57 protein-coding genes and 2 pseudogenes (1 of these 59 running past the window's edge) are annotated in these 57,671 nt (G+C 44.4%); 12 read left to right on the forward strand and 47 right to left on the reverse strand.

The genetic code is table 11. The annotated features are described in order from the left end of the window. The 16 genes and pseudogenes from WKT10_RS07360 to WKT10_RS07435 all read right to left on the reverse strand — a co-directional run. Positions 1-838, reverse strand: an 838-nt coding sequence (locus WKT10_RS07360; protein ID WP_340276428.1) for a recombinase family protein, incomplete at its 3' end; no start/stop codon positions are given. Between the two features lie 111 nt (positions 839-949). After that, positions 950-1,159, reverse strand: coding sequence for a hypothetical protein (locus WKT10_RS07365; RefSeq protein WP_002303258.1), 210 nt, complete (start codon positions 1,157-1,159; stop codon positions 950-952). Positions 1,160-2,147: 988 nt separating this feature from the next. After that, positions 2,148-3,362, reverse strand: a complete 1,215-nt coding sequence (locus tag WKT10_RS07370; protein ID WP_002303260.1) for an XRE family transcriptional regulator — start codon at positions 3,360-3,362, stop codon at positions 2,148-2,150. 127 nt (positions 3,363-3,489) lie between these two features. Beyond that, the gene (locus WKT10_RS07375; protein ID WP_002303261.1) at positions 3,490-3,960 is read right to left on the reverse strand and encodes a GyrI-like domain-containing protein; all 471 of its coding nucleotides are present in this window, start codon (positions 3,958-3,960) and stop codon (positions 3,490-3,492) included. Then, a complete protein-coding gene (locus tag WKT10_RS07380) occupies positions 3,957-4,199 on the reverse strand; it encodes a DUF3781 domain-containing protein (protein ID WP_002303262.1) in 243 nt (80 codons plus the stop codon). The genes WKT10_RS07375 and WKT10_RS07380 overlap by 4 nt, the downstream gene beginning before the upstream one ends. Before the next feature lie 545 nt (positions 4,200-4,744). Further along, the gene (locus tag WKT10_RS07385; protein ID WP_002303421.1) at positions 4,745-5,275 is read right to left on the reverse strand and encodes a dihydrofolate reductase family protein; all 531 of its coding nucleotides are present in this window, start codon (positions 5,273-5,275) and stop codon (positions 4,745-4,747) included. A 181-nt stretch (positions 5,276-5,456) separates the two neighbouring features. Then, complete coding sequence (locus WKT10_RS07390) at positions 5,457-6,113, reverse strand: hypothetical protein (RefSeq protein WP_002303420.1); 657 nt, start codon at positions 6,111-6,113, stop codon at positions 5,457-5,459. A 104-nt stretch (positions 6,114-6,217) separates the two neighbouring features. After that, positions 6,218-6,713: pseudogene (gene dfrF / locus WKT10_RS07395) on the reverse strand (trimethoprim-resistant dihydrofolate reductase DfrF). 418 nt (positions 6,714-7,131) lie between these two features. Then, positions 7,132-7,245, reverse strand: a pseudogene (locus WKT10_RS07400) (helix-turn-helix domain-containing protein); the annotation flags it as partial. A gap of 23 nt (positions 7,246-7,268) precedes the next feature. Then, positions 7,269-7,928 (reverse strand): phosphatase PAP2 family protein, encoded by a 660-nt coding sequence (locus WKT10_RS07405; protein WP_340276432.1) that lies wholly within the window; start codon positions 7,926-7,928, stop codon positions 7,269-7,271. A gap of 439 nt (positions 7,929-8,367) precedes the next feature. Beyond that, positions 8,368-9,612, reverse strand: a complete 1,245-nt coding sequence (locus WKT10_RS07410) for a plasmid recombination protein (protein WP_340276434.1) — start codon at positions 9,610-9,612, stop codon at positions 8,368-8,370. 258 nt (positions 9,613-9,870) lie between these two features. After that, positions 9,871-10,104, reverse strand: coding sequence for a hypothetical protein (locus WKT10_RS07415; RefSeq protein ID WP_003019356.1), 234 nt, complete (start codon positions 10,102-10,104; stop codon positions 9,871-9,873). A 72-nt stretch (positions 10,105-10,176) separates the two neighbouring features. Further along, positions 10,177-11,187, reverse strand: coding sequence for an AAA family ATPase (locus tag WKT10_RS07420; protein ID WP_016439644.1), 1,011 nt, complete (start codon positions 11,185-11,187; stop codon positions 10,177-10,179). Positions 11,188-11,320: 133 nt separating this feature from the next. After that, a complete protein-coding gene (locus WKT10_RS07425) occupies positions 11,321-11,683 on the reverse strand; it encodes a plasmid mobilization protein (RefSeq protein ID WP_116441492.1) in 363 nt (120 codons plus the stop codon). Beyond that, positions 11,676-12,761 (reverse strand): site-specific integrase, encoded by a 1,086-nt coding sequence (locus WKT10_RS07430; RefSeq protein ID WP_116441493.1) that lies wholly within the window; start codon positions 12,759-12,761, stop codon positions 11,676-11,678. Before WKT10_RS07430 ends, WKT10_RS07425 begins: the two co-directional genes overlap by 8 nt. 14 nt (positions 12,762-12,775) lie before the next feature. After that, positions 12,776-12,964, reverse strand: coding sequence for a hypothetical protein (locus tag WKT10_RS07435; RefSeq protein WP_003019365.1), 189 nt, complete (start codon positions 12,962-12,964; stop codon positions 12,776-12,778). Between the two features lie 175 nt (positions 12,965-13,139). Between WKT10_RS07435 and WKT10_RS07440 the strand changes: the two genes are divergently transcribed. Then, a complete protein-coding gene (locus WKT10_RS07440; RefSeq protein ID WP_340276439.1) occupies positions 13,140-13,571 on the forward strand; it encodes a helix-turn-helix domain-containing protein in 432 nt (143 codons plus the stop codon). A gap of 338 nt (positions 13,572-13,909) precedes the next feature. Here the strand turns inward: WKT10_RS07440 and WKT10_RS07445 are convergent, their stop codons facing one another. The 8 genes from WKT10_RS07445 to WKT10_RS07480 all read right to left on the reverse strand — a co-directional run bounded on the left by WKT10_RS07445 (position 13,910) and on the right by WKT10_RS07480 (position 21,138). Next, entirely contained in the window at positions 13,910-14,407 is a 498-nt protein-coding gene (locus WKT10_RS07445) for a nucleotidyltransferase domain-containing protein (protein WP_009247521.1), read from the reverse strand. Positions 14,408-14,491: 84 nt separating this feature from the next. Then, positions 14,492-16,036, reverse strand: coding sequence for an ATP-binding cassette domain-containing protein (locus tag WKT10_RS07450; RefSeq protein ID WP_009247522.1), 1,545 nt, complete (start codon positions 16,034-16,036; stop codon positions 14,492-14,494). Between the two features lie 453 nt (positions 16,037-16,489). Then, positions 16,490-16,867 (reverse strand): TnpV protein, encoded by a 378-nt coding sequence (locus WKT10_RS07455; RefSeq protein WP_009247523.1) that lies wholly within the window; start codon positions 16,865-16,867, stop codon positions 16,490-16,492. A gap of 26 nt (positions 16,868-16,893) precedes the next feature. Next, positions 16,894-18,033 (reverse strand): plasmid recombination protein, encoded by a 1,140-nt coding sequence (locus WKT10_RS07460; RefSeq protein ID WP_019190307.1) that lies wholly within the window; start codon positions 18,031-18,033, stop codon positions 16,894-16,896. Between the two features lie 355 nt (positions 18,034-18,388). After that, positions 18,389-19,543 (reverse strand): AAA family ATPase, encoded by a 1,155-nt coding sequence (locus tag WKT10_RS07465; protein WP_009247525.1) that lies wholly within the window; start codon positions 19,541-19,543, stop codon positions 18,389-18,391. Beyond that, complete coding sequence (locus WKT10_RS07470) at positions 19,533-19,868, reverse strand: plasmid mobilization protein (RefSeq protein ID WP_009247526.1); 336 nt, start codon at positions 19,866-19,868, stop codon at positions 19,533-19,535. The genes WKT10_RS07465 and WKT10_RS07470 overlap by 11 nt, the downstream gene beginning before the upstream one ends. Next, positions 19,858-20,949: a site-specific integrase gene (locus tag WKT10_RS07475; protein ID WP_009247527.1), complete on the reverse strand. Its 1,092-nt coding sequence runs from the start codon at positions 20,947-20,949 to the stop codon at positions 19,858-19,860. Before WKT10_RS07475 ends, WKT10_RS07470 begins: the two co-directional genes overlap by 11 nt. Next, complete coding sequence (locus tag WKT10_RS07480; protein ID WP_340276451.1) at positions 20,950-21,138, reverse strand: LysR family transcriptional regulator; 189 nt, start codon at positions 21,136-21,138, stop codon at positions 20,950-20,952. Positions 21,139-21,586: 448 nt separating this feature from the next. On the opposite strand from WKT10_RS07480, the gene WKT10_RS07485 reads away from it, so the two are divergent. Beyond that, a complete protein-coding gene (locus tag WKT10_RS07485) occupies positions 21,587-22,117 on the forward strand; it encodes a helix-turn-helix domain-containing protein (RefSeq protein WP_009247529.1) in 531 nt (176 codons plus the stop codon). Between the two features lie 292 nt (positions 22,118-22,409). Here the strand turns inward: WKT10_RS07485 and guaA are convergent, their stop codons facing one another. Further along, the gene (gene guaA / locus WKT10_RS07490) at positions 22,410-23,951 is read right to left on the reverse strand and encodes a glutamine-hydrolyzing GMP synthase (RefSeq protein WP_066546037.1); all 1,542 of its coding nucleotides are present in this window, start codon (positions 23,949-23,951) and stop codon (positions 22,410-22,412) included. A gap of 208 nt (positions 23,952-24,159) precedes the next feature. Between guaA and WKT10_RS07495 the strand changes: the two genes are divergently transcribed. Further along, positions 24,160-25,125, forward strand: a complete 966-nt coding sequence (locus WKT10_RS07495) for a CFI-box-CTERM domain-containing protein (protein ID WP_340276455.1) — start codon at positions 24,160-24,162, stop codon at positions 25,123-25,125. 24 nt (positions 25,126-25,149) lie between these two features. Here the strand turns inward: WKT10_RS07495 and WKT10_RS07500 are convergent, their stop codons facing one another. The 3 genes from WKT10_RS07500 to WKT10_RS07510 form a co-directional block, all read right to left on the reverse strand. Beyond that, on the reverse strand, positions 25,150-26,001 hold the full coding sequence (locus tag WKT10_RS07500; protein WP_066546026.1) for a GTP pyrophosphokinase: 852 nt from the start codon (positions 25,999-26,001) through the stop codon (positions 25,150-25,152). Positions 26,002-26,127: 126 nt separating this feature from the next. Next, a complete protein-coding gene (gloA2, locus tag WKT10_RS07505; RefSeq protein ID WP_066546023.1) occupies positions 26,128-26,511 on the reverse strand; it encodes an SMU1112c/YaeR family gloxylase I-like metalloprotein in 384 nt (127 codons plus the stop codon). Positions 26,512-26,539: 28 nt separating this feature from the next. After that, complete coding sequence (locus WKT10_RS07510; protein WP_337932313.1) at positions 26,540-27,262, reverse strand: helix-turn-helix domain-containing protein; 723 nt, start codon at positions 27,260-27,262, stop codon at positions 26,540-26,542. Positions 27,263-27,543: 281 nt separating this feature from the next. Between WKT10_RS07510 and WKT10_RS07515 the strand changes: the two genes are divergently transcribed. Beyond that, positions 27,544-28,959 carry a sodium-dependent transporter gene (locus WKT10_RS07515; protein WP_340276459.1) on the forward strand — a complete coding sequence of 472 codons (1,416 nt, stop codon included), beginning with the start codon at positions 27,544-27,546 and terminating at the stop codon, positions 28,957-28,959. Positions 28,960-29,045: 86 nt separating this feature from the next. Here the strand turns inward: WKT10_RS07515 and WKT10_RS07520 are convergent, their stop codons facing one another. Next, positions 29,046-30,209, reverse strand: coding sequence for an ABC transporter substrate-binding protein (locus tag WKT10_RS07520; RefSeq protein WP_340276461.1), 1,164 nt, complete (start codon positions 30,207-30,209; stop codon positions 29,046-29,048). Between the two features lie 140 nt (positions 30,210-30,349). Between WKT10_RS07520 and WKT10_RS07525 the strand changes: the two genes are divergently transcribed. From WKT10_RS07525 to WKT10_RS07540, 4 genes are read left to right on the forward strand one after another with little or no spacing between them, the layout of a single operon-like run. Continuing rightward, on the forward strand, positions 30,350-31,387 hold the full coding sequence (locus WKT10_RS07525) for a FecCD family ABC transporter permease (protein WP_337932308.1): 1,038 nt from the start codon (positions 30,350-30,352) through the stop codon (positions 31,385-31,387). Positions 31,388-31,393: 6 nt separating this feature from the next. Continuing rightward, entirely contained in the window at positions 31,394-32,206 is an 813-nt protein-coding gene (locus WKT10_RS07530; RefSeq protein ID WP_337932306.1) for an ABC transporter ATP-binding protein, read from the forward strand. Next, a complete protein-coding gene (locus tag WKT10_RS07535; RefSeq protein ID WP_242962967.1) occupies positions 32,199-33,038 on the forward strand; it encodes a class I SAM-dependent methyltransferase in 840 nt (279 codons plus the stop codon). The genes WKT10_RS07530 and WKT10_RS07535 overlap by 8 nt, the downstream gene beginning before the upstream one ends. Further along, positions 33,035-33,601 carry a nucleoside-triphosphatase gene (locus tag WKT10_RS07540; RefSeq protein ID WP_337433559.1) on the forward strand — a complete coding sequence of 189 codons (567 nt, stop codon included), beginning with the start codon at positions 33,035-33,037 and terminating at the stop codon, positions 33,599-33,601. The genes WKT10_RS07535 and WKT10_RS07540 overlap by 4 nt, the downstream gene beginning before the upstream one ends. On the opposite strand, the gene WKT10_RS07545 is transcribed toward WKT10_RS07540, so the two are convergent. Next, complete coding sequence (locus WKT10_RS07545) at positions 33,555-34,142, reverse strand: biotin transporter BioY (RefSeq protein WP_337932301.1); 588 nt, start codon at positions 34,140-34,142, stop codon at positions 33,555-33,557. The two genes, WKT10_RS07540 and WKT10_RS07545, sit on opposite strands and share 47 nt — an antisense overlap. A 136-nt stretch (positions 34,143-34,278) precedes the next feature. Continuing rightward, on the reverse strand, positions 34,279-35,259 hold the full coding sequence (locus WKT10_RS07550) for a zinc dependent phospholipase C family protein (RefSeq protein WP_066546002.1): 981 nt from the start codon (positions 35,257-35,259) through the stop codon (positions 34,279-34,281). A gap of 197 nt (positions 35,260-35,456) precedes the next feature. Here WKT10_RS07550 and WKT10_RS07555 point away from each other — a divergent pair, with 197 nt between their 5' ends. Then, positions 35,457-36,944, forward strand: a complete 1,488-nt coding sequence (locus tag WKT10_RS07555; protein ID WP_340276469.1) for an alanine/glycine:cation symporter family protein — start codon at positions 35,457-35,459, stop codon at positions 36,942-36,944. Between the two features lie 175 nt (positions 36,945-37,119). Here the strand turns inward: WKT10_RS07555 and WKT10_RS07560 are convergent, their stop codons facing one another. Both WKT10_RS07560 and WKT10_RS07565 read right to left on the reverse strand, forming a co-directional pair. Further along, a complete protein-coding gene (locus WKT10_RS07560) occupies positions 37,120-38,178 on the reverse strand; it encodes a ComEC/Rec2 family competence protein (protein WP_340276471.1) in 1,059 nt (352 codons plus the stop codon). Positions 38,179-38,191: 13 nt separating this feature from the next. Further along, positions 38,192-38,743 carry a hypothetical protein gene (locus WKT10_RS07565; protein WP_340276473.1) on the reverse strand — a complete coding sequence of 184 codons (552 nt, stop codon included), beginning with the start codon at positions 38,741-38,743 and terminating at the stop codon, positions 38,192-38,194. 241 nt (positions 38,744-38,984) lie between these two features. Between WKT10_RS07565 and WKT10_RS07570 the strand changes: the two genes are divergently transcribed. Then, on the forward strand, positions 38,985-40,496 hold the full coding sequence (locus tag WKT10_RS07570) for a BCCT family transporter (RefSeq protein WP_242962966.1): 1,512 nt from the start codon (positions 38,985-38,987) through the stop codon (positions 40,494-40,496). 150 nt (positions 40,497-40,646) lie between these two features. Here the strand turns inward: WKT10_RS07570 and WKT10_RS07575 are convergent, their stop codons facing one another. The 4 genes from WKT10_RS07575 to WKT10_RS07590 all read right to left on the reverse strand — a co-directional run bounded on the left by WKT10_RS07575 (position 40,647) and on the right by WKT10_RS07590 (position 44,320). Further along, on the reverse strand, positions 40,647-40,886 hold the full coding sequence (locus WKT10_RS07575) for an HPr family phosphocarrier protein (RefSeq protein ID WP_242962965.1): 240 nt from the start codon (positions 40,884-40,886) through the stop codon (positions 40,647-40,649). 295 nt (positions 40,887-41,181) lie between these two features. Continuing rightward, complete coding sequence (locus WKT10_RS07580; protein WP_066545991.1) at positions 41,182-42,402, reverse strand: TolC family protein; 1,221 nt, start codon at positions 42,400-42,402, stop codon at positions 41,182-41,184. 24 nt (positions 42,403-42,426) lie between these two features. Further along, complete coding sequence (locus tag WKT10_RS07585) at positions 42,427-43,647, reverse strand: TolC family protein (protein WP_340276476.1); 1,221 nt, start codon at positions 43,645-43,647, stop codon at positions 42,427-42,429. Positions 43,648-43,687: 40 nt separating this feature from the next. After that, positions 43,688-44,320, reverse strand: a complete 633-nt coding sequence (locus WKT10_RS07590; protein WP_066545985.1) for a TetR/AcrR family transcriptional regulator — start codon at positions 44,318-44,320, stop codon at positions 43,688-43,690. Positions 44,321-44,604: 284 nt separating this feature from the next. Between WKT10_RS07590 and WKT10_RS07595 the strand changes: the two genes are divergently transcribed. Together WKT10_RS07595 and WKT10_RS07600 are read left to right on the forward strand one after the other, a co-directional pair. Next, positions 44,605-44,811: a helix-turn-helix transcriptional regulator gene (locus WKT10_RS07595; protein WP_317438860.1), complete on the forward strand. Its 207-nt coding sequence runs from the start codon at positions 44,605-44,607 to the stop codon at positions 44,809-44,811. Beyond that, positions 44,808-45,296, forward strand: a complete 489-nt coding sequence (locus tag WKT10_RS07600) for a hypothetical protein (protein ID WP_337433552.1) — start codon at positions 44,808-44,810, stop codon at positions 45,294-45,296. Before WKT10_RS07595 ends, WKT10_RS07600 begins: the two co-directional genes overlap by 4 nt. 86 nt (positions 45,297-45,382) lie before the next feature. Here the strand turns inward: WKT10_RS07600 and WKT10_RS07605 are convergent, their stop codons facing one another. The 10 genes from WKT10_RS07605 to WKT10_RS07650 all read right to left on the reverse strand — a co-directional run. Further along, complete coding sequence (locus WKT10_RS07605) at positions 45,383-46,339, reverse strand: glycosyltransferase family 2 protein (protein WP_337433551.1); 957 nt, start codon at positions 46,337-46,339, stop codon at positions 45,383-45,385. Between the two features lie 23 nt (positions 46,340-46,362). After that, a complete protein-coding gene (locus WKT10_RS07610) occupies positions 46,363-47,205 on the reverse strand; it encodes a LicD family protein (protein WP_340276479.1) in 843 nt (280 codons plus the stop codon). A 23-nt stretch (positions 47,206-47,228) separates the two neighbouring features. After that, complete coding sequence (rfbH, locus tag WKT10_RS07615) at positions 47,229-48,578, reverse strand: lipopolysaccharide biosynthesis protein RfbH (protein ID WP_179297097.1); 1,350 nt, start codon at positions 48,576-48,578, stop codon at positions 47,229-47,231. An 83-nt stretch (positions 48,579-48,661) separates the two neighbouring features. Continuing rightward, on the reverse strand, positions 48,662-49,723 hold the full coding sequence (gene rfbG, locus WKT10_RS07620; protein ID WP_340276481.1) for a CDP-glucose 4,6-dehydratase: 1,062 nt from the start codon (positions 49,721-49,723) through the stop codon (positions 48,662-48,664). Next, entirely contained in the window at positions 49,720-50,517 is a 798-nt protein-coding gene (gene rfbF / locus WKT10_RS07625) for a glucose-1-phosphate cytidylyltransferase (RefSeq protein ID WP_066545966.1), read from the reverse strand. The genes rfbG and rfbF overlap by 4 nt, the downstream gene beginning before the upstream one ends. Positions 50,518-50,530: 13 nt before the next feature. Next, a complete protein-coding gene (locus WKT10_RS07630; RefSeq protein WP_340276485.1) occupies positions 50,531-52,003 on the reverse strand; it encodes a hypothetical protein in 1,473 nt (490 codons plus the stop codon). Between the two features lie 37 nt (positions 52,004-52,040). Next, on the reverse strand, positions 52,041-53,903 hold the full coding sequence (locus WKT10_RS07635) for a hypothetical protein (RefSeq protein ID WP_340276486.1): 1,863 nt from the start codon (positions 53,901-53,903) through the stop codon (positions 52,041-52,043). 39 nt (positions 53,904-53,942) lie between these two features. After that, positions 53,943-56,324, reverse strand: coding sequence for a hypothetical protein (locus tag WKT10_RS07640; protein ID WP_340276488.1), 2,382 nt, complete (start codon positions 56,322-56,324; stop codon positions 53,943-53,945). A 15-nt stretch (positions 56,325-56,339) separates the two neighbouring features. Continuing rightward, complete coding sequence (locus WKT10_RS07645; protein ID WP_066545958.1) at positions 56,340-57,125, reverse strand: glycosyltransferase family 2 protein; 786 nt, start codon at positions 57,123-57,125, stop codon at positions 56,340-56,342. After that, a protein-coding gene (locus WKT10_RS07650) for a D-sedoheptulose-7-phosphate isomerase (protein ID WP_337433545.1) crosses the window boundary here: on the reverse strand, positions 57,115-57,671 show its 3' portion. The gene runs 94 nt beyond the window's last position; 557 of the gene's 651 nt are visible here — the last part of the coding sequence; its start codon lies off the right edge, out of view; the stop codon is at positions 57,115-57,117. Before WKT10_RS07650 ends, WKT10_RS07645 begins: the two co-directional genes overlap by 11 nt.

Here is a 57,671-nt window from a genome sequence, read left to right on the forward strand (position 1 = left end):
CACTTTCGGGCTTACGCACTTTCTTTTTGCTCTTGAACGATACCGTAGACTGCATATTGTGAACACTGTTTCCGATATAAACCTCACTTTTCAATATCGCCTTGACATGAGCAATCGTCCACTCATAACGCTTACTTTCGGGTTTTCCCTCAAAGATATGTGCAAAAGTACCGTATCTTGTAAAATTTAGCCATGACGCTGTCGGAACTTTTTCTGCTCTTAACTGCTTTGTGATTTTTGCACTTCCGTAACCTTGATAGGCTAGGGAAAAGATTTTTTCAATAATCCATTTTGTTTCATCATCAACCAACAGTTTTCCTTTGATGTCAGGGTGTTTCTTATATCCTAACGGAGCATAAGCACCGTAATGAGCCCCCTCCGCAAACTTTGTCTTAAATGCTGATTTGACTTTACGGCTTGTATCTCTTGCCACCCATTCATTGATGATGTTCTTAAATGGTGCAATCTCACTTTCGCCTTTTTCGCTGTCTACACCGTCATCAATCGCTATGTAGCGGACATTATGACTAGGGAAATACAATTCTGTATATTGTCCTGTCATAATATAATTTCTGCCAAGACGGGAAAGGTCTTTCGTTACAACACAGTTGATTTTTCCTGCCTCTATATCCTCAATCATTCTTTGAAAACTCGGTCTGTCAAAATTTGTTCCCGACCAGCCGTCATCAATATATTCATCAATGACATTCAAATGATGTTCTTTTGCATATAAACGCAACATACTTCTCTGTGTGGTAATGCTGGAACTTTCGCCCTGTAATTCATCATCTCGGCTTAACCTAAGATAAAGTGCAGTATTGTAAATCTGTTGTTTCATTGTCAGTTATCCTCCTTTATAACTAACCCGTGTTTACAATACCTGCTTGCAAGTAAAGTATAACACGGGTACTTTTTGTCATTCAATCTATTTCTTACAACTGCACCGATTTTATGCGATTGTCTGCTTTGCTTTTTCCAGCATGACATCAGTTAGAAGTTCTTCCATTGTTTTGCCCTTTTCGGAAAAATGCTCTTTTACTACAATCTTTGTCTTTCCTCTGTTGCCAATGCCACACTTGCCATTTTTCTTTTGAATTGTTTTTACAGCATTATCAATAACACATACCCCCTTTCTGTAAAATCTTTCTAAGCAATTCAACGGCTTTTGTCATAGCCCACAGGAGTTCCACCTCTGCATAGTTCTTATGTAGCCGTACCCATTGCGTGCGACGCTCTTAATGCTCAAGCTGTGGCTGTACGGGAGTATCATTATCTGACAGTACAGGTCATGGCGATAAAAGAGGACAAATCTTTTACAAGAACACAAATAGGTTTTCGCTCGCTCTTGCAGGGGAAAGGTCGTGGCGTATTTGTTTCAACGGCTAGCTGTCTGTCAAACGTATTGAATAGCTTTATTCAGTTGTCAAAGAACGATTGAAAGAAAAAAATCGTCTTTCCTATATATCGCGTTGGAAAAGAGGAGAAACGTAACCAAAATCCAAAACTTTTTCCATTATTAGTACAAATGGAACGGTTCATTTTGGCAATCAACGGTTGATTTTCTCCTTTTTCACTACTATCTGTACAGCAAACGTCCATTTGCTAAGTTTAAATGGAAAAATTTTAACTTCTTTTCATGCACCATATAGGGATAGAAAATGTCATTTTGCTAAGTTGATGATGAAAAAAGAATATTTTCCTTTTCACACCCTAACTACCCAAACCATACCGTTACTGCCAACAATAGAATGAAATATTTTCTTTGCACCATATAGGGAACGGAAACCTTAAATTGTTAAGTTGAGAACAAAGTATTTTCATCTTTTCACATCAACACTCAACTGCTAATGCCTGTTTGAATACAAAATGATGATGTTTTTCCTCTTTTCACAGAAGACTGTCCACTAATCACGAATTTCCGTCATTTTTTCAAAACTTTTTTCTTCTTTCACTTCATATAGGGACAGCAAGCCCCGATTTAATGACCTATTTTCAAAAAAAGTTTAGATTTCCTTTTCTCGCACCATATCTGTACGCAAGTAGCCATTTTGTTGCAGATTTAATAAAAAATTTATTTTTCTTCTTTCACTTCACATAGGGAATGAAAACAGCTCTTTGCTGACTAAATCTGAAATTTTTCAATTACATTAAAAAATACCGTCATTCTCTTGTGGAACAGCGGTATCTATACGTTCTTCTATGGTTGATTTCTCTAATTGTAATAAATGTTTATGCTTGTCTTTTAGTTCTGCCTGCTCAATCATATCTTTCAGTATCGTTGTACGATTTTCTCTGTCTAATGCCTGTACCATTTTTATGGTTGGTGCGACTTGTCTTTGTAGCCAATGCAACGCTTTTTGTAAAGTGTAAGGCTCTGGCTTTGTGGTTAAGCGTATCGGCTCTCTGTTTTCCCCTACAAACCATGCCCAATCATCATTTGTTATCCATTGACTTTTTGGCTTGTCGTCCTCTCTGTCAACAAAGCGGACATAATGATTGATGATAGAAAAAGCGGTGCGTTCAGCGTCCCGATAGGTCAGTAAATCTACAACCGCATAATAGGCTCGTTCGTTCTTCATGCGTATTTCAAAACGGTTCTTAATCTCCGTATCTTCAATTTCTGTGCCATTCTTGACATACTGCTCATAATTTTTCTGATAAGCACACATATATAATTCGCTACTTGTTGAACCGAGATATAAGGTTTCTCCTGTATTCTTTGGTAAATCGCTACCGCATTTTTCTGTACCGCTGTAATCTTTCTGCATACGGAAGTAGGACATACATTCGCCAGCCTTGTATTTTTCCTTTAACTTTGGAATATCCAATATTCCTGCTTTATCATTGATAGCCAAATCAAGCCGTTTCATCACACCACCAGCCGTCATACAATCCAGCATGAAGTCATACCATGAGCGTTCCTGTGCCAGCAGATAACATTCCATTTGCCGACAGCCTTTGCCTTTCAGTTCCAATAAAACACCTAAATGCTCCTGCATGGAACACATGATATTGATGTCGCCAAGTACATATTTGCTTTCATATCCGTATTTTCCATAATCTTCATAAAGCATGTAATTAGATTTCAGTTGTAATACATCACGGATAATCGCCAATGCGTCCGTAGTAGGAAAGCGGACACGAAAGTAATCAATCAATAAGAATAGTGGTTCTTGCGGATTGAAACGCTCAATCTGTTTTTCTATGATTTCTCTTAATTCGTCATTCAATGGCTGTTTTCCTTTTTCAATGCGGTTGTAATATTCACGGCTGATACCACAGGCAACAGCAAGCCTTGTTTGTGTTACTCCGTATTCCTCACGCTTTTGTCTTAGTTCTTCAATAAAGTTTTTATCATTCATTCTTCAATTCCTCCAATCAAAAAAGGCAACTACCATAATTGATAATTGCCTGTCATTAAAAATCTGTATAGAAAAAGCAGTCAATCCTAAGACTAACTGCTTTGTGTGTATGGATATAAAATTGCTTCTAATCTTGAATAGGTATCCAAATTTCAATAACTGAATTATCACTATTCCAATGAAAACGATAATCGTATTTTTCAAAGTGTAGGATAATATCTTTTATAGGAATATACGATGTACTAGGAATAATTTCTTCATAAATCTTGCCATAAGTTTCATATATTTTATCCATAGCACCAATATGCTCCACAACCAAATATTTATAAGACGGTATTTCTTTATACAGAAAGCCCTCTGGGGTAATGGTTCTTTGGGGAATAGAACAGAAATAATAAAGTTTTCCATTTCTTCTTTCCATAAAAGCATATTTTACCCAATTTCCTGATTGTGAAAGATACGCTTTTTTCAAACTACTGTTAAACTTTCTCCAAAACTGTGTACTAATCTGAATATTCTTTTTTTGATAATTAGTCAGTTCTACTTCCTGCCCAATAACTGCAAATGCGTTTAATTCCTTTATAGAAAAATTTATCATTTTACCTTGTGAGCAGTGATAACGGTATAACTGTACGCATTTACCGTTATAATACAATTATCAATCGTTATATACCAGTTTTTTCCTTTTCTTGTGATTTCCGCATTAGAAAGGCTAATTTTTTCTTTGCACCATTCAATTACATTTTCTACATTCAAAGATAAGTTCTTTTTAATTCTAATAACGCCAAGTTCAGTTGTGTGAAGTCTTCCTAAGTTTTCCAGTAATTCATTTTCCATATTTTGATACCTCATTTTTCAGCAAATTTATTTGTATGTTTTATACCCCAATTATAACATTCTCATATCAGCACTACAATAAAAATAATTAAGCACCAATAATCTTATTGAACATCTCCAACCGTAAATCTTTCACACCATCAGTGATAAACACTGAGCTGACAGCAATTACGACAACTACCATAATTGCCTGCACTTAAATTTCTGCAAAAGAAAACGACAATCAATTTCTTATTTTTTGAAATCAACTGTCTTTCTCATATTTACTATTCAATTTTCATAGTGATATAGGTACAATTTATATCACTACTGTAAAAATGGGGTTTTGCCTTATAAATACAGCGTTTTCCGCTTGTTAGTGTATAGTGTTTCTTGTTTTTTGTGCCCCCCTTGTTAGATAACGGGGGCTTTGAACGGCTCGCAAGCTCGCCGAACCGCCGAAGCGAACCGCCCCCTTGCAAGCATGGCGGAAAAATCTTAAGGATTTTCCCGCCAACGTGGTCGGATCGCTCCGTCGGTTTAACAGCTTTTCTGTTTCTCTCTAGTTATCTACGCATATAAATCAAATCGGTTATTCCGTTATAAGTCTGTGTTTTACAAAGCCTTAACTTTATTTCCCTGTCTATGTTGCCCAAAAGACGAACCCCATTTCCTAACAGAGTAGGAATAACAGAAATGTAATATTTATCAATCATATTTTTGCTTACCAACTGCTGAACAAGATTTGCTCCGCCACAAATCCAAATATCCTTTCCTGCTTCTTGTTTTAGCCGTTCCAATAATAAAACAGGATTTTCACTTGTAAAATGAATTTGTTGGGAAGAATTGCACTCTTTATGTGTTAATACATAAGTTGTAAATTTATTATATACCCATTCTTGCGGAGAAAGTTCAGTAACAACCTGATGAGAAGTATTCCACCCCATTAAGACAGTATCTATATCTTTGGTAAATTCTGTATAAGTGTCGATGTTTTCATTGTCATTTCCATGACCATTTAGCCAAGCTACTCCACCATTACCGTCCGCAATATATCCGTCAAGGCTCATGGCAATAAATAAAACTACTTTTCTCATTTTTTCTCTTTTATAAATACAAACAGGAATTTATTTCTCTTTTTTACTCATAAGGGAACAACTGATTGCTACAAATAAACCCATTAAAATCCATGGAAATGCTGCTCTTATAAAATCACTAACCATACTTTATTCCTCCTTAAATTCCAATTTCCTTAGTTCTACAAACTGAAATTTTTGCCTATGAATGTATCTTGTTCTTTATACGCAAACAGGCTTCTGTGTGCATAATCCAATGTCTTGAAAACGGCATTTGAATTAGTCCACAAATATCTTTATTACACCAATAATCAATCAGCCAAATTGCTTTTTCATTGTCGTTTACTACATTCAACGATTCTAAGTATCCTTTTCTTTCTTTCGGTATTTTTCTTTTCAATTCATCATAAGATAACCGTTCAAGCATTTTCTCAGTGCTTTCCCATACTTCGAAAATATATAAATATAATTCTTCCAGATTAAGCTGTTTTGAAAAGTCTGCAATCTGCTGTTTCATGAGTTCATTTCCTGTTGTAATGATAGGTGAATTGATACGCTCTTGATAATTGCCTGCAAAAAATACTTGTTCATCTTCATTTATCACTGTATGCACAACTATATCTTCAATGCGGAAAATATGCCAAATAGAATAAGCAATCGTCTTACTATGATAACCATCAGCGTTTATGAAGGGGATTGAGTTAAAATCTTCTCTGCATAATTCTTCTTTGAAAGATACTAAGGTTTGTATTAACTGACTTCGTAAAGTAAGTAAAGTATCAATACCCCTCTTATAAGTATCTTTCTTTTTTATTTGTGCCTGCATTGTTTTATTAAGTTCAGACCATTCCTTATTCATATTCAATCCTCTCTCAAATTCTGATTTTATCGCCCCATACAAACTGGAATTTGTCTTACAACAATTTATATATGCATAAAAAGCAATATATTTATGAAAACACCCTAAATCCAAAATTTACTCAATTCATTTTTTCCTTACATAAAATGTTCTCGTATATTTCACTTCCTCACCAAGTGTTTCCCCTATCAAAACTTCAAAATCATTGATATCAAATTCTGGAAAGAATGTATCTCCATCTTCAATATTTAAATCTACTTCTGTGATATACATTTTATCTACTATTTGCAAAGCTTCCTTAAATAGTCCATATCCACCAGATATGTATACATCTCGTCCTTTAGCCAATAATAATGCATCTTCTAATGATTTAACTGAAACTAAATTATCTCCTTGATACTCTGTTGTGGTGGAAACAACAATATTCATTCTATTAGGCAACGGATGACCGATTTCTTCATAAGACTTTCGCCCCATAATAACCACATTACCCGTTGTTAACTCTCTAAATTGCTTTTGTTCTCCCTTTATTTTCCATGGTATATTACCATTCTTGCCTATAACATTATTCTTTGACCTCGCAACAATCAAACCTATCATCTATTTCATCCTCCATAATATGATGTCGTACCTGTGATTCCATCAAGTGCACCACATCTTAACAAACTCAAAATTATCTCGAACTAACCAGCTCGACAAATTCCTTTTTTGTCTTCATCTGCATTATATCATATTGTTATAAGCATTGCCATTTCTTTTCTGCTTTTGAAAAGTTACTTATCAGCCTATGTTTTGTAAAGGGTGATATTCAGCATTTCTCACGCAACAAGCCCTTGACAAACCATAGACTAATAAGTTTTAAGGTAATCAAGCAGAAATGAAATAGTCTGCTGTTTCACGGCAACAAAAAAGAGATACCAACACACTTATGTAGTATCTCTTAGTCTAGTAGCAATATTCTTTTGTTTGCAAGCAGGTAAACATGGGCTGTTTCTTAATATCTTTTTGTTTGGGAAACACCAGATTCCCATTTTGAAATAGCAGTTCTAGAAACAAATAATGCCTCGGCTAATTCTTCTTGTGTCAAACCTCGGATTTTTCTTAATTCCTGAAGTTTTTCATGAAATTCCAAAATCTGCACCTCCCATTCCAATTCTATTTTTCCTTTATTACCAACATAACTGTCGCTTTATAAATCAAAACCAATCCGGTACTTAGTAGTACACCGCCTACGATATCCGTGAACCAATGCACTCCGGCAATCAATCTCCCAATCACCATGAATCCCGAAAAAGCTAGTGATACAATTGTTATGATTCTTTTCGCCACATCACCAGACAACCTGCGCTGGATTTGTTCAATAAAAACTGGCATCACACTCAATACCAATAATGTAGTTGAAGATGGATAAGATGCCTCCATTCTTCCTTCTATTAAAATTGGTCTGTAATTGATTGGTATAATTTCGAAAATCACATATGCCAAGATCACAACAGCAAAATATACCCCTAAGATCATAATATCTGCATCAACCTTGAAAATACTTCTTCTTTTAATCAACTGAATCAACCCAATACCCGCGAAAACCAAACATACAACGATAGGTACCAGGCCCATCCAATCAGTAATTGTATAAATCACCTTATTCACCCCTATCAAATGGTGAAACCAGCAATTGAATGTTGCAAATCCAATACTGGTTTCATTTTGACCAACAGATTGCACATCCACCATCTGAATCAGCGCTGTCCATAACACAAACATTGCAAGGAATACACTTCCAAGTAATAAACATCTTTTTTCGTTCTTTTTCATCATTTTACATCCTTTCTGATTTGGTTTGTCTTTCTAACACCTTCACCTTATCCAAAAGCATAAAACAATGAAAGAAACGTTCTTTCACATATGTGACACGATTCGTGTCACTCCCTCAAATGCTTATTTTTCAATATATTCTTCTGATTTTCTATCGCTGCAAATTCAAATATGTTGCTTACATTATACTTCATCAAAAAAAGAAATGGAAGTTTTTTGTGCTAGAGTTTCTGCTTACATCTTGTAACGCACATTTCCACAAATTCTATTTTACCTTTCCTTGTATCACATTACTTATAGAGCATTCACCTAATTCTCAAAGGCCTGCCAAAGCTATTTTCTCTCTTCGCCTATATAAATCTATTCTCTCTGATTTACAATTCCAAAAAACAATGTCTAGACTTTGCTTTTTTAGCATAAATTTTATTTCTTCATCCCTTTATCTCCCCTCTCTATCTATACGTCTCTTCTTGATTTTTTGCTTTGCATTTGCCTGTTCCAAATGCTTTGCCACTTCTATCGCTTCCTTGACCTTATTTTCTCCCAAAACAGTTACAACCCGATCCATATCATATGCCACATTCAACAAAGCTACATTCTCTTTCTTTATAACAGATACTTCCTCTCGCAACCGTTCTACACGATTTTCAAGATCCATATTTCGATCGGATAGCTTTCGATTTCTGTCTTTTAACTCCAAATACTTGCTATATAATGACTGTATCATGTTTGCAACTTTTTTCAATAGAGGGAATATCCTCTTTCGATAAGATTTTGCTGACTCTAAAGTTCCAGCTTCTAGCAACCATTCTTCCGGGTAATATCCATACTCACGTGCATGCAAGTCAACAAGTCCAGCTTTTGAATTTAGTGCAGAAAATCGTTTCTCTAAAACTTCTGTCTTTTTAATTACTGCATCTCTCTCTTTTTCTACCTGTTCTTTTTCCTTTTGGATTTCATCCACACATTCACTGATATCATGTAAATCATGCTCCAATAAATTCTTATGTTCCGTTAATTCTTCTACTTCCTGTTCTCGAACCTTTTTCTTGTAATCCAATACAGAAAGATGTGGTTCATGAGTTCCTTTCTGATCCCATTCTATCTCATTTTCTCTCATGACCATGGCTAGTTTTTCCTTTTCCGATTGCACCCATTGATTTAACTCTGTCTCACTTCTCGATCCACCTTTAAATCCTAATGACGATAAGGCTTGTTTTAAAGATACTCTTGTATCAAGTCCTCGCTTACTTCCTGCAACATAGGGAATAAAATCAATATGTAGATGTGGCGTTGCTTCGTCTAAATGCAGATGAGCAGCAAATACTCTCAACGTAGGATTTCGTTCCTGAAATCCTTTCATGTATTCATCTAATATCTTTGCAGCAAGTTGTCCCTCCATCGTTTCTGATCCCATATTGTCTTTATCACCGATCTGAAGGATAACCTCATGAAATAATTTTTCTTGTTTCCCGGAACGTATCTTTTCATAGTAATCATCTATCTTACGATCTTTTCGAGTCTGTTTATCGTTGTAACGTTTCAAGGCTTCGTCAAATAATTCATGATATACGTCTTTGATATCTTCATTACAATATTCAACATTCCAATGGGTTCTGTTCGGATCCGTATTCTTTGCATGAAATTTTCTACTGTTATGGTTCAGGGAGCCTTTCCCTGTCATAAAACTAATCGTCCTCTTCAATAAATCTCCTTTCCTTCATTTTAAAACGCCAGATATGGCGATCATGTTTTGTTACTTTTGTCAAAAGTAACGCAAAAGCACTTTCGACAGCCTAACGTCCATCAAAAGTACCCTTGCGCCCTGCCGGGAGCTTTCAAATCAGCCAGCACTGTATCGGCTACACCCTACAGCAATTCTCCTTGTTTGGTATCATACAGGTGCGTGCCACGCTCCTGTTCTATATTCCCCAAACAAACATCACCACCGATAACTGGCTGACACTCCACGCTTATCTAAATATTCCTGTCGTGCTTTCTCCTGCTCTTCCTCAGAAGGAGCCGTCTTATACTTCGTATAGAGTTCATGTCTGACTAATGCATCCAATTTTTCTTCCAAGCCATTTCGAATATCTTCTTCATACTGATCATCTGAACCCAGATGATAAAAGATCAATTTTCGAAACAGTTCATAATCAATCTGTACTTTTTTCATCACTTCACTCCTTTTTAATCAAGGTGGCAAGATTCCCTATTCTTTAAGATATGGTAATCTTGCCATCTTCCTTTACTCTTCTTGTAACATCCAGAACCATTTATTCCCTATCTTCACAGAATCAATCTGTAATTCCTTCTTCGCATTCCAAAGTGTTTTCTTTTTAATTCCTCGTTCTTCTGCTTCTTCCGCTATTTTTGCCTGTTCCATTGATCCATTTGCTAAGATCTCTTTTAAAAATTCTTTCGCACTTCGGATCTTTTGCCCTCGCCCATCACCAGACAATAAGTCCTCTGCACTGATGTCATATTTTCCAATCCAATGAAATCCTTTTTCTTTGTCTAATCGAAAGGCGATAGCATCTCCTTCCGGAGCAAGAGAACTCTTTACATGACAGATCACTCGGATTTCCGGTTCATCTTTCACTCTTCCAACAATCAACACGCTTCTTGCTGCCGCTTGAAAGTCAATAGAACCCAATCCACGATAGGATGATTTTCCATTACTATTTTTATTCATATGACCGATCAGAATAATGGCACATTGATATTTTTCTGCTAATACAGAGATTCTTTTCATCAATGGGCGAATCTCATTTGCCCTATGCATATCAACACCAGCCCCTAGAAAGCCTTGAATTGGATCTAATACTACAAGTCTTGCTTTCGTCTGTATGATCGCTTCTTCCAGCCTTGCATCTACCATTGTTAATGGCTGATCCTGATCATCAATTACCAAGACTCTGGAACAATCTGCCCCTGCCGCTAACAATCTTGGTTTGATCGTATCGCCCAGTCCATCTTCAGCTGTTTGATAAATCACATTGATTGGCTCTACACCTGTCTCTTCAGATTTTCCTTCGCTTGTCTCACTTAATATTGCTTCTCCTTTTGTTAATTTTGCTATGATCTGCAACACCACAGTAGTCTTCCCCTCTCCAGGATCTCCCTGAATAATGGTGACCTTCCCATATGGTATGAAGGGATAAAAGAGCCATTCGATTTCTTCCACTTCAACCTGATCCATGTGGATCAATTTCAGGCATGGTTCTGCCTTTTTTACTTCTCTATAATTATCTTCCATTTCCACCTCCTGCCCAACCGGGCAAGTCCCTGGCAAACAGAATTTAACAATTGTTGCAACAACAATTTTGTGATATACTCAAGTTGTTAAGGTGATATATCAGTTATTCTGATGATCAGGGAACTTGCTCAGATTATTTCTGGGCTTTTTCTTTTTTCCTTTTTTCATAGTTTCTTTCTTCTGCAAATGCATTTAATATCTCCAACATTGTTCGAATAGGTGTAAACAACTCTTCATCGGCATCCTCTAATGTAGTTAACCTTTTTAGTTCCTCTTCAATCCCTCGAAGCTGTTTTCTAAACTGTACTAACATCAACGGATTTCCTACTGCTGTGACTTTTTGATGTAAAACACTTTCAATGATATATTCTTGTCTCGTCTGGTATCCACAAAGCTTTACTCTTAAATTCAGCTCTTCATTTTCTTCCGGAGACATTCGAAACGCTATGGTTACATTACGCCACCGATTCTTGTTATCCCTATTTTTTTCACTCATCCAGATATTCCTCTCTTTCCTGATTTAGATTTTCCGCCATTTCTGTTTGGATTGTCGGGAATAAATGCGCATATCGATATGTGATTTCCACACTTTCATGCCCTACCCTTTCTCCAATTGCCACCGCAGAATATCCCATATTAATCAACAATGACACGTGAGAATGTCGTAAATCATGGATTCGTATTCTCTTCACTCCTGACAACTTCACACCACGATCCATTTCATGATGAAGATAGCTTTTTGAAATTTGGAATATCCTGTCATTTTCATTTAAACCATACAGCATTCCTATATACGCTTCTAATTCTTCGCTTAAAAATTCCGGCATGGTGATTATGCGATTACTCTTCACAGTCTTAGGATCCGTAATAATATCCTTCCCCTCTAATCTTTGATAAGACTTATTGATCCGGATAGTACAAGCCTGAAAATCGAAATCTGCCGGTGTCAGTGCTAACAACTCTCCCATACGCACTCCACACCAATATAAGATTTCAAATGCATAAAAGGAGATTGGCTTATCCGCCACCGCTTCAATGAACTTCATATACTCTTCTTTTGTCCAGAAAAGCATCTCTTTTGTTCTTTCTTTTCCCATAGATCCTGCCTTACGTGCAGCATTGCTTTTCAAATCATAGAAATTAACTGCATGATTCAAAATTGCACTCAGCTGATTATGGATGGTCTTTAGATAGACCTGTGAATAGCCTTCTCCTTGTTTATTCCGATAGTTCATCATGGTGTTCTGCCATTGCCGAATATCGGAAGGTTTTATTTCCTGCAACTTCTTTTTCGAAAAATATGGGAGAATCTTTTTTTCTACAATATGCTTTTTCGTCAGCCAGGTATTATATTTGATTCTGGATTTGATATCATTCAGATAAAGATCTACAAAATCTTCAAAATACATATCCAGACTCAAATTCTCCTTTAATTTAAACGCTCTTTCCCATTCCTGGGCATCACATTTACGTTTAAATCCCCTTTTCGTCTTCTGCTTTCTTACGCCGGTCCAGTCCTTATAATAGGTTCTTACCTCGTAAGTATTTGACTTTTGGTTTTTGATTACTGTCAAAACATCACCTCCTGCTATTTCATTTCGTTCATACCGTAAACTCGTTCTTCAAAATATTTACGGCTGATTTTTCCTTTGACAACAACGAAACCTTTTTGTTCCAATTCCGCATTTAACTGACGGATCAAACGATACGCATAGGAATCAGATACTTCTAATTCTTTCGCTACTTCTTTTGCTGATATAAATAATTTACTAGCCATCTATATCCCTCCTTTCTTTTTCAGTTCATTATCGAACGGTGTATATGCATCATAACATTTCATTCCCGTACTGTCAATAGAATAATTTCAAAAATGAACGGTTTATTTTTATATTTCATTTTTGAACTGTTTATGCTATACTTTTAAGTAACAATCAGCAAAGGAGTGTTTTCCTATGACAGTAGGTGAGAAAATAAGAAAATTCCGGATCGATCAAGGATATACACAGAAAGAATTGGCAATCATGTCCGGATTGAGCGAATCGGCAATTAGAAATTATGAACTTGGGAATCGTTTTCCATCATCAGAACAATTGGAAAAAATAGCAAACTCATTAAAGATCAGTCCATACGCCATGTCTGATCCAAACTTTGATACTTATGTTAGTGTCATGCACGCATTATTTGCTTTAGAGGATCAATATGGTCTGCACGCCTACCGGGATGAATCCGGCGTACCACAACTCATGTTTAAAGACAAAGGACACGATTCTTTAAATATGCTGGATCATATTGGGGCATGGGCTGATATGTACCAGAAATTCAGAAATGAAGAGATTACAGAAAAAGAATATTTAGACTGGAAGAGCCAATTCCCAACTAAATAAGAAGAAATTATTTACAATAATATTAAAAAAGTATTGTCATTTGATTGTCAACGGACATAGAAAGAGCCAAGAAAGCCCGTAAAATAGGCATTTCTTGGCTCTAATATATTATTCAAACTCTACAAAGACTAACGCTTTTTGTTTAGGAATTATTCTCTGTAATGTTTCTCGTTCTTTTGATTATTTGATATATCCATATTATCCTGCCTATACGAGCTAATGTTATCATTTTGTTATCGGCATTGATAACACCTACTCGATAACTGTGGATAATAACTATATGTAGCATGTCAAATTATAAGCTATTTTGCTTAGAGATTCAACACAAAACTGAAATTTTACTTTTCCTTATATTCATCTGGTATTGCTATTTGAAATGTTTCACACAACAGCATCACATCATGCACATCATTTTTATCGTGTTCATATCCCAAATGAAGCATTACCTGACTCAATGGTTCAATACAAGAAACAGTTATATCTCCAACTTTTCCAATACCGGAAAAAGTTTTTGATGGAAATATATCTCCCTCATAAACAATTCCGTCATCTGTAAATTCAAAACAATGTAAATCAATGATTCTTTGTTTATCATCTTTCCAGACAGTATGACCATCCGTTGTATAATCAGTATTTACTTCCTCAAATCCATGCTGCTTAATCACATAAATATAATCATGATAATGTTTCAGTTCAACAAACAAATCAATATCATTGTGTATTCTTGATTCTCTTTTAAGAAGTGCATCAACACCCCATCCGCCATCTAAATATACTTTAATTTCGTTTTGCAAAGCATATTTTATAATTTCACATGCATCTTCTGTACGTACCATAATCTATCCTCCAAATTCAAATCTTTGTATGCTTTCCAACTCACTAAAAGCCTGAAATTTGTCAGTCTTTCATCCTTTTTGTTATCAATCACCAATTAGCTGTAATCCATTAGGATTTAGCTGATATATTTTATCGCACACCTCTTCAATATACTTTCTATCGTGAGAAATGCTAATGACAGCCCCCGGAAATTCTCGGAGCATTTTTCTTATTACCGGACCGGACAATGGTGAAAAATTTCTTGTCGGTTCATCCAGAATAAGAACATTTGCACCACTTAAGCTCATCCTCAAGAGAAGCACTTTCGCCTTTTGTCCGCCTGATAACTCCCGAATCGGATGCTCCATTTCATCTGGTGTGTATTTAAGTGAACCAAGGTATGTTCTAATTCTTGTACGCTCTTCTTTATCTCCTGTTTTATCAAGGTAATCAACCGGTGTAACATCCAAATCCAGCAGGTCTTCATAAGTTTGAGGCATATATTCTGCTTTAATGTCATTCCGATTTAGGAGTTCTTCCGCTATCTTTTTTAGAAGAGTCGTTTTTCCTGCCCCGTTGGCTCCTATCATACAGATTTTTTCTGAACCTTTTATTTTTAAATGAATTCCTTCTGCTAAAATTCTTTTGCCATCCGGAGTCACAAGCTTTGAAAGTTCATATTCTATGACCGTTTTTCCTGCGGGAATGTGTGAGTTTTCATCCCCTAATTTGACAAAGATTGCTTCTTCCTGTTCCGGCATCTGAGTCATATTTTCATCTTCTTTTTCAAATCTTCGTTCCATTGCCTTAACCGTATGCATTTTGTCCTTTAAGTTTTTGGCAACAGACGGTGCTTGTCTGGTACAACTTCTTAATGCACCTTGTACACTCTGCATAACTCTTTGATATTTTTCATCGCGAATCTTTTTCTCCCTACGGTCACTCAGTGCCCGCTGTTTTTGGATTTCAAATTTATGAAGCCGTTCTTCCACATAGCGTCTATAGGGAAGCTTTGCCACGGTATATCTCGCCTTTGTTTTTCGTATAATCTGCTCGATATGTATCACCATGTTGGCAGTACGCTCTATCAGCGTTTCATCGTGTGAAATAAAAAGCACAATGTGCTTCCAGTCATTTATGATTTTTTCCAGTAATGTAAGCGTCGCAATGTCGATGTCATTGGAAGGTTCGTCCAACAACAGCACAGAAACATCGCGAATGAAAAGCCTCATAAGTTGTGTCTTGACTTTTTCGCCTCCTGAAAGACTACCCATTGTCTGGTTACTGTAGAAAAAATCATTTTTCATTCCAAATTTTCCCGCAATAACAGACAATTCTTTAGGCGTTTTCTCCCAGAATATTTCCTCTTCAGAAAAATATTCGTATATTGTTTTTTCCTTATCTTCATCGAGCATCTCCTGCGGAAGATAACCAAGACGTTCGTGTCCCATTATCCTTTCCCCATCTGCTTCTATATAGTTTTCTACAAGCGACGGATTGTATATCCACTTCATTAATGTCGATTTCCCATTTCCCTCTTCTCCAATAATAACTGCCTTATCTCCATCATTTAGCACAAGGTTGAAATCATTAAGAATTATTCTCAGGTCTTTTTTATGTGTTAAATTTAATTTTTTTATCTGCAACATTAAAGTTTCTCCTTTTCGAAGTCTGAGCCAATTATTATTTTGAACACACAAAAACGAGTCTTTTTTGCATACGCAAAAATAGACTCGCTAAATAGACCCTTATTTCTTTTCCAAAAGGAAAACAAAGGAAATGCCTCTTGCGATAATCCAACTTAAGCGTACACAAAACAAACCTATTCTCTACAGGCTCAATAACTATATGTGTCTTACTTAAATCAAATTATCTATTAATCATTTCCTCACCTTACACAAAATGTGCCTTTCTTTCTTCTAATGGCAATACTATCATACTGTATTTTTTGTGTCAATACATTTCACCTTATGGAAGTGCAAATTAAAATTTTCACTTCCTAATTATACATCCAACCATTACGAAATTCAATCTTTCACAACCTCTTTACAACCACAACCACAGCACTCCAGCAAACGCAGGAGCACCATACCGTAAAACGCTTATGTGTAAATCAACTCCGTTCCTACAACTTCCCTCACACAAGCCTGAATATTATTCATTCTTCCAATCCATTCGTAGGGATTATCTTTCTTTAATTGTTCCGTCACATCTTGTCTGTCGGCATATTCCTTTACCAGTCGAAGAAACATATCCTCTGCTTGCTTATCGACTTCTGCAAGATAACTATGCAGCTTTCCGCTTGTCAGCAGGTTCATATATAACACTTTATAGTGTTCCTTTAAATGCCTTGCATGTCGTTTCCCCCATAAACCAATCGGCTCTATTTCTTCTTCGGCTGGTACTGTGATGTTCGGCAATAAATAATCACCCACCTGTCTATAAGTTCCGCCCATTTCTTCAAAAATTGTCTTTGTCATTTTCCTTTTCCTCCTGTGATTTTTGTCTATCGTGATCGTGTATTATCACGCTTGCGACCTTTAACTGTTCTTGCCTGCTCCAACAAATCATCTATCTGTTTGCGACCAAAAACCTTACGGAGCAGGCTGTAATCTTTATTTTCTGCTTTTAGGATTTTGTTTTCTTCGGTCAATCTTTCATTGACTTTCTCCAAACGCTGATTGGTGCGGTATAACTGTGCATTCGCTGTATTCAGCCTATGATAGTTGTCCCACCCCTCAAAGCAGCGGGCAAGCACCGTTTTGACAAGTTGCTTCAATTTCCTTACAACCGGCTCTGCCATTTTGGTTTTATATGCCTTTGCAGTCATAAATTTCTCTGGTTCTGGCAACTGATATTTCGGTGCAGTATCAAGCTCTATTTCAAGATTTGACAGCTCGTCTTTTGCCTTATCATAGTTCAATACTCGTTCCGACAACACATCAAATTCAATCTGTTTCTGCTCGATTTTCGCACCTAATGCCGCCACTTCTTTTTCTCTTTCCTGCTTTTTATAATCCAAAACAGAAAGATGTTTTTCGTGTGTGCCTAAATGTTCCCACTCAATCCCATAACGTTCCATCACCGCCGCAAGCTGTTCTTTTTCGGACTGTATCCATTGCGACCACTCCGTATCGCCACGACTGCCGCCCTTAAAACCTTGCGTTGCAAGAGCCTGCTTTAGTGACACTCTTGTATCAAGTCCACGCTTGCTGCCTGTGGTAAAAGGTACAAAATCTATGTGCAGATGTGGTGTAGCTTCATCCATATGCAGATGAGCCGAGAACACCCGAAGCTGTGGATTTCGCTCCTGAAAACCCTGATAGTATTCATCTAAAATCTGCTTTGCCAGTTCTCCGTTTTCCGTATCGGCGTTCATATTTCCCTTACCGCCCACCTGTAAAATGATTTCGTGGAACGGTTTTTCCTGCTTGGAACTTCGGATTTTTTCATAATAATCTTTTATCTTTCGGTCTGACCTTATCTGCTTGGCATTGTATCTTTCCAATGCTTCATCAAACAATTCGTGATAAACTGTCTTTATATTTTCATTGCAGTAGTCGATATTGAGATGAGTACGAGTTCCGTCTACATTTTCTGCTCGGAACTTTCGGCTATTGTGATTGACCGAGCCTTTACCGACCATTGCACTTATCGTTCTCTGCATTTTTTCATCTCCCATCTGTAAATTTCAACATTCTCAGGTTTTGTTACTTTTGTCAAAAGTAACGCAAAAGCACTTTTGACGGGTACACCCATCAAAAATGCGACCTGTAAACAGGTTTTGCGTTCTCCGAAGGCTCTCCGAGGGGTGAGCGTGTGCCGGTGGCACACACGCCTGCGAACCGACCGAGCCAGCAGGCGAGACCAAAGAGCCGCCTTTGAAAAGGCACTCTCTGCACACTCCCCTAAACTTTATCCGGTGTCAAAGTGTGACGATGGTGACAATGTTTTTCACAGCGTGCTGCTCTCAAAAACATTGACACCTTTGACACCGTTTGTCACGCCGTCTGCTCGGTTTCTTTCCAAAGTGAAACCTTTCTTCCGTCGTGTGTGCGGCTGTTCTGATAACGGATACCGTAATCACGAAACAGCCTGCTTGCGTTGATACTGAGCCTTAAAGAAAGTACATTCGGCTTTATATCCACCGCAAGCCTTTCGCAAAGTTCCGAAGCAGTTCCTTCCCATCTGTCACTTTCCGAAAAGAGCGTATCCGCTATCTTCTCAAGCAGAGGTTCGGGCGGTTCTTTCCACATCTCCGTTTCCGATTTTGCAAAGTTCCACACCAATCGCTCGCTGTCCCTTACAAGATGGATTTTCATATCCTGCTGGTCTCTGCCAGCAACATCAAGTGTGGCATTGTTGGAAGTACGCTTGTCCTTACTGAGAACAAATGCACCGTCTGCCGCACCCATCAGACCATTCGTGCCTGAAATCATATCGAATATATCTTCCGATTTTTGTTTGCGTGTATGATGAACAATAAGCATTGAAACCTTGTAACTGTCTGCCAACGCTTTCAGCCTTGCCACAACATCATAATCACTTGCGTAGCTGTAATCTGCTCCGCCTGCTTCACGCACACGCTTTAAGGTGTCTATGATAATCAAGCCTGTGTCTGGGTGTTCCCTCATAAACCCTCTTATCTGTTCTTCCAGTCCGCCATTGACCGTTTTACATTCCGTTGCGAAATACAGATTGCCTGTCTCCTTTGCACCGAACATCTGAAACAATCGCTTCTGCAAACGTGGGTAATCATCTTCAAGGGCAAAATAAAGCACCGTTGCCTTACGCACCTTATACTCCCAAAGCGGTGTGCCTGTGCTGATATGATAGGCAAGCTGTGCCATCATAAAGCTCTTTCCCACTTTCGGGGAACCTACGAAAAGGTAAGTTCCCCTTTGGAGCAGACCGTCGATAAGTGGTGTCTGAACCTCAAACACCGTATCATACAGCGTTGTCATTGATACTGTTTTCAGATAGGAAGGGTCTAACTGTCTGAGTATTTCCCTTTGCATTTCTTCAAAAGATTGCTCGTACCCCTTGAAATCCGTATCCTGATTGACTATACTATTGTCAGTACATTTGGAAAGTGACTGTTCCGCATCTGTTGCCGCAGATACATTTGGAATAGTCATTTCTTTTTTATTCTCCATTCGCATCCTCTCCTTTCAAACCGCCGAGAATAATGGAAATCAGTTCTATTACACTCAGCAGTTCATCATCCACACCTTTTCCTGCTTCAATCCTTTTCAGTTCCGCAAGGACTGTGGCAAATTCCGTTTTCAACGCCTTATACACTCTCGGATTGCCCTGTACCACCACATCCTGATTTAAGCAACGGCGGTAACAATACTCCTGTTTTGGCAATCCTGATAGAGCTACAGCTCTGTTAATGAGTTCGTTTTCTTCGGGCGATACTCGAAACCCTACTGTGATATTCCTCCAACGATTTTTGTTATCTCTGTTCTTAGCTGACATTTTCAAAATCTCCTTTCCCTAAATCATCTAATTTTTCTGCCATCTCAATCTGCTTTGACGGAAAGAGGTGTGCGTACTGATAAGTAATATCAATACTTTCGTGACCAACTCGGTCAGCAATCGCCACCGCAGAAAAGCCCATATCAATCAAGAGTGAAATGTGGCTGTGACGGAGATCGTGAATGCGGATACGCTTCACGCCTGCCGCCTTTGCCCCTCTGTCCATCTCGTGATGAAGATAGCTTTTCGTCACCGTAAAGATACGGTCTTTCTTCTTCAATCCGTAAAGCATACCGAGATATTCTTTCATTTCCTCACACAGAAACTTCGGCATTTTAATCGTGCGGTTGCTCTTTTTCGTTTTCGGAGAAGTAATCACATCCTGCCCTTTCAAACGCTGATAGGATTTATTGATTGTGACTGTTTCCTTATCAAAGTTGAAATCTGCCGGAGTCAAAGCTAACAGCTCGCCCTCTCGGATACCGCACCAGTAAAGCATTTCAAACGCATAAAAGGAAACAGGCTTGTCCATCATCTCAAAAGAGAATTTCTTGTATTCTTCCTTTGTCCAGAACAGCATTTCCTTGTGTTCCTCACGTCCCATATTTCCCACCTTTGCCGCAGGATTGGAACGCAGTTCATAGTAGCGGACAGCGTGATTGAAAATGGCGGACAACTGATTGTGCAGCGTTTTCAGATACGTCTGTGAATAAGGCTTTTTCTTCTCATCACGATAGGCAAGCATTTCATTCTGCCAAGTAATAATCTCCTTTGTGGAAATCTCGCTGATTTTCAGTTTCCCGAAATACGGAAGTATCTTTGTGCGTATGATATGCTCTTTGGTAAGCCACGTGTTTTCCTTCAAACGGTTCTTCACATCATTGATATAAAGCTCCGTAAAGGCTTCAAAACTCATATCAAGGTCTGAAGAAGTCTGCAATTTGAACATTCTTTCCCATTCCTGTGCTTCTCGTTTGGTAGCAAAGCCACGCTTGCATTTCTGCTTGCGTTCCCCTTTCCAGTTCACATACCTTGCCATCACATACCAAGTACCGTTATCTTCATTCTTAAATACCGGCATTTACATTTCCCCCTTTCCTGCTCCGTAGAGCCTTTCGTAAAAATACTGGCGATTTACACGCCCTGCAATCGTAATAAAGCCCTTTGCTTTCAATTCCTCATTTAATTGTCTGATGAGTTTATATGCATAAAGTTTTGATACGTTTAGTTCCTGAGCCACATCTTCGGCTCGGATAAATCTGTTTTCCATATCCTTTTTCTTCCTTTCTTAAAATAATTTTTTGCTTGCCGCTTTCTCCGTGTTAAAGTTCCAACAGGCACTCCTGCTTGTCGGCAGGCGCTGTGCTGTCCCAATGCACCGCAGTACATCAGGCGCTCGCTCGTATAGGGGTTCCCGAAAAGTCGGAGACTTTTGGGGAAGAGGAGGAGCAGTGCAGCGAATGAGCTTTTGTGCTTGCACACAAGCGAACGATACGGAACTTGCTCCGACGAGGTCTTGGCGGTTTGGCTTTTCGGACGGTCATTCAGTTGTCGCATTAAGCATATTTGTTTAATTCGTAATTTATTTTACTAAACATATTTGCTATTGTCAAGTGGTTGCAAAGAAAATATTAAACATTTTTGTTTCGGTTTTTCTTGACTTCCACTAAACATTTCTGCTATACTTATTTCACTAAATATAAAAGGAGCGTATCATTATGGCTATCAGCGAAAGAATACATTTTTTCAGACTAATGCGTGGTATGACACAAAAGTATCTCGGTACAGCAATCGGTTTTCCAGAAAAGAGTGCTGATGTGCGTTTGGCACAGTACGAAACTGGTACACGCAAACCGAAAGCAGACCTTACAAATGCATTGGCACAGGTGCTTGATGTTTCTCCACAGGCTCTTGATGTTCCTGACATAGACAGCTATATCGGTCTTATGCACACTCTGTTTACCCTTGAAGATATTTACGGTCTTACTGTCAGTGAAGCAGACGGAGAGGTATGCTTAAAGGTCAACAAGGACAAAGGCAGAGAAGCATATGAACTCCTCAAAATGCTGTATGCTTGGAAAGAACAGGCAGACAAGCTATCTTCCGAAGAAATCAACAGAGAAGAATACGATAACTGGCGTTACCATTATCCAGAGTTCGACACCACACAGCGTTGGGCAAAAGTTCCATCACAGGAATTAAGTGACGCTCTCGTGGAAGCATTCAAAGACCACTTGAAAGATAAATAAGCACCTACAGGACCTGCCACTGGCAGCTCCCTACAGATGCTTTGGCAACGACAAAAAAGCCCTTAACTATGGTTATTAACCACAGCTAAGGGCTTAGTTTATAATATGGAATTTGTTCAGAGCCAAGCTCCGAACTTTAGTCTGCAAGCCACCTGTTAATTGTTCCGTTACCCATAAACCACTGGATAACAAGAATAATGGCACTTGCTATGACTGTTATCAATTTGTTATCAAAAGACTAATCGAAATCGCTGAAACCCGCATAAACACTGGCTTTTTTAAGCAACTCGATTTATTCGAATTCAATCGTCGCCGGCGGCTTCCCCGTACAGTCATACAGCACGCGGTTCACGCCTTTGACCTCATTTACAATCCTGCTGGTGACCTTTGCCAGGACTTCCCAGGGGATCTGTGCGGACTCTGCGGTCATGAAATCGCTTGTGAGCACGGCACGGAGGGCGATGGCGTAGTCATAGGTTCTTTCATCTCCCATGCAGCCAACGGAGCGCATATTGGTAAGGGCGGCGAAGTACTGGCCCAGATTCTTGTCTGCTCCTGCCTTTGCAATCTCCTCACGGTAGATAGCGTCAGCGTCCTGTACGATCCGCACCTTGTCTGCCGTTACCTCTCCGATGATGCGCACGCCCAGACCGGGGCCGGGGAATGGCTGACGGAATACCAGATTTTCAGGAATGCCAAGCTCCAGTCCTGCCTTGCGTACCTCATCCTTAAAGAGCAGTCTTAAGGGCTCTACCAGCTCCTTGAAATCAACGTGCTCCGGAAGGCCGCCTACGTTATGATGGGATTTGATCACTGCGGACTTTCCAAGTCCGGACTCAATCACATCGGGGTAAATGGTTCCCTGAACCAGATAGTCCACTGCTCCGATCTTTTTGGCTTCTTCCTCAAATACGCGGATAAATTCCTCGCCAATGATCTTGCGCTTTGCCTCAGGCTCCTCCACGCCCTTTAATCTCTCGTAAAAACGCTCCTGTGCATTCACGCGGATGAAGTTTAAGTCATAAGGACCTTCGGGACCGAATACCGCTTCTACCTCGTCGCCTTCGTTTTTACGGAGCAGACCGTGGTCTACGAAAACACAGGTCAGCTGCTTTCCAATGGCCTTGGAAAGCATAACAGCCGCAACCGAGGAATCAACGCCGCCGGAAAGAGCGCAGAGTACCTTACCGGAACCGATTTTTTCCCGAAGAGCCTTGATTGTCGTATCTACGAAGGAATCCATTTTCCAGTCGCCGGAGCAGCCGCAGACATTATATACAAAGTTGGAAAGCATCTTTGTGCCTTCTTTCGTGTGAACGACCTCAGGATGGAACTGAACTGCATAGAAATTCTTCTCGGCACACTCCATACCTGCTACCGGACAGGACTCTGTATGAGCAGTGATGCGGAAACCGGCAGGAACCTCAGCAATATATACGCCGTGGCTCATCCAGCAGACGGTTTTGGGAGATACACCGTCAAAAAGCTGAGAGGCTGTATCCACGTCTACTTCTGTATGTCCATATTCGCTTACAACGGCTTTTTTAACAACGCCGTCCAACAGGTAGCTCATCAGCTGAGCGCCATAGCAGATTCCCAGAACCGGAATACCCAGTTCAAAAATCTCCTTAGAGCAGCGGGGTGCTCCATCCTCAAATACCACATCGGGACCGCCGGTAAAAATGATTCCCTTGGGATTCATCTCCCGGATCTGATCCAGACTCATGTTATAGGGATGTACCTCGCAGTAAACATTACATTCACGGACACGGCGGGCAATCAGCTGGTTATACTGGCCGCCAAAGTCTAAAACAATAATCATCTCTCTTGCCATGAGATTATCTCCTCTATCTGTTATTTCCTTATAAATCGAAAGAGATTGTACATTGAAAGTACAATCTCCTTTTATCTTTGGTACACACACATTATAAAGGATGGAGGATTAAATAGCAAGATATTTTCTCAAGTTTTTTCCTCTGATCTGGCAGTTTTTTCCCGACTGTGGTAAAATTTTCTTATAAAATATAAGGAGGGCTGTGCCTATGAAATGTAAAATATGCGGCAGTGAAAGCGGAAGCTATCCCTTATGCAGGACCTGCTATGCCAAACGGGAAGCTGGTGAGATCATAAAATGCGTCAAATGCGGAAGCTGGCACTATGCCGGTTCCCCCTGCCACTGTGAAGAAGGCTTCCAGGCATCCCGGATCTCCTCTGAAGCGGAGCTTCCATTTTTATATGAAGCAAAACCATCTCTTGTGACGAAAACTGAGACGGCATACTTAAACTGTATTAAATCCTTTCTTCCCGATACCTGCCTGATCCAGGCTCAGGCCAATCTGGCCTCATTTATCAGAAGAACGGATGGGGCCAAATATCAGAATGAGCTCTTTCGAAATGTAGATTTCATCATTACAGATCTGTCATACCGCCCTCTTCTTGTAATAGAGATCAATGACCAGACCCACCGGCTGCCTGAGCGGAGGGAACGGGACAAAAAGGTGGCCTGCATCTGTGAGGAAGCCGGAATCCCCTTGATCAACCTGTGGACCTCCTACGGCGTAAATGAAGAGTATATAAAAAAGAAAATCACACAAACCCTTGCTTCTCTTCCCGTTGAGCGTATCCACCACTTTGCCCCTGTACACGAAGAGACTGCACAGCCGGTTTTAGAATCGCCTCTGCCGGGAGCATCTGCTGCTTCATCCAGCCACGCTGCACCAAAGCAGCCTCAGACCTCCGCCAACAAACAGACGCAGCCCGCCTCCCAAAAGGAAGGCTGCTACATCGCAACCTGCGTCTATGGCTCCTATGACTGCCCTCAGGTCCGGCTCCTTCGCCGTTTCAGAGACGAACATATGAAGAAAACTCCTGCCGGACGTATCTTTATACGATTATACTATGCCGTCAGCCCAGTCCTGGTCCGCTGCTTTGGAAAAAATCCTGCCTTTCATGTCTTCTGGAGACACATTCTTGACTCCCTGATCCGCCGGCTGGAATCCGGCAGATAAAACCAAAACAAGACAATCCGGCCCCTATTTTCTCTCACGTTCCTCCTGCTCCGTCCAGATATTTCCGCCGCCTGTAAGAGCCCGTCTCTCCTTCCGGTTCTTCCCCGGCTCTTCCCGGACGCTCTTCATCCGGCGGAAATAGGAGCTCATTTCATCTGCCATTCCGGACAGGCGGTTTAACAGCGTGGAAAAATCCTTTAACATTTCATCATCTTTAAAATAGGGATATACGATATCGTGATCGATCTCACTCCACCCCTCTTCAAACAGGGTTCTTCCCTGGATCTCCACATAGTAGCCCCTGTATTTGATAATATAATGAAGCGACCGGTAAATTCCATCCGATTTAATGTCGATCAGCTCTTCATCGTAAATCCGGGTATCTCCGTTTCTCCGGTAAACCTTTGGCCGTTCGGCAATGTAAAAATGCTCCGGATCCTCGTCAAAATCCCGGATACGATCCTCTACATAGTTCTCAGGATCATTTTCAAACACCGTTGTAATATAATTGTGAAAATAAATCCAGTCCTCCCGGTACAGAAAAAATACGCGGATTCCGATCAGATCGGTAATATACTTGTGATAATTAGTCCGGTCAATATGATCAAATCTCCCCGGGTGCTCGCTGCGCTTGCGGATGATCTTTTCCAGCAGATGGCCCGGGCTTTTCGTGCGGTAACGATAGGAATGGATTCCCGCCCGTTCGATATCATAGAGGTAATCATTTACAAACTCCTTTCCGATTCCCCTTAATTTCCCCTCAATGGACAAATAGTCATCATAAATAGCAGCCAGCTCCTCCCATGGGACATTGGCTGCCTTAAAATCCGCCTCATCAATATTATAAGCTCTTAAAAATGCGTTCCGTTCGAACACGTTTTCACTTCCTTCCAGGCTAAATCAAATTTACGTTTCATTTGAAATGCTCATGCTCTGTACTGCAAAATCCGTTTCTATGATACTGCAAACAAAGCGTATTTTGCAAGGAAAAAATTCACTTCTCTATTCATGCAGCTCCAGAGGAAGCCCATCTGGATCTGCAAAAAAAGTCATTTTCTTTCCTGTAAACGCATCCAGCCGGATCGGTTCCACGGAAATTCCCTTTTCCTTCAGCTCTTTCACATCTTTCTCTATATCCTCCGTATAAAAGGCCAGATGGCGCAGTCCGGCTGCCTCCGGTCTGGTCACTCGTTTGGGAGGATTTGATACTCCAAAAATTTCCAGTTCTGTAGTGTCATTGATCCGAAGATCCAGCTTCCAGTCTCCTCTGTCCGGCCGGTAATTCTCCCGTATCACGGAAAATCCCAGCTTATTTACATAAAAATCTCTTGATTTTTCATAATCGGAAACAATGATCGCAATGTGATGTATGGTTGAAAATTTCATATATCTCCTCTCTCCATATAACAAATTCCTATCCAATATTATCTACCATCAGCATATTCAGTTTCTGCCACTGCTGCAGTTCCCTTCTTGTGATCAAAAGGCGCTTTTTAAACTCCTCTGTGTGCTCCTGAGGATGCAGCGTCACCAGGCATTTAAACGCGCAGGGCATAAGATCTGCACTGGAAATCCCGCACAGAAGGCCGTCCGTTGAATCGCGCAGCTCTAAGGGGTTAAAAATATAAAGCAGATCCTCCTCCAGAGGATTATAGCGGTTTACAAACGAAAAACGGATCAGCATATCACTGTAGATCACCTTTCCGGTGTAATACAGCTTGCTGCTGCGCCCGGAGGGATTGACAGCACGCACCGACAGATCTGCCTCATAACTCCCCGCCTCTTTCGTTTCCCGGATATCGATGATCCCGTCCTTCAGCCGTTTATAACGGCCGTCATAAAAATAGAAATACAGCCGTCTCGCCTGAAAAAACGGGCTGATCCCGCTGTTTGCGGAAGGGAGCCTGTCCCCCTCCTCTTCCTGAACCGGAAGATCCACCAGCTGCCCCGGCTGTACCTCCAGAACTCTGGCAATCTCGGTCAGCGTGACAATATCCAGAGAAACCTCTCCCGTCTCATACTTGCTCACACTGGCCCGGCTCTTATGGATCCTGTCAGCCAGCTGCTGCAGCGTCATCTGTCTGTTTTTTCTGTATCTGCGGATCTGTGCTCCCACGTACAGATTCACCTGCTCCACCCTTTTTTCCTCCCCATCTGTATTTATCCTCCCTTCTCCCGGTAAATAGGGAAATGTTTCATATAAATATACATTTTACGTTTTATCCAACTATATTTCCGCTATTATACCTCTTTTTCCGGTATTTTTCCAGTTATATTCAATTTTTATATTATATTTTCTCATTTAATGAAACTTTTCGGCGGTTGCTTTTTCTCTGCAAACCGATATAATCATACTGTTTGGGTCAAAACAGATTTGGCCCCTTTTACAATCCAACAAGACAACGAGGTATTCAAAACATGGAAGCAAAGAAAAAAAGCAGCTTTACAGGCTCCTTAGGCTTTGTGCTGGCAGCAGCAGGAAGCGCAGTAGGAGTAGGAAATATCTGGCGGTTCCCCTATCTGGCCGCCAAGGACGGAGGCGGACTGTTCCTGATCATCTATCTGGCGCTGGTACTTACCTTCGGCTTTACCCTTCTTGTCACAGATGTAGCCATCGGACGGCGCACCAAGACAAACGCCCTTCACGCCTTTGGGAAAATGCAGAAAAAATGGAGCTTTTTAGGTTATCTTACCTTCTGCGTTCCGGCCATTATCATGACCTATTACTCCGTCATCGGCGGATGGATTTTAAAGTATCTGGCTGTCTATCTTACCGGAGCGGGAAAGGCAGCCGCCCAGGACGGATATTTTACAGACTTTATCACCTCACCCGTATCACCTGTGGTTTTCATGCTGATCTTTTTATGTTTTACCGCACTGGTCGTATACCGCGGGGTAGAAAAGGGCATTGAAAAATTTTCCCGGATCGTCATGCCGGGACTGCTCTTAATGATTATCGGGATCGGCCTTTTTTCCCTCACATTAAGCAGTACCGGAGCAGACGGAACAGAGCGGACCGGCCTTCAGGGACTGACAGTCTACATTATGCCGAATCTTGACGGAGTTACTCCTGCCAGATTTTTGGAAATCCTTCTGGATGCCATGAGCCAGCTGTTCTTTTCCTTAAGTGTTTCTATGGGAATCATGATCACCTACGGCTCCTATGTAAAAAAGGATGTTAACCTAAGCAAATCCTTAAGCCAGATTGAGATTTTCGATACAACGGTTGCATTTCTGGCCGGACTTATGATCATCCCTGCGGTCTATGTATTTTTCGGCACAGAAGGAATGGCCTCCGGTCCCAGCCTGATGTTCGTATCCCTTCCCAAGGTATTTGAAGCCATGGGATCTCTTGGCGGAGTCCTTGGAATGATATTTTTCCTTATGGTTGTGTTTGCGGCTCTTACCTCCTCTGTATCCATTCTGGAAACACTGGTTGCAAACTGTATGGAGATTTTCCACTCCACACGAAAGAAAACCAGCCTTGTGATCGCACTGCTCTCTGCGGCAGCCTCCGTGATCATCTGTATGGGCTATAACGTATTCTACTTTGAAATGAAGCTGCCAAACGGAGCATCCGCCCAGCTTCTGGATCTGATGGACTATATCAGCAACAGCTTTCTCATGCCCTTCATTTCCCTTCTCACCTGCATCTTCGTAGGCTGGATCATCAGGCCGATGTGGATCTGTGAGGAAATGGAAGCCAGCGGACATACCTTTAAGCGCAAAAAAATGTATGCCTTTATGATCCGGTATGTGACTCCGATCATCATGGCTATGCTGTTTTTACAGTCTGCCGGTGTATTTGAAATAATAAAAAACATGTTTGGCTGATTCATGCCATCAGCAAAAAAGTCCCTTCCGCTCTGTCCTGTGACGAAAACCGGAAGGGACTTTTTTATTTTCTGTCAAATACGTTTTTATACCGTTCCACTGTAAATATTTTCCAGTTTCTCATCTGTAAGCTGTACATGGTAGAACAGATCAAAGAATTCCTTTACTTCTTCATCCACATTGTAATTCAGATACTCCGGATAGATGAGGCCGGACAGCCAGCGGATTCCCACAATACGGTTTGGCCCCATAGGACGGTCCATCCAGCTAAAGGGCGTATTTGGCGTACCGTATACCTGCTGATCCTGCACTGCCTTTAAAGATGCGTAATCCGGATTGGCCAGAATTGCCTCAGCAGCCGAAGCGCCGCTCGTATCCGCCTTTGGCTCTCCATTTACCACAATTACATCCGGATCCCAGGCAAGAAGCTGCTCGGCAGAAATCTGCACTCTGGAGCCTTCTCCCATTTCCAGATCTGCCACATTGACTGCATTTACCATATCGATGATCTGTCCGTGAGCAGAGCCGGCCGGAGCGGTCTCCAGGGAATCCTCTCCGTTTCCATAATAAATACGTACCTTTTTGTCCTCAGGAACCTCCATTTTTTCAATATCTGCAAAGGTCTTTTCCGCATAGGAAGCGAGCTTTTCGGCCTGTTCCTCCTCCCCCAGCAGTTCTCCCATAAAGCGGTAAGCTTCTGCGGAAGCCGACAGATCTCCGTCCACAGCCACAACAGGAACTCCCAGACTCTTTGACAGCTTATCGCAGTCTGATATCATCTTATCATTGATGGTTCCCACATTGACTGCAATGGTGGGGTCTGCTGCAATAACCGCCTCATAATTGATGGAATCGCCCATTCCAAAATTAGGAAGATCGTGATATTCTTCCAAAATAATGCTCTTTTCCAGCTCATTCAGCTCATAATTCCAGCCAAGAAGCTTATCCGGAGCCAGCGTATACATAAAAATAGCCGTTACAGTACTGGAAGAGAATACCGTTTCAATTTCATCCGGCACCACAACCGTGCGGCCTGCCATATCCGTTATCTCCCGCTCTCCCGCCGCATCAGCTGCCTCAGATGTTTTCTCTGCCTGAGTGCTCTGTTCAGCTGTTTTCGTTTCAGCTTGGCTCTGCATGCTTTCTTTAGCCGTTTCTGTTTTTGCAGAAGAAGCAGAACATCCTATAATGCTTCCTGCAGCCAGGGTAAGCGCCATCACTGCCGGTAAAATCTTTTTTCCTCGTCCCATTTTTCCTCTCCTCTTAATTGACATTCTGATCTTTATGCGTTATATTTTTAAATATCGTACTTTTTTATAAAATATAACGGTATTTTCATACTAGCACGGCAAAATTTTTTTGTCAAGCATCAGGAAAGGCGGAAACGTCCATGTTGAATCATCATTTCGAAGTAAAGCAGGAAGCGGCCCAGAGAAGGCGGTATGGCCTTCTTATCACCGGACTGCTTATCTTTCTATTTACCGCAGTCCTTTTATCCTTCTGGGTGGGCTACTATCCCCTGTCCCCCTCTCAGGTCGTAACGGCATTTTTATCCCGGTTCGGGTATGAGGGAGAAATCCTTCCCCAGGCCGTTACCATTTTCTGGAATATTCGTCTTCCCCGGATTCTGTCCGCAGTCTTTATCGGAGCCTCGCTGTCCACAGCGGGCGCAGCCTATCAGGGAATGTTCCGCAATCCTTTAGTCTCCCCCGACATCTTGGGAGTCTCCTCCGGAGCCAGTCTGGGAGCCGCTTTTGCAATCCTTTTCGGCGCCTCTAACTGGCTTATACAGCTTTCCGCCTTTGCAGGCGGCACCGCAGCGGTCGCTGCCTCTTATCTGATCAGCCGCAGATCCGTCCATTCCATAACCCTCAGCCTGGTTCTCACCGGCTCCATGATCATGGCGCTGTGCAATGCAGGTGTAACCATGATCAAATATGTGGCAGATCCCAATGATGTGCTTCAGCAGATCACCTTCTGGCTCATGGGGAGCCTTACAAAAACCGATACCCGCTCCTTTTTATGGAGCCTGATCCCCATGTCTGCGGGACTGGTCATCATCTTTCTTCTGCGCTGGCGCATCAATCTCCTCACTCTGGATGAAGAGGAAGCCAAAAGCCTTGGGATCAATATCCGTCTTTACCGTCTGATCCTCATTGCTGCTTCTACGCTCCTCAGCGCTGCCTCCGTTTGTCTGGGCGGCCTCATCGGCTGGGTCGGACTGATGATCCCCCATATGGCACGGGCTTTGGTCGGAGCCGACTATGGCCGTCTGATTCCTGCCAGCGCCATGCTGGGAGCCACCTATCTGGTTCTCATGGATGATCTGGCCCGTTCCCTTCTTTCCATGGAACTGCCCCTGGGCGTTGTAACTTCTATTATGGGAGCGCCCTTTTTTGTATCTCTTATCATTCAGAAAAAGGAGTAAACGACCATGCTTTTACAACTGCAGAATGTTTCCGGCGGATATGGGAAAGGCGATATTGTAAAAAATGTAAGCTGCGAAGCAGACGAAGGAGACATTCTCTGTCTGGCCGGCCCCAATGGCTGCGGAAAAACCACTCTGTTCCGTCTGATAATGGGGTCAATCCCTCTTTCCGGAGGCCGTATCCTCATAGACGGACAGGATCATTTAAAGCTTTCCCCCAGAGAGCTTGCAAACCGTATCGCCTATATTCCACAGTACCATTCTCCCGTCTTTTCCTATACCGTGCTGGATGTGGTGCTCATGGGCCGTGCCTCCCATTTTTCTGCCTTTGACAGTCCTAAGGCTGTCGATCGTGATGCAGCCTTTGAGGCTCTTTATAAGGTCAATGCCCTGGAGCTTGCCAATAAAAAATACACCTCCCTCAGCGGAGGACAGCGCCAGCTGGCGCTGATCGCCCGTGCGATCTGCCAGTCTGCTAAAATCCTTGTGATGGACGAACCCTCTGCCAGCTTGGATTACGCCAACCAGCAGCTTCTTCTGGATGTGGTCAGGGATCTTGCTTCCAGAGGCTACTGTATCATTATGTCTACACACAGTCCCGAACATCCCGCCTCTGCCGGTACCAGGGTGCTTATGATGAAGCAAGGCTCTGTGGCCGCTTTCGGCTCTCCCGAAGAGGTAATTACTCCCGAAAATCTTCAGGCCGTTTATGGCATTGAAATGGATGTTGTAACTGTAAAAGACAGGTATGGACATTCCCGAACCATCTGTATGCCCGTAAAAGCACCTGTCGGAAAGGAGCGGACTTCTCTTGAATGATCTGGCCTATTTTATCTCTTTAATGGAAAAGGAGACTGAGCCTTCTCCCAATATCTGGGACCGCCGAGCCCGTTCCTGGGCTCATGAGCGAAAAAACAATCGAAAAACGGATGAGCGTCTGGAAAAAGATTTCCTTTTTCTGGAGAACCATGGGCTTCTGAAAAAAGATTTCTCAGTGGCGGATATCGGCTGCGGACCGGGCCGCTTTGCAGCTGCCTTCGCTTCCAGAGTCCGCTTTGTCACAGCCTTGGACATTTCCGGTGAAATGATCGCTCAGGGAAAAGAATATGCCAAAAGCCTGGGACTTACCAATCTCCAGTTCCATCTTTGTGATTTTGATACTCTGGATTTGAAAAAAGAAGGCTTCAAACGGGCTTTCGATCTGGTATTCGTTTCCTTAACCCCCGCAGTCCGCAGTCACAGCCAGCTTTTAAAGGCCATGGAAATGAGCCGGGGCCGTTGCTGCTGTATTTCCCATCTGTACCGCAAAAACCGGCTCATGGAACAGATTATGAACGAAGTCTTTCCCGAAAAAGCCATGAGGCATGAAAATAGCGGCCGATGGTTTTATGCCGCTTTTAATATGCTGTTTCTTATGGGATACAAACCAGAAACCAGTTATGAACCAAGACACAGTGAAAAACAGATCGTTCCGGATGAGGAATATCTGGATTTCCTTATGGAAAAAATGTTTTTGCCTGACGATCGTACTGCTGCAAACAGAAACGCTGTCATGACCTGGCTAACCGATCATACTGAAACAGATGGCACCATAACGGAAATCACCGACTCCTGCTATGGACGTCTTCTCTGGGAGGTAACAAACCAATGACACACCATGTATTTTTAACCGGTGCAAAACAGGTGGGAAAATCCACCCTTTTGAAAAAAACACTGCGCTCGTTTGACGGACAGATCGGCGGCTTTTTTACTCTGCGTACCTGTGAATATTTAAAAACCGGCTTTTCTGTCCATCTTCTTCCCGCCGCTGTCCCTGCAGATCCGGATGAAACCAACCTTCTCTTTATCTGTGGCACGTCTTCGCCGCTTTCATCAAATGAAACGCCCAGACGGTTTGACCGCCTGGGCTGTAACGCGCTGTCTGATTTTCTTCAAAAGGATCTGATCCTCATGGATGAACTGGGCCCCCATGAAGCAGAAGCAGTCCGGTTTCGTCAGATGATTCTTAAAGTCCTGGACGGTCCTGTTCCCGTTCTTGGTGTTCTTCAGGAGGCCCCCTCTCCCTTTTTGCAGGAAATTGCCCAAAGGCCTGATGTGACCGTCCTGCGGATCACCGAAGAAAACCGGAATGAACCGGAACTTTTAAAACAGCTCGCTTCCCTTCTGCCTACCCTATCCTGTCAGTCATCTGTTTTACCGGCTCGCTTACAATAACTCCCAATATGGTGATCACAATATCCTTTGGCACAAAAGCCACCATAGAATAGGCAAATACAGCGCCTGCGGTCATGTCTCCTGAAAGGGCTGCCCATTGGAGGCCGCCGATCAGTTCCACTGCTGCCAGACCGATAAGAGAGAGCAAAATCCTCACCGCCAGATCCGAAATCCGGTTTTTGAGTCCCGGACGGATCCCGCAAAGCACCGCCATCACCGGCCAGGCCCAGATATAACCTCCCGTAAGCCCTATAAGCGACCGGATGCCGCCGCCAAAATTAGCAAACACCGGAAGCCCCGCTGCCCCGATCAGGATATAAACCAGTACCGAACAAAGTCCCAGCTTCCATCCCAGAACCGCCCCTACAAGAGCCACTCCAAATACCTGGATCGTCACCGGAACACCTGCGGGCGTAGGGATTGACAGCTGGGAGATGACTGCCAGAACAGCTGCAAACATTCCCGCCAATACCATTTCTCTTGTCGTAAAAGCAGTGTTATGTCTTATTTTTTTCGATTTTTTTGCAGAAACTGAATCCATTTCCATCCACTCCTTTTTCCGGTTCCGTTTTAGATATTTCATCTGCCTGAAACGGAACCTGTTTTATCTTACAGGAATGGTATATCACAGGATGTCCCAATTGTCAACCAATTGTATTTTATGGTTGACATTGTTTTTAATCATTGCATGGCAGGCCGCTGTGGTAGGAATAATTTCCAAGTTCTGTCAAAAGCCGTTCAAATGCCACCGGACGAAGAACCTTTGACCCCTCTATGATCTCATTGATCATATAGAAGATCGTACTCAGTTTCCCAAGACACCGTCGCAGCAGATCCGGCACAGACGCTCTGGAGGCAATGCTCCTGTCCCAGGGATTGCACCAGATTTCATGACGCAGATTTAAACTCCAAACCGGATCCTCTACCACGTCTGTAACCATTTTGCTGGAAGCAATGGGATTTTTAAGGAACAGCGACTCAAAAAACTCAATCCGGTCCTTTTTCCGGCTGTTGGGATCGGCCAGCGTGCGGCAGCCAAAGCGCATGGCCAGAATCGACCGGTGGATCATTCCTGCTGTTACCTGATAATGATTTTTGCTGCTCAGACGGTAAAACGCATCATTGATACAATCGGAAAGGAATACGGAAATAAACTGTGTTTCCATCCCATTGAGACAGATCGTGGCTGCCTGATTAAACTGGGAGGGCTTTTTCTTTTTATATTTTTTCAGAAGAAGGGCGTCAATATCATTTTCCAGCTTGGCATGAAGGCCATGGTAGTATCCCCCCGGATTCTGTACATCATAGCCGATCCGTCCATAGACATAAGGATGGCAGATGGAATCTCCAATATAATGACAGATAAAACCGCACAGAAAAGCCATTCCCTCTTCCTTCTGCTGCTTGGATTCAATCCTGGAAAGGCGGTCAAAGGCGCAGCGGAAAAAATCATTTACACGATGCTCGTGCATATAGGAGCCTACATTTCTGTGGTCTCTGTGGCGCAGGATAGGGAGATTGTAAAAAAACATATCCGGCCCCTGAAGTCCCAGCTGATACAGCCAGCGGTACTTTGTAATGACAAACTTAAGATAGTTGGCAGGAAGGTCATTATATGCCTTCATTCCTAATATATAATGGGTTGTAAATCCCGGCATGAGACACCTCTTTTCTGCCTGTGGGGCAGTAGTTTTTGCTGTTACTCTTATTCTATCACACTCTATTTGGAAATGCGAGGCGGAAATCTGCTCCATTTTCTTCCTGTCATACTTTTCCCCCGCTCTGAATACACAGTATAAAGCCTGTTTAAAACACCCGGAGTCTGTTTTTGGGTATATCTCTTGGAGGTTTTGTTATGAAATGGCTCAAGCTGCTGCACGGGATGGTCTGGGGACCATGGACGCTTCTTATCTTTCTGGGAACAGGATTATTTCTCACGGTAAAATGCCGTTTTTTTCAGTTCCGGGGATTTTCCTTCTGGTGGGATGCCACCGCCGGAAGCATCATCCGGGGTAAAAAAAACAACGCGACAAACGAAAGGACGCCAGATGAAGATTCCCCGGAAACCATCAGCCAGTTCCAGTCTGTATGCACGGCCCTGGCTGCTACCGTTGGAACAGGAAATATTGCCGGTGTTGCTACTGCACTTACTGCCGGAGGCCCCGGCGCCCTGTTCTGGATGTGGGTTTCTGCTTTTATCGGTATGATCACGGCCTATGGGGAAACCTGTCTGGGGATCCGCTTCCGGCTCCGCGAACCGGACGGCCGCTTCCTGTGCGGCCCCTTTCTCTATATGGAGCACGGGCTTAATGTCCCTTTTATGGCCGTTCTCTACAGCATACTCTGCGTTATGTGCGCCCTTGGCATGGGGAGCATGGTCCAGGCGAACTCTGCTGTTACTGCCCTGTCCTTTACCTTTAACCTTCCTCTCTGGCTCCCGGCTGTGTGCTTCACGCTCCTTACAGGAGCCGTCATCCGGGGAGGGATCCGGAGCATCGGAAGGACAGCAGAGCGTCTCGTCCCGGCAGCCGCTGCAATCTATGTCCTCTTTTCCCTCACCGTGATCCTTTCCTCTCTTCCTGTCCTTCCCGGCGTATTAAAGGATATTTTCGACTCTGCTTTTCATATACGGGCTGCCGCAGGAGGAACAGGAGGCTTTCTCATCAGCCGCAGCGTGCGGTACGGTATTGCCAGAGGGGTATTTTCCAACGAGGCCGGCCTTGGAACTCTGGCCGTGCTCCACGGCCCCGCCGAACACACAACGCCTGAAAAACAGGGGATGTGGGCCATGTTTGAGGTGTTTTTCGACACCGTGATCCTCTGCACGCTCACTGCCCTTGTCATCCTCTGTATGGCAGAAGCTGCGTCACCGGGGCTGGCTTCTCTTCCCTATGAAGGCTCTGCCCTGGCCGCCTGGGCCTTTAAGTGCCGTCTGGGAAATCTGGGAGAAGCCTTTATCAGCGCTTCCATGGCAGTATTTGCCTTTGCTACTGTGATCGCATGGTTTTACCTTGGAAAGCAGGCGCTCACCTATCTTACGATCCGCTGCTCCCTTCCTGCCCTCTTTTCCCGTTTTCTCTATCCTCTGTGCTTTTTATCTGCAATTTTAGCCGGAGGGATCATACAGTCTGAAGCAGTCTGGCTTTTTTCCGACCTCTGGAACGGCCTGATGGCCTTTCCCAATCTGACTGCCCTTCTGTTTTTATCCAGGGAAATCTCTCTCCCCAAAACCTGGAAAAAGACGCACTCAGGATCCAGGCTTCGGTATAACAGAAAAAGCGCATCACCGGATGATGATACGCTCTTTCTGGAAAAAAGTATTATTAAAAGGGAGGAGAGCTGATAATCACTTATCAGCTCGAGTATTATGAAAAAAATCTTGTAAGCATATTGGGGATAGATGAATGTTTCTCTCTCATCTATGATTAAAGTATACCCATGAAAGATGAAGAAAAAATGTTCATTGTGTAAAACCTTTTTGAATGAATTATGAACAGAATGTGAATATCCCTATTCGCCTACTCAATTACCTGATCTCCGTCCTTTGTACAGAAATAGGTCTTTACGCCCAAACGGACCATCCAGTTACGGGTTTCCTGGGTTTTCCACGGTCCGGTTCCTGTTCCACCGCCGTTGTCATTATCCCAAAGCCACTGAGGTGTGGGCCACAGGCATACGGATGGACGGAGCGCCTTGTAAACTTCGTAATCAACCCCGTTCTGACCGTGGTGAGCCATCTGTACCATGGTACAGTTTAATGCCCCCAGATCTACATTGGCCATCAGGTTTTCACCGCCGGATCTGGCCATATCTCCTAAAAATACGACATTCGTACCATTTAAGGATACAAGGTAGGCCACGCTGCTGTTATTGACAAAGTCATTATTTGCCGCATATGCCTGGTTTAATACCTGGATTTTGGCAGGGCCTGCCTCGATCACCTGTCCGGCCACAATATTTCCGTGAAGAACAGAGTGATCTACCTTCTGAAAGGCTCCCTTTAAGTGGGATACCATGGCAGCCACCGCCGGCTCCTTCTCGGCATACCAGCTGTCCTCTAAAAAGGAATAATAAATGCCGTCAATGGTAATCTCACTGCTATGGTTATAAAGAATATCTGCCAGCGCTCCCACATGATCGGAATCCGGATGGGTAAGCAGCCATGCTGCTACATGACCGCCTCTCTGCTTGATCTGCTCCAGTACATAGGCGCTGTTTTCCTGCCATCCTCCGTCTACCACGATCAGTCCGCCGGCTCCATTTTCGATAATTACGGCCAGCTGCTGGGCTCTTGTGTCATGGTTTGCCAGCATGGTCATGCGTCCGGCTCCAAAATAGGAGGATGCGTCTGTCACCGGCGTATTTACCGTTCCAAAAGCTGCCGTAGTTATCGGGGCGCTCTGTAATGCAGAAGCGTTTCCTTCCTGGGTCTGTGTATTGCTGATCACAATCTTGGAAGGAGAATTGAGGCTCTGGGCCGCAAAGCTGGTAAAACCTCCCTCTCCCGCCGTCATAAGCATAAGAGCAGCCATCATGCCGGCCGCGCAGCGTTTCCAATATCGGTCGATCCTTCTCATGGCGTCTGCCTCCTTATTTCTTCACAGGCTCAAGAGCTCTTACATCTCCCGCCTTTAGGGTGTCATTGATAATATACTCGGATACCTCTCCCTCTTTATCATAAGGGAATACCTGAACCAGCACATCATGCTCATCAAAAAAGCTGCCGTAGTCGGTGGTGTAGCCTTCTTCGTTTGTCTCAGGCTCCGTGTAATAGAAATTCTGGGTATGTACACAAGTGCCGATGGTAGCCAGGACATCCTGCGCATAAGCGACTGCGGCCTCCGGCGTTGTCTGGTGCGTTACAGGCAGCAGTACCGTCAGAACGCCTGTTTCTTCATTATAGCGTGCATCCAGATCCATCACATAATCAGCAAACGCACCATATGGCTCCAGATACTGATCCCGCAGCTCCTCCCGCACTTCCAGCCAGTCGATTTTAATATTTTTATCGATCTCTGTATCAGGCTGTCCGTCATCGGCTCTTGTACCTCCCTCAGGAGACACGATATTACTCTTGGTACATCCGCTTAAAAGTGAAGCAGCCGCTAAAAGGACCAGAGACATTTTCTTCCAGTTAAACATTTCAAAAACCTCCTTTGTTCATAGCGTTACTATTATAACGGACAAACTGAAAATTTAACAGACCTTTTTTCTTACAAAATTGTTACACATTCGAAAAAGGATTCTGTATACACATACAGTTTTTTTGAAAAACTTCTTGATTTTTCCAAAATGCGGTGGTATTATGTTCAATATGCTTTATATTACTTAATTTTTGAACAAAAAACGATACAAGCCTGTATCATCAAAGGAGGTTATCATTTTGAAGCACCTTACAAAAAGGCTGGACTGGCTTACCACCCTTGTTCCTTTTCTGTGCATCCTTTTTTTGTGTATCCTTTTTATTGCCTTTCCTGAAGACTCCTCTTCTGTGCTGGGATCCATCCGCTTCTTTCTCGGAGACCAGTTTGGAAGCTTTTATCTTTTAATGGGGCTGGGAGCGCTTTTCTGTTCTCTCTATGCTGCATTTTCCCGTTTTGGCTCCATCCGCCTAGGCGGCAAATCCCCCCGGTATTCCAATCTCCAGTGGGGCTCCATGATGTTTACTGCCGGCCTGGCAGCCGATATCCTGTTTTATTCCCTCTGCGAGTGGATGCTCTATGCGGGAGAACCTCATATCTCCGATATGGGTTCTGTGCAGGACTGGGCCTCTGTTTACCCGCTGTTTCACTGGGGACCGATCCCGTGGAGTTTTTATATCATTTTAGCTGTTGCCTTTGGCTTTATGCTCCATGTCCGGAAACGGAACCGTCAGAAATACTCCGAAGCCTGCCGTCCTGTTTTGGGAAAGCGGGTAGATGGAGCTTTGGGACGCATCATTGACCTCACTGCCGTATTTGCCCTGTTAGCCGGAACAGCTACCACTTTTTCTCTGGCAACGCCCCTTTTATCCATGGCTTTAAGCCGTGTAACGGGGATTCCGGAAACGCCGGCCTTTACGATTGCGATCCTGATCGCCATCTGCATTGTATATACAATGGCCGTGTACTTTGGCATGAAAGGGGTGGCCCGCCTGGCTTCTTCCTGTGTGGGACTTTTTTTCGTCCTCTTAGCCTATTTTTTCTTTGGCGGCGGGGAAATGCGCTATATCGTAGAAACAGGTCTTACCTCTTTGGGAAACCTGAGCCAGAATTTCATTCCTCTGGCAACCTGGACCGACGCCCTGCGCACCTCCTCCTTTCCACAGAACTGGACTATTTTTTACTGGGCCTACTGGATGGTGTGGTGCGTGGCGACTCCGTTTTTTATCGGCAGCATCAGCCAGGGACGTACCATACGGCAGACCGTTTTGGGTGGATATTTCTTCGGACTGTCCGGCACCTTTACTTCTTTTATCATTCTTGGAAATTACGGGCTGTCCCTTCAAATGCATGGAAGGCTGGATCTGATGGCAATTTATGTTCAATCCCAGAACCTCTATGAAGCAATTATGGCGGTTTTTGAAACCATGCCTTTCGCCAAAGCAGGCCTTCTTCTCCTGGCCCTTACCATGATCGCTTTTTACGCTACCAGCTTTGATGCCTTAACTATGGTCGCTTCCTCCTACTCCTACCATTCTCTGGATGAGAAACAGGAACCGGACCGCTTCATCAAGCTTTTCTGGGCTGTAACGCTGATGCTTCTTCCCATTGCTCTGATCTTTTCAGAAAACTCCATGAACAACCTGCAGACCGTATCCATCATTGCAGCCTTTCCCATCAGCTTTATCATTCTTCTTATTATATGGAGTTTCTTTAAAGATGCGGGATCCTATCTGAATGAAACAAAAAAATAAGCAACAAAAAAGAGCAGGAAAAACTGACATATCACCTGCTCTTTCTTTTATTTTATGTGCCGCTAGGCGCACCACCACACAAAAACAGGAGGCCTGGTCACACAGCCTCCTGTCATTCTGTCTTGTGCATGAAATGCTACACTTCCTTACTTATCCGTTAGTATTTTGCCATAAAATGGTATGTATCCTGTTTTCTGCCGCATTCTCGTCGCTTCCCTTAAAGCAGAATGTAAGAAAACCACACATATTTAATCTCTTCATTTCATCGTAATGTTTCATATTTGCTGTCGTACTTTCATTGGTTACAAAGATGTCGCAGTCAAACTGATTCGCTGTCTGAATCAGATAAGAAATCGGAATCGGATTAAATCCTCCTTTCCTTATGTCCATACGCCGTGTTACCATAGACTCACCTCAATTCACAAGAAACAAAACGTGCAGGTTACCTTCCTCCTTTAACTTAAAATATATTCCTCTTATAAATCATAATAGCATCTTTTCACAACAAAATCAATGACGTCATTTATATTTTTATGCAGTCTTAATAACTTTCATTCTTTTTTCTCTGTTTACACAAAAGAATCCCACAAGCGGGATTCTCCGCCTGCGGCGGGCCGCATCAGCGGCATAATCCCACTCCGCCGCAGTGCGGTTCCCAAAGGGATTTTTTAATTATTAACTGTATTTATGAAACGCTCACAGCTGCGCCGGCTACAGCCCATCTGTAATTCTGGATTGCCTGCTGAAGTTCCAGACCTGCACAGTGGTATCCTGATTCTGCGGTCAGCCATGCAAGTTCCTGCTGAAGGTATTGGATCTGGCTTAAACTTCCGTTCTGCTTCTGGATCTGAGCCGCATCCCAGACCATTTTTCCGCTTTCATAAGCGGTTTTTGCAGCATCATAGGCAGCGCGTTTTTCCAAGATCTGATCGTACAGCGCCTGAATATCGGAACGGACTGTATTTTCTGAATATTCTACATTTCTTAAACGGTTTTCAGTCTGTGTAGTCGTCTTTGTAGTACGGGCCTGAAAATCGGTCATACCGCCTCCAGTAGAGCTTCTTAAGCTGATCAGGTTATAGTTGTTATTTACTGCCTTTTCCTTATCTGCATTTACGTCAATGGCGTCAATGGCCGCCAGATCTGCAGAGGGGATTGCTCCAAAGGTAACGCCGGAGGCAGGGTCATATCCTGTAAAGCTGCAGAGAAGCTTATAGATCTGCTCCATTCCCGCATCCAAACTGGCCAGCTGGGACTGCGCAGAGGAAAGAGAAGCCGCTGCGGATAAAACATCGCTGTCCACCGCCATCCCCTGAGACTGCATGGTATCCTGAAGCGCTCTGGCTGTCCGGGCCAGTTCCACTCCCTTTGCAGCCATGGCACGCTGGGAGACCAGCTGCTCATACTGATTCATCATGGACTGGACATTCATGATCAGGGAATTGGCCTGGCGGTCTACCTGACGTTCCGTAGATGAGGTCTTTTTTAAGGACTGACCCATCATGGATGCCGCATTTCTCATCTGTCTGGCAGACTGGCGCAGCGCCTTGGCAGTTGCCGCGGAAATCGCCTGATCCATCCCGGTCTGTTCCTCTGCCATATCCTCTGCCACATCCGCCTGGGACAGAAGGTCATTTGCCATAATACGTTCATTTACAGCAATATCAGCCTGATCCTCTACCATGCCCTTTGCCATATCATAGGCGCTTTTCATCGGTCCGTAATAATTTTTTACACGTCCCTCAATCTCACCGTAATCCAGATGTCCGTCTGAGAGAAGCTGCTGCTCCTGTTCATAGGCCACATTTGGATCTGTCTGATCTGCCAGCACAGTAAAGGGCACAGATGCTGCCAGAACCACGCTTAAGGACGCTGCTGCCGTTCGTTTTAAAAATGTGGTTTTCATTTCATCGTCTCCTTTTCATCCTGCTTAATTGGAGGTGGTAAGGCCCTTCACATTCCAGTCATAGCCTTCTAATGCCACTAACAGCTGAAGCTTTTTCGTATTTACATCGCTTTCCGCTGTCATTACAGCATTCAGCGTGGTCTGATACTCAAGATTTGTAATCTGTCCTGCTGCCAGACTGGCAGAAGCCTTGTTTAATTTGGATTGCTCAGCAGCAAGCTGAGACTGAGCGGCATTCAGGGCATCTCTTGCCGTAAGTACAGTATTATACTGCGTTTTTAAGGATCGCACAGCCGTATCCTTTGCATTCTGAATGGAAGCCTGATTGGATTCGATCAGATCCTGGCTGGAAAGATTTCCTGCCTTTTTTTCGTAATATCTTACATCATAGTCATTGGCAAGCGCTGCCTCGGCATCCCCATCCGGGTTTAAGGTATCAATACGGGACATATCCGGCTCCGGTACTGCAAGGATCTCCGGCTGGGCGTCTGCGTCCCATCCGAGCATCAGACAGAGATTTCTGTGGACATTTTCCTTATTCTTCTGGGCAGCAAGGATGGCTGTATCCTGATCCTGGACGCTTTTCTGAGCAGTAAGCACATCTATCTGGGTCGCCATGCCTGCGGCAGCCTGAGCCCTGGTAAATTCATACTGACTCTGAAGAAGAGCCTTTGTATTTTCCAGATTCTTTATATTGTCTTCTGCCTGCTGTAAGGATACCATCATCTGCTGGGCCTGATATACCAGAGCAGCCTCCTGCTGGTCATACTGGATCTTTTCCATATCTGCATCCTGGTAATTGTTGTCTGCCTGCTTGGTGAGAAGGCCTGCGGAAAACCGCATGGACGCCCAGGTAACATCATCCTCAGCCGCATCTGCCTGATCCCAGATATCATCGATATCGTTCATATACTGCTCATATACGTCATTTAAGTCTTTTCCCTTCTGATCCTTATAGGCAGAACGGTTGCTGCGGACTGTAGGGTTATACTCATGGATCAGATCCTTCAGCTCCCCATACTCCATCACGTTATCCCTGAGAGAAGCCCATTTTTCCTCCGTGTAGGCAAATTCAGGGCTCATATCCTTATTATAATTGGGGGCCGGTGCCTCCGGAGCCTGATAGGTATTGTCATCCGGACGGTTAGATGCCGCCAGGATGTTCATGGGAAATGACATAGTCAAAATAGCAGCTGTGATCGCGGCCATATGACGGCCGGCTGTCTTTCTTTTCTGATTTTTCATGATTCATTCTCCTCTAATACGATTTTATATCCGTTTCATCCTATTTTGCCGCCTGCAGACTGCAGACGCCTTTTTCCAAAATCCTCATCTCTGTTTCGGTTGCCTGTAAAATAGATTCCTTTTCCTGCGGCTTCTGGCAGTAAAGGCTCATCGCCCGAATACATACCATAGCGGCTACATCCGCCCCGTAAATAAGAGCCTCCAGGCTCATAGGATAATGCTCTCGATCCATGTGTTCATAAATATCTTTGATAAAACCCTCATAAGGGTCATCCTTTAATGTAAATCCTCTGAAGCCAAAGATCTGATTTTGATTGGAAACGCTCAGATCCGACAGGAGATTTTTATGGATCTTGTAAAAGATATGGTCATTTCCCTTATCCATCCACTCCCGCACCATCTGTAAACAGACCGCAAAAGGACTCCCCATTTCTTTCAAGAGCAGCATCACCCGTTCTCTGAAATGCTCCCGCATTCCCCGGAGCATATAACGCATCAGATCATCCTTATCTTCAAAATATGTATAAAAGCTTCCCCGGGAAATATCCGCCTCCTTTATGATCTGATTGATCGAAGCCGCCGAATAGGGCACACGGGAAAATTCGTGGGCCGCCGCTTCTAAAATCAGCCGTCTTTTTTCTTCCTTTAATTTAAAAAACCGCTGGGTTGGCATAGAAATCAAGGCCTCCTTGAGTCAATGGTAAACATGACACATTGTCACTTTTCAAATTATAAACACTTACAGGTCGGAAAGTCAATGACCCAATTATAAAATTTCTCCAAACATTTTGTATACTGTATCTGAAAAAAGCACAAAATGTAAAACGAACTTGACTTTTTATGTAAAGTTTCCTATACTTATTTTGTACAGTCAGCTTTACATTTTACTTAATCTGCAAAAGGGAAACCATTGATGAAAGATACTGTCAGTAAAAAGAAGGGTGGGATCGATCACAGATGAAAAACAGGATCCAAGAACTGCGCCGGACCGGACGGATCCGTCAGGAGGATCTGGCAGAAGCAGTCGGCGTTACCCGTCAGACGATCATTTCTTTAGAAAACGGAAGATACAACGCTTCTCTGGGATTGGCGCACAAGATCGCCCGGTATTTCGGACGGACCATCGAAGAAATTTTTATTTTTGAAGAGGAGGACGACATATGAGAGAATCTATGAAAACCAACGGTCAGACCCGTTTGGTACGCAGATGCAGGCTTCGGATCTTTCTTGGAGCAGCTGCTTTGATTTTAGGTGCGGCCGCTCTCACAGCGGCTCTGGCTTCTTCGGCCGGAGCGTCTCCCATTCTCTATCTGGAACCGGAAAGCCGCAGCTTCATGACAAGCTTCTATTACGGCACCGGCCTGGGGCTGATCATTGCCGGAGTTTTATTGATTTTAAGAAACCGTTCCTATCTGAAGGATCCTGAGCGCAGAAGGCAGCAGGAAATCCGGGAGTTTGACGAACGCAGCCAGGCCATCGGTACTAAAAGCTGGGCCTATGCGGGATACTCCCTGTTTATCCTTCTGTATGTGATGATCCTCCTGTCCGGCTTTGTAAGCGTCCTGATGGTAAAGCTTCTGCTCTGCATCATGGCAGCCTTTGCCGGTCTCCTTATCATCTGGAGAATGATCCTTTCACGAAGGATGTAGCTGTAGACCGGGCGTCCTGCTCACTGGCCCGTACGGCAAAATACCCTGAAGGGCTGAACGGCTTTCAGGGTATTTTGTATTTATCTTTAATTGTGTTCTATATTCGCCGTCTCCCTCACAATATACACCGGACGATCCTTCAGTTCCGTAAAAAGGATGGCGATATACTCTCCGATGATGCCGATGAGCAGAAACATCATGGCGAACATAAAGCAGATCAGCACCACAATGGTAGCATATCCACTGGGAGCTCCCTGACGGGTAAAGAGCGTATAGACCAGAACTGCCATCCCGGCTGCTCCCGATAAGATTCCAGCGTAAATTCCCAGTTTTAAGGGCATATTGGAAAAGCAGAGGATGGTATTAACCGAAAAGATAAACAGCTTTTTTAAGCTGTACTTGCTCTCTCCTGCCACCCTCACGCCTGCCTCATATTCCAGAGTAGTTTTCTGAAAGCCCACGTTCTGGACATAGCCCCGCAGGAAACGCACCTTTTCCCGGTAATTCCCTTTTAAAACCTCTGCCACCGAACGGCTGACCGCAAAAAAGTCAGAGGCATTAGGCTCAAAGTGAACATCCGAAATGCAGTTGATCAGCCAGTAAAATCCGGAGCTGGTGATATTTTTGATCAAGCCTGCGCTTTTGTTTCGGGTACGCACCATACTGATTACCTCGTTTCCCTCCTCAAAGGCCCTGATGATCCGTGGAAGACATTCCGGGGGATGCTGCAGATCTGCATCCATGCAGACCACTCCGTCGCCTGTGCTGTAATCCAGACCCGCGATCATGGCTGCCTCATGTCCGAAATTTCTGGAAAAGCTGATAAGCTTTACCTTCTGATCCTCTGAAGCCAGGGCTTTAAGCACCTCCAGGCTGCCATCTGAGCTTCCGTCATTTACAAAAATCAGCTCATGATCCCAGGAAAGAGTATCCAGCACTCTCTTCATCTCTGTATAACATTCCTCCAGCGCCTGTTCCTCATTGTAAACAGACACGACCACGGAAAGAATCTTTTTTTTCAGATTGCTTCTATCTTCACTCAAAGGATGGTTCTCCTTTATCATATTCAGTCAAATACCCGGATCTGCTGGCTGGAATGGGTTGGAACCCGCTTGTCCTCAGGAGGCAGCTGCATATAGTCGCCGTAAACCTCTGTAAGTACCTGATGATACCCCTTTGGGATCATCAGCTGCGTATCTTCAAAAGGCGCATCCTCCGTCTTGGTGCACCAGTCATCCTCCAGAGTTACATAGAGGTAATCCGGCTGGTAATTACTGTAATACCACCGGCTTCCTTTGCTCTTTCTGTCTTTTAAGGCAGCCCATTTCTGCATGGAAATGATCCACTTTAGGGGAATCAGCTTTCCTGCTGTGGCAAGTCCTCCTACAAAAATTTTGTGAAGCAGGCTGTATCTGCTATAATCCAGATCATGGCGGTGCCCCATAGCCAGGCCGTAGATGGCCTTGTGGATAAAGCGGGTCATCTCAGACGCCAGCTTTCCCTCGGGCAGCTTATCCAGAATAAAGAGGTCTACCCAGAGATGGTTTAACTTTCCCTCATAATAGTCCATCCGGTCGCTGTCCGGATGAACCTGGCTGTTTTTATAAATAATACGGGGAGTAAAGTCATAAAATGCCCGGCCGCCCCGGTAGCTGTCCGGCTCCAAAAGCTCCATGGTATCGGGAAGTTCCCTTTTTATAACCTTTTTTAACGCCTCGTACTGGCTCCGGATCAGAACCACATCTGCATCATCATCCCAGGGAATAAAGCCCTTGTGGCGCACTGCGCCGATCAGGGTTCCCGCATCCAGGGCATACCGGACCTTATACTTTCTGCAGATCCGGTCCAGCTCCTTTAATATCTTTAAATTGGCCTCATGGACCTTTGTCATATCGTATGTCTGTGCCATACTGTCCTCGACCTCCGTTCCTGTCAGGCAATGGCTTCACGGATGGTCTTAGCCATATAGTCGATCATCTCGTCCGTCATACCGGGATATACGCCTACCCAGAAGGTATCCTTTAAGATCCGGTCCGTATGCTCCAGACTTCCCACAACGCGGAAGCCCTCCCCGTTCTTTCGCATCTCGTCAAAGCAGGGATGCTTTACCAGGTTTCCTGCAAAGAGCATACGAGTCTGTACGCCCATTTTCTCAATATGCTGAACCACCTGATTGCGGTCTGTGCCTTCCTTACAGGTGATGAGGAAGCCAAACCAGCTGGGTCTTGCGTGCTCGCAGGCCTCAGGAAGAATCAGCTTGTCCTCCGTGCCTGCCAGAGCAGCCTTTAAGCGGTCAAAATTGTGGCGGCGGCGCTCTACAAAGGACGGGAACTTGTCTAACTGGGCGCAGCCGATGGCAGCCTGCATATCGGTTGCCTTTAAATTGTAGCCTAAATGAGAATATACATATTTGTGGTCATAGCCTAAAGGCAGCTCGCCGTACTGGCGGTCAAAACGGTGTCCGCACATATTGTCGCGGCCGGAAGGACATACGCAGTCCCGTCCCCAGTCACGGAAGGAGCGCATAATGCGGTTTAAAAGGCCGTTGTCTGTATACACAGCTCCGCCTTCACCCATAGTCATGTGATGGGGCGGATAAAAACTGGAGGTTCCGATATCTCCGATGGTTCCCGTAAATCTTGTAACCTCGCTTCCATCCTCCTCCATGGTATACTGGGTTCCCAGAGCATCACAGTTATCCTCTACAAGCCACAGATCATATTTGTCGCAGAAGGCCTTTACCGCCCTCAGGTTAAATGGATTTCCCAGAGTGTGGGCGATCATCACTGCCTTTGTCTTTTCAGACCGGGCCGCTTCCAGCATGGTTACATCAATATTATACTGAGGAATGGTTACATCCACGAATACAGGAACGGCGCCGTACTGAATAGCCGGAGCCACGGTGGTAGGAAAGCCGCAGGCTACGGTGATGATCTCATCCCCACGTTTGATGCGGCGCTCTCCAAGCAGCGGAGAGGTCAGGGTCATAAAGGCAAGAAGATTGGCAGATGAGCCGGAATTTACCAGCGAGCAGTATTTTACTCCCAGATATCCTGCCAGCTTTTTCTCAAATTCATCCGTATAACGTCCGGAAGTCAGCCAGAATTCCAGAGCGCTGTCCACCAGATTTACCATCTCATCATGGTCATAAACGCGGGACGCATAGGGAATCCTGTCGCCTTCTCTGTATGGCGCCTTTTTATGAAAGGTATCGCAGTATCCGGCTACCTGCTCCAGAATCTGCGCTCTTGCCTGTTCTTCGGTCATATGTTCAAACATGATATGTTTTCCTCCTTGATTCTATTTCATAGGAACGCCGCAGGGCACTCCCCGCGGAGCGTTTTTATTCCATAGGACGCCCTTTCCTATGAAATGAAAAATTCGCGGATCTGGCGGTCCATCACCTCTGTCATATCCGCTCCCTCCAGATACTCCTTTGACCATTCCACAGTTTTCTCCACTGCTTCCTTTACGCCATATCTGGGCGTCCAGCCAAAGGTATGCTTGATCTTTGAGCAGTCCAGCTTCAGGAAATTCGCCTCATGGGGGCCGCCCATCCAGCGGTTCTCCCAGGTCTGTCCCTGTCCCCAGGCTGCGCAGAACAGATCTGCCAGCGTTCCCGTTGTCACACAGTCCTTGTCGTCCGGGCCTACATTATAATACCCCTCAAAGGTTCTGTCCTCATACTGCTTCATGGCAATGGCCAGATAAACAGCCAGAGGCTCCATCACATGCTGATACGGCCGGGTGGAATAGGGATTGCGGACAATAATGGTCTTTCCTGCCGCAGCTGCCCTCACACAGTCCGGAATGATCCTGTCTGCGGCAAAATCGCCTCCGCCGATCACATTTCCCGCCCGTGCGGTAGAAATGGCGCAGCGTCCGTCCTCAAAAAAGGATTTTTTATAGCTGTGGGTCACAAGCTCGGAGCAGGATTTGCTGTTGGAATAGGGATCATAGCCATCCAGATTGTCACACTCCCGGTAGCCATACTCCCACTCCCGGTTCTCATAAACCTTATCCGTAGTCACATTTAAAAAGGAACGCACGCTCTCCGTCCGGCGGACGCACTCTAATACATTTACCGTACCCATTACATTTGTTTCATAGGTGTAAACCGGCTCCTGATAGGATTCCCGCACAATGGGCTGGGCTGCCAGATGAAATACGATCTCCGGCCGGGTTTCCTCAAATACGCGGCTTAAATGCTCCAGGTCGCGGATATCTCCAACCACACTCTTTATAGTGTCCTCCAGACCGGCAATTTCAAAAAGGCTGGGATCCGTAGGCGGAGTCAGGGAATAGCCCGTAACCTCTGCCCCGGAAAGAGTCAGGATGCGGGTAAGCCAGGAACCTTTAAAGCCCGTGTGTCCGGTGATCAGAACTTTTTTATTTCCATAAAATTCCTTTAATTCCTCAATTGTCATGGCTTAAGATCCTTTCTGTCATCCTTCCATATTTTCCAAGGCGCATTTCCCGACTGCCATAAGGCCTCCAGCTTTTTCATCTCTCTCTGTGTATCCATACACTGCCAGAATCCGCTGTGATAGAAGGATTTCATCTGTCCCTCTGCCGCCAGCCGCTCCATGGGTTCTCTCTCAAAAACTGTAGTATCATCCTTTAAATATTCAAATACTTCCGGATTCAGCACCATAAAGCCGCCGTTGATCAGCGCTCCGTCATTGTCATCCTTTTCCCTGAAGGAAAGTACGCTGTCATTATCATCAATATTTAAAACACCCTTTGACTGGCCCAGGTTTACGGTCGTAATCGTGGCAATCTTTCCATGGGATTTGTGAAAGTCTGCCAGGGCCTTTAAGTCCACATTAGAAACCCCGTCCCCGTATGTAAGCATAAAGGGCTCGTTTCCGATATAGGGCTGAATCCGCTTTACACGGCCTCCTGTCATGGTGTTAAGTCCCGTATCCACCAGAGTTACCTTCCACGGCTCGGAATAATTATTGTGAACCTCCATCCGGTTATTTGCCAGGTCAAAGGTCACATCTGAGGTGTGAAGGAAATAGTCTGCAAAAAATTCCTTTACCACATACTGCTTATAGCCCAGACAGATCACAAAATCATGGTAGCCGAATTCGGAATAATACTTCATAATGTGCCACAGGATGGGCTTTTCACCGATCTCGATCATGGGCTTTGGTTTTAAGTGGCTTTCCTCACTGATACGGGTGCCGAAGCCCCCTGCTAATATTACAACTTTCATCGAATCTCCTCCATTAGCGAAATACATTCAACTGATTCTCTTCCAATATCTCAAATGCCTTTCGCAGCTTGTCCGTTCCCTTGCGGTATTCATACAGATCCGGGGCTGCGGGATCCATCTCCATCATCTCCTCATCGGTCAGGTGCGGCATCAGGGGGGCAAGCTCCCTCATCATCTCAAACCGTTCTTCCCGGTAAGGCGCTTTTTCTATCTCACGATATGTAGTATAACCATTTCCCAGAAGGATTGCAATACAGAATACAGCCCCAAAGATGCGGCCGGCTGCAGAGAGCCTGCTTTTCATCTGTACTGCCAGGGCAAAGGTCAGGATAATTCCCAGAATCCCCACCTGAAACTGCAGGGCATACCGGGAGCTTAACGCATAGTTTTCCTTTTCAAAAATGTATCTGGATAAAAAGATCAGCACATGATTTAAGGCGCCTCCCGTAAGGAGCATCATAGGGAAAAGGGATCTCTCATAAATTTTGTGCCGCAGATTCATCCATAAAGCCCACAGATAGCCTGCCGCCACAAAAAGCCCCAAAAGATAACAGAACCCATCTGTGATTTTCCCGTCTGAAATCCACTGGATCAGCTCCTCTCCTCCGATCAGCATTCCCGCCAGAGACTTTAAAAGAAAACGCACCGGAAAGGAGGGCGCATCCATTAAAAGCTCTCCCAGGGAACGGCCCGTCGCTCCGGCGTGCTCCTCCACCGCAAAGGAATTGCTGAGGATATAAAGCAGAAGGGGAATCAAAACTGCAAAAAGAAATGTCAGATACCTGCGAAAATCCCCCTTAGATCCCAACCCTTTTTCCCCTTCCAAAGCGGAACATTCTGACTGCTTTTGTTTTTTTCTCCACAGGTCTCTTACAATTCCCGCTGCTGAAGCCAGGATCATTACCACCGCATAGATTGCGCAGTACGGCCCTGCAGTTCCAAGGATAATAAGTACTGGCAGCAGGATCATGCGAAGGGTATCTCCTTTCTTCTCCTGTCCCGTCCACACCCGGTCAAAAACCAATTCATGGTAATAAAAACAGGCAAAGGCAAAAAAGTGGGACCAGCCGCTTCCATTTGTAAGCATCTCCCATTGATTCAGGCTGAATGTCACGGCCATTATAAGGAAAAGCCATATGCTCCCCAGCTTGTGACGGATAAAATACAGGCCGAATACCCAGGCCGCAAGCGCTGTGCTTACAGCCCCCAGAACCCGGTCAAAGGTAATGGAAAAGCCAAACAGCTCCACATTGATGATCCGTCCCAGATAGTTAATAGGAATTCTTGTCAGGACATCGGGCACAAAAAAGCGGTCCGGATCATAGACATCCGGCAGGTAGCTGTTTACCAGGCGGATATAATCGGAATAAACCACATCGCAGGTGGCATTTTTGATGTACCATAAAAGAAACGCCAGCCCCGCTGCGGGAATCAGAAGGCAGAGCGCCTTTCTGTATACGTCTTTTCTGTTTGTTTCTGCCTTCATGATTCGTTACCTCCAAAATTCCCGGCTATTTCCGGCTTTATTCTGCCGAAATGTGAACAATAGCTGCCAGCCGGTCTTCGCCCCTCTGCTCCATCGCATTCTGCATATAAAAATTATAGTCAAAGGTCAGGTGCACCAGCTGCCAGGGGCTGGCCGTAAGGCGCGCATCCACCACACTGAAGTGAAGGGGAAGCTTTAAGGGCTCCTCCTGATCCTTTGTAATGGTAATCATTTCTCCGCCGCTCATAATGCCGGGATACATGATTTCCAGATCAATGATTCCTTCTTCTCCCGCCATCACGGTCAGAGAGGCGTGTTCATCCATCCAGCCGTCCTCATAGTAGCCGTAATCCACCTTGAGCTTTAAATCCCTTACAAAATCTGTAATATCCTGAAAACCATTGTGCTCCGGATCCTCCCGCAGCACCAGCATACTGTCATCCACCAGTCCGATGTCGCGGATGCTTTCAATCTTCTTTACCTGCGTTCCCTCGGCCAGTCTCTTTTTGTCAAAGACCTTAAAGAAGGTTCTGGCTGTAAAATCACTCATCTCATAGGTGTCTTCCATGATATAGATGGTTTTTCCGAAAATCTCATCCCCATATTTTTCATAAGTTTCTTCTGCCAGAGAATTATAGCGCAGCTGATCTGGCCAGAGATAAAGCTTTGGATAGCAGCCTCTGTAAAAAAGCTCCACAGGGAACATGAAAAGCACATAGGCTCCAAAGAGCACGCCCCAGGGCCAGATGCGCTTCAGATAAAGCTCTTTTTTCACTCCATTTGTCAGCTCGCCGTACATCCAGGCCAGAAACAGCAATGCACCCGCTAAGGATACATAGATCCAGCGCAGTTCCACACGGATCGTAACGCTGGAGGATGCCACATTAAGCGCAATAAAGCCCGTAAATAAAAGGACATTTACCCAAAGGGCCGCCCGTTTTTCTTTCCTTTTTCTTCCAAACAACATTACAAGGAAACCAAGCACAATGGCAAGAACCGCCAGATCTGCCAGGATCACCAAAAGCTTAACCCAAAAAGGGCTCTGGCCCCAGGGGCAGCCGTTTAAGTGCTCCGGTCCCGCATTGATCCCGAAAATGTAAGCTGCCTGACTGAAGGCAAAGCCAATGGCCTGAGGGATATTTAATGTTTCTGCCACCTGAGTGCCTCCCGTTCCTGCCGGAAGCACCGTACCGATGGTAAAGGCCCGGATGAGCTGAACCAGCCCGAAGCTTCCCACCGCTCCCACAATGCAGACAGACCGTCTGCACCGGACCGCGATCAAGGCCAGAATGAGAAGAGGAAAGAGAGCCATATAACGCTCATGGACAAAGCAGACACCAAAATACAGCAGACAGGCCTTTAAAAACAGGCTGTCTCTGTGATCTTCATTGATATACCGGTACAGATTCCACAAAATTGCCGCTGCCATCCACAGCGCCATGGTTTCCATCAGCCCCAGCACCTGTCCGATCTGATAATAGGCCATACGGCTGGATAAAAACATGACGCCTGTAAAAAATCCAATGGCCTTTGCTCCGGAAAGCCTGCAGGCAATTCCATACAGATAGCAGGCCAGAGCTCCGTTTAAAAGGATGTTAATGGGTACGAACCATGACACATGATTTCCCACCACAGCCATTTCCAGCCAGGCTGCCAGATAATAAAGGAAGCGGAAACGGGTACTTCCCATGGGAAATACATACTGCAGAAAGCTCTGCTCTCCGTAGCAGGACCAGAAATACAGGTCATCCATATAAAGGCCCTTGATCTCGATTCCCCGGTTGACCCACACAGCCAGCCCGAAAAGCAGTCCCATAAAGATCAGATGATCCTTCCACTCATATTTTTTCTCCATTCTGGAAAATCCGATCCTGAATTTTATTCTGTCCTTTGCTTCCAATGCTTCTGCCTCCTTTATTCAGGTGTGTTTGCCGGACGCCTACCGGAATCCGTTCTCTCTCATACAGTAGTTTTGGCGGAAGCGCTCCGCCTCCTCTATCTGAAGCTCCTCTGTTTTTTCATCTAAAGCCACACGGGCTTTCATATTTCCCCACTCAAAGGTAAGATCCCGCAGGGTTCCCTCTTCGATCATGTCTTCAACGATTTCAAAGGCCCTTGCCCGATCAGCCAGATATCCAGCCTGGACAAAGAAATAGTCAACCCCTGCATATTCCAGAAATTCTTCAAAATACGCAAGCTTCTTTACCAGATAAACATCTCCCCCGCTGCCGGTCACATCATAATAGCTCTGAACACAGCAGTTTAAATCCAGCACCTCAGGGTGGTATCCAAAAGCCAGTACCCGGTCTCTGGGTGAAAAGCTGGCTGCCAGCGCTTCATAGCCCCGGCGTATTTTCCGCTCGTTCTGTTCTGTCCTGTGGTTATAGCAGCCCGGCCCGGTCCATTTCACAGGGGTAAAGCCCGGTGTGCCGGCCCAGCTGGTGGTGCAGGATACCAGCGTATTGAATAGAAAAAATGGAACTGCCAGAAAACAGAGGCTTTTGTGAGCCCATCGATTCCCTGCCTCTTTCCGGGCTTTTATCCACGTTCCTGTCATGCGCACTGCGCTGATTCCAAGAACCGCATATACCAGCATAAAATAATTTCCGTCCACCTGGCTCAATGTATAAATGCTTAAAACAGAGCCTGCCAGAAGGATTCCTGTAAGAACGCCGTCAAACCGGTCATGACTGTTCATAAAAAGCCCGGACTGCTTTCCTGAGCGAAGCCGGAAAATAAGGTTTATGCACCACAAAATGAGAAGGATGGTCACAAGCCCCGTTCCCCAGGCAATGATCACATGGTCCATATCTTCTCCCACAGGTGCAAGAAGAATCCCTTTCAGACGCTCCATGAGCCTTTCTGCCTTCTCACCTGCCGACAGAGCCCAGGGATCCCCGATGACCCGTGAAAAATTAAAGGGATATTTTACCTCAAAACCGATCTTTTCGCACATTCCGGCAAAAATAGAAGTGATCGGTACTCCCGTGATCCTCCATGTGCGGTACCACAATCCGGCTGCAGCCATAAGCGGAAGCATCCAGAGGAAAACTCCCCTTTTATTTCCAATTTTTAAATTTTTCCCAAGCAGCAGGCATAACAGTCCTGCCGCGCCCAGTGCCGTAGAAAACACCAGTGCGGTAGGCTTGAAAACAAGGGTCACAATATAAGCCGCCACTGCAAAGAGCAGCCATGGAACCGCCTGTTTCCCCTGCTCCTTCTTACCAATGGCAAGGCAGAGGAAATCATAAATGATCAGCTGGTACAAAAGGGTAATGCTGTCGCTCTTTGCAGACACTGCCATATTCATAATGCCCGGAATGGCAGCACATACAGCGGCTGTCCACAAAGCCATGGTTTTTCCGCCGTTTCTCCCGCCTATATGTCCGGCCAGAAGCACTGTTCCCACAGTTGTCCAGAAGGAAAAAGCCAGGACGAAACCATAGGTAGGCGTACCTGACAGAGGAAGGTTTAAAACCTCCAGCCCCTTGCTGTAGCTGTACACCAGATTATTCATTCCCAGGTTTTCATAAATTCCCTTCCCATTATCCAGCACAAAACCGGAACGCAGGCCGTAGTGAAGGGAATCATAATCCAGCTCTATATTCAGCCGTCCTGCCTGCAAAAGAACCATGGTAAGGATAAACGCCCATAAAAGAGCCTGTGGGAAGGTATCCGGAAGCACAGCCTGCCAGAAGGCCTCTCTGTTCGGAACCGCTTTTCTTTCCTGCTGCTTTCTGCTCTCATTTTTTCTCCTGATTTGGATTGCCGCACATACCGCCAGTGTTCCCGCAGTAAGGATCAGGGCCAGAATCCGCCAGAAGGGAACTCCTCCATGGCCTGTAAGGGAAATCACGCAGACAATGACCATCCATAAGGCGCTTCCTGTTACAAGGCCCAGAGCCAGAGTCTCTGCCCAGTGGATATTCTCCCATTCTTTCCTGGTCAGATCCTGCATCCTTTTCCGGCCTCCCATCAGCCACCCGTTCAGCCATCTTCCCAGACAGATTAAAACTGCAATCCACACTCCTGATATAACAGCAGGAACAAGCATCTGATGACACCAGGCAAACAGAAGGCTTCCCACACTGATTCCCAAAATCTGGGCTTTACGGTTCTTTACTCTGGAAAGCCACAGAAGGTTCCATAAAAATACGGCCAGCACCTGGGCCAGCATGGTCTTTGTTTCCTCTTTTTTCAGTATCTCCCCCAGAGAACCGGTTAAAAACAGCTCAAATACTCCGATTCCCAGCACAATGGCCCCGGCTGCCCAGAGCAGGACCAGGACCATTTTCATCTCTCTTCGTCTGATGCCGCACATCCTGAAACATTTCCTTTACTCGTATTCCTTATATGCAGAGGCATATCCCCGCATCAAAAACCGGACCACCGGCTCCGGCCAGAAACGGGCAAACATTTCCCGTTCCTCCTTTGCCCTCCGGTTATCCTCCATACAGGCCTTTGTCGCCGCCCCGTCGTGAACCCGATAGTACATAAGAGGTTTTTCACGGCAGATAAAACGGCCCGGACGCTCTGCAAGCTGCACCAGATTATCCCAGTCTAACGCGTAGCTGTACTCAGAACGCACAAGAGGTTCTCCCAACAGGGACTTGTGGTAGGTGGTCGCAGGGCAGCAGATGGAGTTTCCAAGCATCAAAGGCAGGCGTTTTACCCAGGTAAAGCCATTAAACGCAGGACAGCGAAGAGGCAGGCGCAGGATGCGTTTCACCCACAAAAGCCTGTCTCCTGTAATGGTTTTTCCGCCCTTTGTAATCACGTAATCCGTTGTGAAAACCGTCATATCCGGCCATTTTCCGGCTGCCTTCAAAAGCTCTGCCGCATACTCCTTATGATACACATCATCCTGATGAGCAATCGTCACATATTCCCCATCTGCCATTTCATAGGCATAATTCCAGTCATCCCGGATGCTGCTCTCTCCCCGGCGCACATAAAGGGGCAGCTCATACTTCTCTGCCATCTGCTCTAAAAATTCACTGGGAGAAGATGTACAGAGGATAACCGGCGACGGCTGGCTCTGAGCCTTTAAAGAGCGGATACAGGTTTCCAGCCAGGGCGACTGCCCATAGGCCGGAATGGCAAACACGTGCTTATACCTCATAAAAATACTCCTCTAACATCAAGCACAGGGCATGATAAACCGGCAGATGAAATTCCTGTATCTTAAAGGTTTCCTGCTCCGGAACCACAATACAGGCATCCGTCATCGCCTTTAAACGGCCGCCATCCCTTCCTGTAAGGCCAATGACCTTTAAGCCTGCTGCTTTTGCCACAGCTGCTGCATACAGGATATTCTTTGAATTTCCGGAGGTGGTAATTCCTAAAAATACGTCTCCCTTTCTTCCGTAACCATAGACCTGCTGTGCAAAGCCCATGCTTCCGTCCACATCATTTAAAAAGGCTGTGGAAAGGGCGGGATGACCCGTAAGGGCAATGGCAGGAAGAGCCCCCTGAAGCCGCTTTGCCAGTTCCTCTCCAAGCTCCGGCTCTGCCTCCTTAAGCTTCTGTTCAAAGGCAGAAGTCACCGGACGCCGTTTTACAAACCCCTTCATCAGTTCCCCCACAATATGCTCGCTGTCCGCACAGCTTCCGCCGTTTCCGGCTATGAGAAGCGTTCCATCCTGCAAAAAGGCATCCCTGAGAATTT

The organism is Enterocloster sp. HCN-30185 (genome assembly GCF_037890305.1).
In the GTDB taxonomy this organism is placed as follows: Bacteria; Bacillota; Clostridia; order Lachnospirales; family Lachnospiraceae; genus Enterocloster.

Coding starts and splice junctions, on each gene's coding strand:
- WKT10_RS07565 (WP_340276473.1), bottom strand. CDS start 38,743: ATGTTTAACTGGAAGAAAATGTCTCTGGTCCTTTTAGCGGCTGCTTCA.
- WKT10_RS07555 (WP_340276469.1), top strand. CDS start 35,457: ATGAAATGGCTCAAGCTGCTGCACGGGATGGTCTGGGGACCATGGACG.
- WKT10_RS07630 (WP_340276485.1), bottom strand. CDS start 52,003: ATGAAGGCAGAAACAAACAGAAAAGACGTATACAGAAAGGCGCTCTGC.
- WKT10_RS07370 (WP_002303260.1), bottom strand. CDS start 3,362: ATGAATGATAAAAACTTTATTGAAGAACTAAGACAAAAGCGTGAGGAA.
- WKT10_RS07445 (WP_009247521.1), bottom strand. CDS start 14,407: ATGGTACGTACAGAAGATGCATGTGAAATTATAAAATATGCTTTGCAA.
- WKT10_RS07645 (WP_066545958.1), bottom strand. CDS start 57,125: ATGAGGTATAAGCACGTGTTTGCCATTCCGGCCTATGGGCAGTCGCCC.
- gloA2 (WP_066546023.1), bottom strand. CDS start 26,511: ATGAAATTTTCAACCATACATCACATTGCGATCATTGTTTCCGATTAT.
- WKT10_RS07610 (WP_340276479.1), bottom strand. CDS start 47,205: ATGGCACAGACATACGATATGACAAAGGTCCATGAGGCCAATTTAAAG.
- WKT10_RS07595 (WP_317438860.1), top strand. CDS start 44,605: ATGAAAAACAGGATCCAAGAACTGCGCCGGACCGGACGGATCCGTCAG.
- WKT10_RS07380 (WP_002303262.1), bottom strand. CDS start 4,199: ATGGAAAATGAATTACTGGAAAACTTAGGAAGACTTCACACAACTGAA.
- WKT10_RS07450 (WP_009247522.1), bottom strand. CDS start 16,036: ATGTTGCAGATAAAAAAATTAAATTTAACACATAAAAAAGACCTGAGA.
- WKT10_RS07520 (WP_340276461.1), bottom strand. CDS start 30,209: ATGGGACGAGGAAAAAAGATTTTACCGGCAGTGATGGCGCTTACCCTG.
- WKT10_RS07420 (WP_016439644.1), bottom strand. CDS start 11,187: ATGGAAGATAATTATAGAGAAGTAAAAAAGGCAGAACCATGCCTGAAA.
- WKT10_RS07545 (WP_337932301.1), bottom strand. CDS start 34,142: ATGGATTCAGTTTCTGCAAAAAAATCGAAAAAAATAAGACATAACACT.
- rfbF (WP_066545966.1), bottom strand. CDS start 50,517: ATGAAAGTTGTAATATTAGCAGGGGGCTTCGGCACCCGTATCAGTGAG.
- WKT10_RS07580 (WP_066545991.1), bottom strand. CDS start 42,402: ATGAAAACCACATTTTTAAAACGAACGGCAGCAGCGTCCTTAAGCGTG.
- WKT10_RS07435 (WP_003019365.1), bottom strand. CDS start 12,964: ATGGCTAGTAAATTATTTATATCAGCAAAAGAAGTAGCGAAAGAATTA.
- WKT10_RS07585 (WP_340276476.1), bottom strand. CDS start 43,647: ATGAAAAATCAGAAAAGAAAGACAGCCGGCCGTCATATGGCCGCGATC.
- WKT10_RS07410 (WP_340276434.1), bottom strand. CDS start 9,612: ATGACAGGGAAAGGCTCCCTGAACCATAACAGTAGAAAATTTCATGCA.
- WKT10_RS07385 (WP_002303421.1), bottom strand. CDS start 5,275: ATGAGAAAAGTAGTTTTATTTATTGCCATGAGCCTTGACGGATATATT.
- WKT10_RS07575 (WP_242962965.1), bottom strand. CDS start 40,886: ATGGACATAAGGAAAGGAGGATTTAATCCGATTCCGATTTCTTATCTG.
- WKT10_RS07485 (WP_009247529.1), top strand. CDS start 21,587: ATGGCTATCAGCGAAAGAATACATTTTTTCAGACTAATGCGTGGTATG.
- WKT10_RS07425 (WP_116441492.1), bottom strand. CDS start 11,683: ATGAGTGAAAAAAATAGGGATAACAAGAATCGGTGGCGTAATGTAACC.
- WKT10_RS07515 (WP_340276459.1), top strand. CDS start 27,544: ATGGAAGCAAAGAAAAAAAGCAGCTTTACAGGCTCCTTAGGCTTTGTG.
- WKT10_RS07495 (WP_340276455.1), top strand. CDS start 24,160: ATGAAATGTAAAATATGCGGCAGTGAAAGCGGAAGCTATCCCTTATGC.
- WKT10_RS07440 (WP_340276439.1), top strand. CDS start 13,140: ATGACAGTAGGTGAGAAAATAAGAAAATTCCGGATCGATCAAGGATAT.
- WKT10_RS07405 (WP_340276432.1), bottom strand. CDS start 7,928: ATGAAAAAGAACGAAAAAAGATGTTTATTACTTGGAAGTGTATTCCTT.
- WKT10_RS07560 (WP_340276471.1), bottom strand. CDS start 38,178: ATGAGAAGGATCGACCGATATTGGAAACGCTGCGCGGCCGGCATGATG.
- WKT10_RS07465 (WP_009247525.1), bottom strand. CDS start 19,543: ATGGAGAATAAAAAAGAAATGACTATTCCAAATGTATCTGCGGCAACA.
- WKT10_RS07375 (WP_002303261.1), bottom strand. CDS start 3,960: ATGATAAATTTTTCTATAAAGGAATTAAACGCATTTGCAGTTATTGGG.
- guaA (WP_066546037.1), bottom strand. CDS start 23,951: ATGGCAAGAGAGATGATTATTGTTTTAGACTTTGGCGGCCAGTATAAC.
- WKT10_RS07415 (WP_003019356.1), bottom strand. CDS start 10,104: ATGAAAAAAGTACAGATTGATTATGAACTGTTTCGAAAATTGATCTTT.
- WKT10_RS07640 (WP_340276488.1), bottom strand. CDS start 56,324: ATGTGCGGCATCAGACGAAGAGAGATGAAAATGGTCCTGGTCCTGCTC.
- WKT10_RS07600 (WP_337433552.1), top strand. CDS start 44,808: ATGAGAGAATCTATGAAAACCAACGGTCAGACCCGTTTGGTACGCAGA.
- WKT10_RS07470 (WP_009247526.1), bottom strand. CDS start 19,868: ATGTCAGCTAAGAACAGAGATAACAAAAATCGTTGGAGGAATATCACA.
- WKT10_RS07475 (WP_009247527.1), bottom strand. CDS start 20,949: ATGCCGGTATTTAAGAATGAAGATAACGGTACTTGGTATGTGATGGCA.
- WKT10_RS07530 (WP_337932306.1), top strand. CDS start 31,394: ATGCTTTTACAACTGCAGAATGTTTCCGGCGGATATGGGAAAGGCGAT.
- WKT10_RS07525 (WP_337932308.1), top strand. CDS start 30,350: ATGTTGAATCATCATTTCGAAGTAAAGCAGGAAGCGGCCCAGAGAAGG.
- rfbG (WP_340276481.1), bottom strand. CDS start 49,723: ATGACAATTGAGGAATTAAAGGAATTTTATGGAAATAAAAAAGTTCTG.
- WKT10_RS07550 (WP_066546002.1), bottom strand. CDS start 35,259: ATGCCGGGATTTACAACCCATTATATATTAGGAATGAAGGCATATAAT.
- WKT10_RS07390 (WP_002303420.1), bottom strand. CDS start 6,113: ATGAATAAGGAATGGTCTGAACTTAATAAAACAATGCAGGCACAAATA.
- WKT10_RS07460 (WP_019190307.1), bottom strand. CDS start 18,033: ATGGTCGGTAAAGGCTCGGTCAATCACAATAGCCGAAAGTTCCGAGCA.
- WKT10_RS07590 (WP_066545985.1), bottom strand. CDS start 44,320: ATGCCAACCCAGCGGTTTTTTAAATTAAAGGAAGAAAAAAGACGGCTG.
- WKT10_RS07540 (WP_337433559.1), top strand. CDS start 33,035: ATGACACACCATGTATTTTTAACCGGTGCAAAACAGGTGGGAAAATCC.
- WKT10_RS07455 (WP_009247523.1), bottom strand. CDS start 16,867: ATGACAAAGACAATTTTTGAAGAAATGGGCGGAACTTATAGACAGGTG.
- WKT10_RS07480 (WP_340276451.1), bottom strand. CDS start 21,138: ATGGAAAACAGATTTATCCGAGCCGAAGATGTGGCTCAGGAACTAAAC.